General features: G+C 35.5%; 63 protein-coding genes and 2 tRNA genes (2 of these 65 running past the window's edge). 16 read left to right on the forward strand and 49 right to left on the reverse strand.

The window, feature by feature from the left end:
- From ehbF to MSWAN_RS10850, 11 genes are all read right to left on the reverse strand, one after another.
- A protein-coding gene (ehbF, locus tag MSWAN_RS10805; protein WP_013826688.1) for an energy conserving hydrogenase EhbF crosses the window boundary here: on the reverse strand, positions 1–1,122 show its 5' portion. It extends 372 nt beyond the left edge of the window; the window shows 1,122 of its 1,494 coding nt (coding positions 1–1,122); it begins with the start codon at positions 1,120–1,122; the stop codon falls past the left edge of the window.
- A complete protein-coding gene (locus MSWAN_RS13160; protein ID WP_265101171.1) occupies positions 1,119–1,250 on the reverse strand; it encodes a hypothetical protein in 132 nt (43 codons plus the stop codon). Before MSWAN_RS13160 ends, ehbF begins: the two co-directional genes overlap by 4 nt.
- 1 nt (position 1,251) lies before the next feature.
- Entirely contained in the window at positions 1,252–1,617 is a 366-nt protein-coding gene (locus MSWAN_RS10810; protein WP_013826689.1) for a cation:proton antiporter subunit C, read from the reverse strand.
- Positions 1,618–1,881, reverse strand: coding sequence for a DUF4040 domain-containing protein (locus MSWAN_RS10815; protein ID WP_013826690.1), 264 nt, complete (start codon positions 1,879–1,881; stop codon positions 1,618–1,620). It lies immediately after the preceding gene.
- A complete protein-coding gene (locus MSWAN_RS10820; RefSeq protein WP_013826691.1) occupies positions 1,878–2,150 on the reverse strand; it encodes a monovalent cation/H(+) antiporter subunit G in 273 nt (90 codons plus the stop codon). The genes MSWAN_RS10815 and MSWAN_RS10820 overlap by 4 nt, the downstream gene beginning before the upstream one ends.
- Position 2,151: 1 nt before the next feature.
- Positions 2,152–2,412 carry a monovalent cation/H+ antiporter complex subunit F gene (locus MSWAN_RS10825; RefSeq protein WP_013826692.1) on the reverse strand — a complete coding sequence of 87 codons (261 nt, stop codon included), beginning with the start codon at positions 2,410–2,412 and terminating at the stop codon, positions 2,152–2,154.
- Positions 2,409–2,720, reverse strand: coding sequence for a monovalent cation/H+ antiporter subunit E (locus MSWAN_RS10830; RefSeq protein ID WP_013826693.1), 312 nt, complete (start codon positions 2,718–2,720; stop codon positions 2,409–2,411). Before MSWAN_RS10830 ends, MSWAN_RS10825 begins: the two co-directional genes overlap by 4 nt.
- Before the next feature lie 446 nt (positions 2,721–3,166).
- Positions 3,167–4,180 (reverse strand): hypothetical protein, encoded by a 1,014-nt coding sequence (locus MSWAN_RS10835; protein WP_394295803.1) that lies wholly within the window; start codon positions 4,178–4,180, stop codon positions 3,167–3,169.
- Positions 4,181–4,231: 51 nt separating this feature from the next.
- On the reverse strand, positions 4,232–5,005 hold the full coding sequence (locus tag MSWAN_RS10840) for a hypothetical protein (RefSeq protein ID WP_013826695.1): 774 nt from the start codon (positions 5,003–5,005) through the stop codon (positions 4,232–4,234).
- 347 nt (positions 5,006–5,352) lie between these two features.
- Positions 5,353–6,045, reverse strand: coding sequence for a metal-dependent hydrolase (locus MSWAN_RS10845; RefSeq protein WP_013826696.1), 693 nt, complete (start codon positions 6,043–6,045; stop codon positions 5,353–5,355).
- Between the two features lie 203 nt (positions 6,046–6,248).
- Entirely contained in the window at positions 6,249–6,989 is a 741-nt protein-coding gene (locus MSWAN_RS10850) for a succinylglutamate desuccinylase/aspartoacylase family protein (RefSeq protein ID WP_013826697.1), read from the reverse strand.
- 167 nt (positions 6,990–7,156) lie between these two features.
- Between MSWAN_RS10850 and MSWAN_RS10855 the strand changes: the two genes are divergently transcribed.
- Both MSWAN_RS10855 and MSWAN_RS10860 read left to right on the forward strand, forming a co-directional pair.
- Positions 7,157–8,338, forward strand: a complete 1,182-nt coding sequence (locus MSWAN_RS10855) for an argininosuccinate synthase (RefSeq protein ID WP_013826698.1) — start codon at positions 7,157–7,159, stop codon at positions 8,336–8,338.
- A gap of 318 nt (positions 8,339–8,656) precedes the next feature.
- Complete coding sequence (locus MSWAN_RS10860; protein WP_048188111.1) at positions 8,657–8,920, forward strand: pro-sigmaK processing inhibitor BofA family protein; 264 nt, start codon at positions 8,657–8,659, stop codon at positions 8,918–8,920.
- Positions 8,921–8,999: 79 nt separating this feature from the next.
- On the opposite strand, the gene MSWAN_RS10865 is transcribed toward MSWAN_RS10860, so the two are convergent.
- Positions 9,000–10,517 (reverse strand): bifunctional ADP-dependent NAD(P)H-hydrate dehydratase/NAD(P)H-hydrate epimerase, encoded by a 1,518-nt coding sequence (locus tag MSWAN_RS10865; RefSeq protein ID WP_013826700.1) that lies wholly within the window; start codon positions 10,515–10,517, stop codon positions 9,000–9,002.
- 220 nt (positions 10,518–10,737) lie between these two features.
- Here MSWAN_RS10865 and MSWAN_RS10870 point away from each other — a divergent pair, with 220 nt between their 5' ends.
- Entirely contained in the window at positions 10,738–12,672 is a 1,935-nt protein-coding gene (locus tag MSWAN_RS10870) for a 3H domain-containing protein (RefSeq protein WP_144011585.1), read from the forward strand.
- Between the two features lie 222 nt (positions 12,673–12,894).
- On the opposite strand, the gene fhcD is transcribed toward MSWAN_RS10870, so the two are convergent.
- The 6 genes from fhcD to MSWAN_RS10900 form a co-directional block, all read right to left on the reverse strand.
- On the reverse strand, positions 12,895–13,791 hold the full coding sequence (gene fhcD, locus MSWAN_RS10875; RefSeq protein WP_013826702.1) for a formylmethanofuran--tetrahydromethanopterin N-formyltransferase: 897 nt from the start codon (positions 13,789–13,791) through the stop codon (positions 12,895–12,897).
- Positions 13,792–14,097: 306 nt separating this feature from the next.
- Positions 14,098–15,117: a UPF0104 family protein gene (locus MSWAN_RS10880; protein WP_013826703.1), complete on the reverse strand. Its 1,020-nt coding sequence runs from the start codon at positions 15,115–15,117 to the stop codon at positions 14,098–14,100.
- 263 nt (positions 15,118–15,380) lie between these two features.
- Positions 15,381–15,863 carry a metallophosphoesterase gene (locus MSWAN_RS10885; RefSeq protein ID WP_013826704.1) on the reverse strand — a complete coding sequence of 161 codons (483 nt, stop codon included), beginning with the start codon at positions 15,861–15,863 and terminating at the stop codon, positions 15,381–15,383.
- Between the two features lie 348 nt (positions 15,864–16,211).
- Positions 16,212–16,697, reverse strand: a complete 486-nt coding sequence (locus tag MSWAN_RS10890; protein WP_013826705.1) for a DUF308 domain-containing protein — start codon at positions 16,695–16,697, stop codon at positions 16,212–16,214.
- A 302-nt stretch (positions 16,698–16,999) separates the two neighbouring features.
- Positions 17,000–17,836, reverse strand: a complete 837-nt coding sequence (locus tag MSWAN_RS10895; protein WP_013826706.1) for a YbjQ family protein — start codon at positions 17,834–17,836, stop codon at positions 17,000–17,002.
- An 80-nt stretch (positions 17,837–17,916) separates the two neighbouring features.
- Positions 17,917–18,243, reverse strand: coding sequence for a heavy metal-binding domain-containing protein (locus MSWAN_RS10900; RefSeq protein ID WP_013826707.1), 327 nt, complete (start codon positions 18,241–18,243; stop codon positions 17,917–17,919).
- Between the two features lie 491 nt (positions 18,244–18,734).
- Here MSWAN_RS10900 and MSWAN_RS10905 point away from each other — a divergent pair, with 491 nt between their 5' ends.
- From MSWAN_RS10905 to MSWAN_RS10920, 4 genes are all read left to right on the forward strand, one after another.
- Complete coding sequence (locus MSWAN_RS10905) at positions 18,735–18,974, forward strand: TRAM domain-containing protein (RefSeq protein WP_013826708.1); 240 nt, start codon at positions 18,735–18,737, stop codon at positions 18,972–18,974.
- 513 nt (positions 18,975–19,487) lie between these two features.
- Complete coding sequence (locus tag MSWAN_RS10910; protein ID WP_013826709.1) at positions 19,488–20,276, forward strand: slipin family protein; 789 nt, start codon at positions 19,488–19,490, stop codon at positions 20,274–20,276.
- A gap of 180 nt (positions 20,277–20,456) precedes the next feature.
- Entirely contained in the window at positions 20,457–21,890 is a 1,434-nt protein-coding gene (locus tag MSWAN_RS10915) for a TrkH family potassium uptake protein (RefSeq protein WP_013826710.1), read from the forward strand.
- 95 nt (positions 21,891–21,985) lie between these two features.
- The gene (locus tag MSWAN_RS10920; RefSeq protein WP_013826711.1) at positions 21,986–22,636 is read left to right on the forward strand and encodes a potassium channel family protein; all 651 of its coding nucleotides are present in this window, start codon (positions 21,986–21,988) and stop codon (positions 22,634–22,636) included.
- Between the two features lie 287 nt (positions 22,637–22,923).
- Here MSWAN_RS10920 and MSWAN_RS10925 read toward each other — a convergent pair whose 3' ends face one another.
- The 4 genes from MSWAN_RS10925 to MSWAN_RS10940 form a co-directional block, all read right to left on the reverse strand.
- Positions 22,924–23,541: an MBL fold metallo-hydrolase gene (locus MSWAN_RS10925; protein ID WP_013826712.1), complete on the reverse strand. Its 618-nt coding sequence runs from the start codon at positions 23,539–23,541 to the stop codon at positions 22,924–22,926.
- A 328-nt stretch (positions 23,542–23,869) separates the two neighbouring features.
- Positions 23,870–24,013 (reverse strand) — tRNA-Trp (locus MSWAN_RS10930).
- A gap of 44 nt (positions 24,014–24,057) precedes the next feature.
- Positions 24,058–24,129: transfer RNA gene (locus MSWAN_RS10935), tRNA-Cys, on the reverse strand.
- 98 nt (positions 24,130–24,227) lie between these two features.
- The gene (locus MSWAN_RS10940; protein ID WP_013826713.1) at positions 24,228–24,608 is read right to left on the reverse strand and encodes a DUF3221 domain-containing protein; all 381 of its coding nucleotides are present in this window, start codon (positions 24,606–24,608) and stop codon (positions 24,228–24,230) included.
- A gap of 294 nt (positions 24,609–24,902) precedes the next feature.
- Between MSWAN_RS10940 and MSWAN_RS10945 the strand changes: the two genes are divergently transcribed.
- On the forward strand, positions 24,903–25,154 hold the full coding sequence (locus tag MSWAN_RS10945) for a hypothetical protein (RefSeq protein ID WP_013826714.1): 252 nt from the start codon (positions 24,903–24,905) through the stop codon (positions 25,152–25,154).
- A 105-nt stretch (positions 25,155–25,259) separates the two neighbouring features.
- Here the strand turns inward: MSWAN_RS10945 and MSWAN_RS10950 are convergent, their stop codons facing one another.
- The 11 genes from MSWAN_RS10950 to MSWAN_RS11000 form a co-directional block, all read right to left on the reverse strand.
- On the reverse strand, positions 25,260–26,072 hold the full coding sequence (locus tag MSWAN_RS10950) for a pyrroline-5-carboxylate reductase dimerization domain-containing protein (RefSeq protein WP_013826715.1): 813 nt from the start codon (positions 26,070–26,072) through the stop codon (positions 25,260–25,262).
- A gap of 46 nt (positions 26,073–26,118) precedes the next feature.
- The gene (locus tag MSWAN_RS10955) at positions 26,119–26,940 is read right to left on the reverse strand and encodes a class I SAM-dependent methyltransferase (RefSeq protein WP_013826716.1); all 822 of its coding nucleotides are present in this window, start codon (positions 26,938–26,940) and stop codon (positions 26,119–26,121) included.
- Positions 26,888–27,514 carry a transglutaminase-like domain-containing protein gene (locus tag MSWAN_RS10960; RefSeq protein ID WP_013826717.1) on the reverse strand — a complete coding sequence of 209 codons (627 nt, stop codon included), beginning with the start codon at positions 27,512–27,514 and terminating at the stop codon, positions 26,888–26,890. Before MSWAN_RS10960 ends, MSWAN_RS10955 begins: the two co-directional genes overlap by 53 nt.
- 124 nt (positions 27,515–27,638) lie before the next feature.
- Positions 27,639–28,127: a hypothetical protein gene (locus MSWAN_RS10965; RefSeq protein WP_013826718.1), complete on the reverse strand. Its 489-nt coding sequence runs from the start codon at positions 28,125–28,127 to the stop codon at positions 27,639–27,641.
- A gap of 80 nt (positions 28,128–28,207) precedes the next feature.
- On the reverse strand, positions 28,208–28,885 hold the full coding sequence (locus MSWAN_RS10970; protein ID WP_227716961.1) for a dihydrofolate reductase family protein: 678 nt from the start codon (positions 28,883–28,885) through the stop codon (positions 28,208–28,210).
- A gap of 268 nt (positions 28,886–29,153) precedes the next feature.
- Positions 29,154–29,576 (reverse strand): DUF3788 family protein, encoded by a 423-nt coding sequence (locus MSWAN_RS10975; protein ID WP_013826720.1) that lies wholly within the window; start codon positions 29,574–29,576, stop codon positions 29,154–29,156.
- An 85-nt stretch (positions 29,577–29,661) separates the two neighbouring features.
- Entirely contained in the window at positions 29,662–30,495 is an 834-nt protein-coding gene (locus MSWAN_RS10980) for an isocitrate lyase/PEP mutase family protein (protein WP_013826721.1), read from the reverse strand.
- A 29-nt stretch (positions 30,496–30,524) separates the two neighbouring features.
- Positions 30,525–31,277, reverse strand: coding sequence for a class I SAM-dependent methyltransferase (locus MSWAN_RS10985; protein ID WP_013826722.1), 753 nt, complete (start codon positions 31,275–31,277; stop codon positions 30,525–30,527).
- 107 nt (positions 31,278–31,384) lie between these two features.
- The gene (locus MSWAN_RS10990) at positions 31,385–31,687 is read right to left on the reverse strand and encodes a DUF6506 family protein (RefSeq protein ID WP_013826723.1); all 303 of its coding nucleotides are present in this window, start codon (positions 31,685–31,687) and stop codon (positions 31,385–31,387) included.
- Between the two features lie 377 nt (positions 31,688–32,064).
- Positions 32,065–32,853 (reverse strand): alpha/beta fold hydrolase, encoded by a 789-nt coding sequence (locus MSWAN_RS10995; RefSeq protein ID WP_013826724.1) that lies wholly within the window; start codon positions 32,851–32,853, stop codon positions 32,065–32,067.
- Between the two features lie 196 nt (positions 32,854–33,049).
- On the reverse strand, positions 33,050–33,616 hold the full coding sequence (locus MSWAN_RS11000) for a flavodoxin family protein (RefSeq protein WP_013826725.1): 567 nt from the start codon (positions 33,614–33,616) through the stop codon (positions 33,050–33,052).
- 453 nt (positions 33,617–34,069) lie between these two features.
- On the opposite strand from MSWAN_RS11000, the gene MSWAN_RS11005 reads away from it, so the two are divergent.
- Entirely contained in the window at positions 34,070–34,978 is a 909-nt protein-coding gene (locus tag MSWAN_RS11005; protein ID WP_013826726.1) for a Ppx/GppA phosphatase family protein, read from the forward strand.
- Positions 34,971–37,103 carry a polyphosphate kinase 1 gene (gene ppk1 / locus MSWAN_RS11010; protein WP_013826727.1) on the forward strand — a complete coding sequence of 711 codons (2,133 nt, stop codon included), beginning with the start codon at positions 34,971–34,973 and terminating at the stop codon, positions 37,101–37,103. Before MSWAN_RS11005 ends, ppk1 begins: the two co-directional genes overlap by 8 nt.
- Positions 37,104–37,156: 53 nt before the next feature.
- On the opposite strand, the gene MSWAN_RS11015 is transcribed toward ppk1, so the two are convergent.
- The 6 genes from MSWAN_RS11015 to MSWAN_RS11040 form a co-directional block, all read right to left on the reverse strand.
- The gene (locus MSWAN_RS11015) at positions 37,157–37,621 is read right to left on the reverse strand and encodes a flavodoxin family protein (RefSeq protein ID WP_013826728.1); all 465 of its coding nucleotides are present in this window, start codon (positions 37,619–37,621) and stop codon (positions 37,157–37,159) included.
- Positions 37,622–37,685: 64 nt separating this feature from the next.
- The gene (locus tag MSWAN_RS12370) at positions 37,686–38,870 is read right to left on the reverse strand and encodes a hypothetical protein (RefSeq protein ID WP_013826729.1); all 1,185 of its coding nucleotides are present in this window, start codon (positions 38,868–38,870) and stop codon (positions 37,686–37,688) included.
- Positions 38,871–38,916: 46 nt separating this feature from the next.
- Positions 38,917–39,468 carry a hypothetical protein gene (locus tag MSWAN_RS11025; protein ID WP_013826730.1) on the reverse strand — a complete coding sequence of 184 codons (552 nt, stop codon included), beginning with the start codon at positions 39,466–39,468 and terminating at the stop codon, positions 38,917–38,919.
- A 121-nt stretch (positions 39,469–39,589) separates the two neighbouring features.
- Entirely contained in the window at positions 39,590–40,144 is a 555-nt protein-coding gene (locus tag MSWAN_RS11030) for a hypothetical protein (RefSeq protein ID WP_013826731.1), read from the reverse strand.
- A 36-nt stretch (positions 40,145–40,180) separates the two neighbouring features.
- Positions 40,181–40,927: a hypothetical protein gene (locus MSWAN_RS11035; RefSeq protein WP_013826732.1), complete on the reverse strand. Its 747-nt coding sequence runs from the start codon at positions 40,925–40,927 to the stop codon at positions 40,181–40,183.
- Positions 40,928–40,952: 25 nt separating this feature from the next.
- Positions 40,953–43,046, reverse strand: coding sequence for an AAA family ATPase (locus tag MSWAN_RS11040; protein ID WP_013826733.1), 2,094 nt, complete (start codon positions 43,044–43,046; stop codon positions 40,953–40,955).
- Positions 43,047–43,395: 349 nt separating this feature from the next.
- Between MSWAN_RS11040 and MSWAN_RS11045 the strand changes: the two genes are divergently transcribed.
- On the forward strand, positions 43,396–43,746 hold the full coding sequence (locus MSWAN_RS11045; RefSeq protein WP_013826734.1) for a Rieske (2Fe-2S) protein: 351 nt from the start codon (positions 43,396–43,398) through the stop codon (positions 43,744–43,746).
- A gap of 190 nt (positions 43,747–43,936) precedes the next feature.
- Positions 43,937–44,155 (forward strand): hypothetical protein, encoded by a 219-nt coding sequence (locus MSWAN_RS11050; RefSeq protein WP_013826735.1) that lies wholly within the window; start codon positions 43,937–43,939, stop codon positions 44,153–44,155.
- Positions 44,156–44,362: 207 nt separating this feature from the next.
- Here the strand turns inward: MSWAN_RS11050 and MSWAN_RS11055 are convergent, their stop codons facing one another.
- The 7 genes from MSWAN_RS11055 to MSWAN_RS11085 all read right to left on the reverse strand — a co-directional run bounded on the left by MSWAN_RS11055 (position 44,363) and on the right by MSWAN_RS11085 (position 49,570).
- A complete protein-coding gene (locus MSWAN_RS11055) occupies positions 44,363–45,022 on the reverse strand; it encodes an ABC transporter ATP-binding protein (RefSeq protein WP_013826736.1) in 660 nt (219 codons plus the stop codon).
- Positions 45,015–46,064 (reverse strand): ABC transporter permease, encoded by a 1,050-nt coding sequence (locus MSWAN_RS11060; protein ID WP_013826737.1) that lies wholly within the window; start codon positions 46,062–46,064, stop codon positions 45,015–45,017. Before MSWAN_RS11060 ends, MSWAN_RS11055 begins: the two co-directional genes overlap by 8 nt.
- Positions 46,065–46,610: 546 nt before the next feature.
- Positions 46,611–46,904 (reverse strand): ArsR/SmtB family transcription factor, encoded by a 294-nt coding sequence (locus MSWAN_RS11065; protein WP_048188480.1) that lies wholly within the window; start codon positions 46,902–46,904, stop codon positions 46,611–46,613.
- A 27-nt stretch (positions 46,905–46,931) separates the two neighbouring features.
- A complete protein-coding gene (locus MSWAN_RS11070) occupies positions 46,932–47,534 on the reverse strand; it encodes an HAAS signaling domain-containing protein (protein ID WP_013826739.1) in 603 nt (200 codons plus the stop codon).
- Positions 47,527–47,871, reverse strand: coding sequence for a PadR family transcriptional regulator (locus MSWAN_RS11075; protein ID WP_013826740.1), 345 nt, complete (start codon positions 47,869–47,871; stop codon positions 47,527–47,529). The genes MSWAN_RS11070 and MSWAN_RS11075 overlap by 8 nt, the downstream gene beginning before the upstream one ends.
- Positions 47,872–48,091: 220 nt before the next feature.
- Positions 48,092–48,709: a GNAT family N-acetyltransferase gene (locus tag MSWAN_RS11080; RefSeq protein WP_013826741.1), complete on the reverse strand. Its 618-nt coding sequence runs from the start codon at positions 48,707–48,709 to the stop codon at positions 48,092–48,094.
- 249 nt (positions 48,710–48,958) lie between these two features.
- Positions 48,959–49,570 (reverse strand): GNAT family N-acetyltransferase, encoded by a 612-nt coding sequence (locus tag MSWAN_RS11085; RefSeq protein ID WP_013826742.1) that lies wholly within the window; start codon positions 49,568–49,570, stop codon positions 48,959–48,961.
- Positions 49,571–49,724: 154 nt separating this feature from the next.
- Here MSWAN_RS11085 and MSWAN_RS11090 point away from each other — a divergent pair, with 154 nt between their 5' ends.
- Entirely contained in the window at positions 49,725–51,515 is a 1,791-nt protein-coding gene (locus MSWAN_RS11090) for a DNA-directed DNA polymerase (RefSeq protein ID WP_013826743.1), read from the forward strand.
- A gap of 162 nt (positions 51,516–51,677) precedes the next feature.
- On the opposite strand, the gene MSWAN_RS11095 is transcribed toward MSWAN_RS11090, so the two are convergent.
- The gene (locus MSWAN_RS11095) at positions 51,678–52,439 is read right to left on the reverse strand and encodes a DUF4013 domain-containing protein (RefSeq protein ID WP_227716962.1); all 762 of its coding nucleotides are present in this window, start codon (positions 52,437–52,439) and stop codon (positions 51,678–51,680) included.
- Positions 52,440–52,677: 238 nt separating this feature from the next.
- Positions 52,678–53,190 carry a nitroreductase family protein gene (locus MSWAN_RS11100; protein WP_013826745.1) on the reverse strand — a complete coding sequence of 171 codons (513 nt, stop codon included), beginning with the start codon at positions 53,188–53,190 and terminating at the stop codon, positions 52,678–52,680.
- Between the two features lie 347 nt (positions 53,191–53,537).
- Between MSWAN_RS11100 and MSWAN_RS11105 the strand changes: the two genes are divergently transcribed.
- Both MSWAN_RS11105 and MSWAN_RS11110 read left to right on the forward strand, forming a co-directional pair.
- On the forward strand, positions 53,538–54,215 hold the full coding sequence (locus tag MSWAN_RS11105) for a class I SAM-dependent methyltransferase (RefSeq protein ID WP_013826746.1): 678 nt from the start codon (positions 53,538–53,540) through the stop codon (positions 54,213–54,215).
- Positions 54,216–54,305: 90 nt separating this feature from the next.
- On the forward strand, positions 54,306–55,013 hold the full coding sequence (locus tag MSWAN_RS11110; protein WP_013826748.1) for a 4Fe-4S double cluster binding domain-containing protein: 708 nt from the start codon (positions 54,306–54,308) through the stop codon (positions 55,011–55,013).
- A 119-nt stretch (positions 55,014–55,132) separates the two neighbouring features.
- Here the strand turns inward: MSWAN_RS11110 and larB are convergent, their stop codons facing one another.
- Positions 55,133–55,888 (reverse strand): nickel pincer cofactor biosynthesis protein LarB, encoded by a 756-nt coding sequence (larB, locus tag MSWAN_RS11115; RefSeq protein WP_013826749.1) that lies wholly within the window; start codon positions 55,886–55,888, stop codon positions 55,133–55,135.
- A gap of 398 nt (positions 55,889–56,286) precedes the next feature.
- Between larB and hypF the strand changes: the two genes are divergently transcribed.
- Positions 56,287–57,671, forward strand: partial view of a carbamoyltransferase HypF gene (gene hypF / locus MSWAN_RS11120; RefSeq protein WP_048188114.1) — the 5' portion only. It continues 925 nt past the right edge of the window; the window shows 1,385 of its 2,310 coding nt (coding positions 1–1,385); it begins with the start codon at positions 56,287–56,289; its stop codon lies off the right edge, out of view.

A 57,671-nucleotide genomic window follows, 5' to 3' on the forward strand; every position in this document is an offset into this window, starting at 1 on the left:
AAGTTTGCGAATGTCGCTCTGCCTGGTTTTGTAAAGGATGGTTCCAAATCCTATGAAAAGGAATGCTGTGATAACAACTTCATTCACGGCCTGGAAGAGTCCCGCTGTAATTCCTGCGGCTGTTCCAAGGCCCAAACCTATTCCTATGTATCCAAGCTCGCCCACTGCAAGGTATCCGATGATCCTCTTGAAATCTGTCTGTGTCAATGCCATTGTAATTCCCAGAACCATTGCAAGCAGTGATATACCTATTATAAAGACCTTTGTAAAGGGTAGGTACCCAAATATCCTGATTATTATGACACCCAGTGCAACGAACATGAACACTGAGAATGCCTGAAGCATTGCAGCACCGTTTGGCAGTGCTTTGCTGTAAACAGCTGATTTTATCGAATGGAACGGTGGAAGTCCTGCACCATAAAGCCATCCGAAGACTATAAGTGCACACGCCATGAGAAGAACAGGACTCTGTGGGTTGACAATTCCTGTTTTTATGGCGTAAACTATGTCAGTTATGTTAACGTTACCTGTAACCCCAAGTAAGAGAGCTATTCCAACTAGCAGGAGTGGTGAAGCTATACCTCCCAGTATCATGTACTTGAGGGCTGTTTCGTAGTTGCCCTTGACCCTTGAAACCAACACTATACCAACTTGAGTGAGTGCAGCTATCTCAAAGAAGACGTAAAGGTTGAATATGTCGTCTGTAAGTATTAAAGCCGTTATTGAAGCTGCCAGCATGAATAATAGATATGCATAAACTCCTGAAGGCCTTTTAACCTCGTAGAGGGATGTGAATATTGCAAATAATGCAACTATTCCCATTATGAACACCATGAGTTTCTGTGCACTTCCGAATACGTAGGTTATAGCTGGGTGGAAAAGGTTCAGGGCTGATCCGGTTATGAATGCAGGCAAACCCGCAGCTATGGTATTGTTTTGTGCAAGTGGAGCATATCCTCCGAAGTATTGAATACCGTAACCCGTTACAATGGGGATTACTGGTAATGCTAGTGCTACAACTATTGCAATTACCTTTACAGTGCGGTCCCTTTCATGAAGCAGGTTCAAAAAGAGTGCACATGTGATTGGAATTATGACCATTAATGGAATAAGAAGGTTCATAAAATCCCCCCTTTGAAGATTTTGGGGATGATCACATCCATAATTAAATTCAAATCATTTAAACATTGCATGATCTGTGTTTGCGTGATGTTTCCTGTGTTAACTGAAGACATTTCATTACTCTCCATCTCAATTATCTCCAAGAAGTTTTGAAGCGCTGATTGATCCGTGTCTTTTGTAAAGCACTATTATGATACCGAGCATTACAGCCATTGTACTTGCACCTATAACGATACTGGTAAGCACAAGGGCGAAAGGTAAAGGATAAGATGCATTTTGGGCGAAGTAGTTTACCGACATGCCTGGAAGGAATATGTAAACAATTCCACCGACTTTGTAACCCATTGCAATTAAGAAAAGGTTGGCACCATCACCTATGAATGCGAGCCCTATGACCTTTTTTATGAGATTGTCAAGGAATACAGCTCCAAATATGCCTATAATTATCAAAGCACTTGCTGTTAAAAGTGATGCGACTTGTGTGTCCATGATCATTTATTTCCCTCCTGACTCCCCAGATTCTTTTGATTCCACAACTCTGCGCGTTTTTTTAACAGCGAGGGCAATAAAAACAGGCACTATGGCCGAACCCACAATTGCCTGGGTAAGGGCGACATCAGGAGCCATTAGATACTGATAAAGGAATGCAAGAGAAGCTCCGGGAATCCCTGTCAGTATGGCTGCCTTCAACAGGTCTTTCTGCATCAAGGCTATGATTGCTCCACCAATTGTTGTTATCATGAGTATGTATTCTATCATTTTTCTTCCTCTCCATAGTAGTGGCCGTTGGCTATTGCATGCGATGCGAAAGGTGCAAGGATGAAATAGGCTACAGCAAGCAGAGGCTCGTTGAGCACCAGTAATGCAATGATACATGCCACATCAGCTATCCCCAGAATGTGTATTCTGGCGTATAACACGTTAGGTATGTCATCCTTGAATCTTATGATTCCATAAGCGGTAAGCAGTATGAATGCTGCTGCTATAAGGAGTAAAATTGATTTTATTATGATCAATATGTCTTCCATCTCAGTCTCCCCTCAACACTTTTGCAAATGCTATGGTTCCAACTGGGCCTAAAAAAACCAGTGCAGTGGCAATATCCCTGCAAAACTGCAGTCCATAGATATTGTTTACCAGGATTAAGAGGGTTGCTACAGATATGCTAAGACCCCCTACTCCCACAAGACCCATTGCTATGGTTTTTCTGGTTGTGATTCTTATGGTTGCAACTGCAAAAATTGCAAGAGCCGCCATTAAAATGTATTCCGATAACAGTAAAATATTCATTCTAACATCCCTTTTATATATGGTTCAAACGGAATTATGGCCTCTTTCTCACGTGGCGTTATAATTGCCACTTTTAATATCTTGTTTTCAGAGTCTAAGTCAACTGAAAGCGTTCCAGGAGTTAACGTGATACTGTTTGCAAGTATAACCTGGGAAATAGGGCGCTCAAGTTCTGTATCGATCTCTATTACAACAGGGTCTATTTTCCCATCTACGACTCTGAAAGCTACATCGAAAGAAGATTTCAGGATCTCAATGACGAGTACGACAAAATAAACGATTCCATAGAATATCCGGACTATAAACATGATAAACTAACTCCCTTATCTGTGATCCTAATAATGAATAATTAACATGATTATTTATGATAATATAAATCTTTCTATTATATAATTTTGTGCTGATTAAACCTAGCAAAATTCCCCAAAATCCACCCATATAAATAATATAAAGTGGATTAAAAGGTCATAACAGAGAGAAAAAATCACAACGGAATAATGGACTTACAATTAATTACAAAACAATAACAGACATCAAAAAAATAACAGCACAAATACCGATAAAAAAAAACCTACCTTAAAAACCTACCTTATCTTCCTACCATTATCGTCATTGTATTGTTTGATAGGATAGGTTAGATTTACCACTCTACAAAAAAATCAATTTAAACTATGAATTATTCTTTGCTTATTCTATTTCGTAATCAGCACCGAATCTGAATTGGTAATAAATTGGATATTAAAGTTATTTAAGTTTAAATATACGAATAAAAATTCCACGTCATGAACATGCAGCCAGCTTTACCATTAAAATCTTTGAAAAGACTCTCAACGGTAGTTTTATCACTTCCAAATGGTTTTGTGATGTAAATCGTTTTATTACCATGCTGCTGCACATCCGTAACATTGTAACTTGTCATGTTAACAGGCTCAGATTGATTTATAACGGTAAGCTGATGGTAAGCTGTGTTGGTGCCTCCCAACTCAATTGCAACCCATGTAAGAAGGATAATACCAACAATAACAGCGGGTTTTATTAAATTCTTTAAATAAAATGGATTTTTTGCAAAGTAAACGCATAGTAAGATTCCTATTCCGATTAATAATGGTTGTGAAAACATACCCCCATCTATCATCCCTATGATAGCTACAGTGATTGCAAATGATGTAATAAGCTTGTAGGTATCTTTCATGCCTTTCATAGCAAGTAAACCTGCAATGTATACTAATGGTAACGCTATCACTATAATGAAAGCAAAGGGTGAAGTATACTGAATAAGAGATATTCCTGTATTAATGTTGTGTGGAGCTATTTTACCGAATAAACTTACCATATAACCTATCACAGACTTGAAAACATGGCTATGCATTATACTTGTAGTGCTTGGTCTAGGATTCATTGAAATAAATATTGTAAATATAGAAACTCCAAATTTAAGTCGTATCCATACTTCAGTAAGTAAACCAACCACACATGTAGAAAATATAGTTAGTATAGAAATTAACAAATATCTCTTACCATCAGCCCATTTTTCAGAGAAAAACCTACAGTTTAACCATTCATTTGAAGTGGAAAAAGAGCTCAAAAGAAGAAGACTTCCCATCATAACCAACAGTATCACTGCTTTACCCTCAGAAGAACCTTCAAGCACGGGCCAAAGAACTGTTGTCACTGCTTTACTCATAAAATTAGTTTTAAGGAGCACACCTCCCAAAAGTATTAGTAAAATCCCTGCTAAACGCAGACGATTAATGCGCAAATTTATCACCCTATTAAAATACATTTTAAAACTACTTCCATTCCATTTGTAACTTGTCGTTTAGTAAGTATTTGAGTTGTTTAAGTAGAGTCCTGTGTAATATCGGTTGGTGCTTGTGTTGACTTGCACATAATTCTGATTTAATAAGCCGTGGTTATAATCATATTGCAATTCTGAAGCATGCCATAACTCATAATTTCTGTATGGATCGTTTAAGTAGGGCGAGAACATTCCCAAAAATGTGTATAAATAAGCTGGAATTATTCCGTATGTTTTTGTTAATATTTGGAAATAAACAGGAAATCCTTCTCCAGGGGTTATTATAGGATTTCCTTCCCTTACGGTCCCTTTAAAAACCATTGGAATTGGACCCTGTTGACCATGTTCTTGAGCGAGTGTATTGACATGATTCATCATCTCATCATAAGTATCGTAGACAGTTCCATCGGACATATATTTATATCTACCATCTGGAACACCGAATAAGGCCAATTTAAGTGAATCTAAAAAGTTAACCTGACCCAAATTTATTGAACCTGCACCCTGGGTGTCAATGAAGGCCACTTCTATTATATACACATCCCCTTCTTGATAACTACGATAATTGGAGCCCCCATACATTTGCAATACCAGTGCAGTTTTAGATCCTTTATCCTCTGCCTGTTGAGCAAGGAGTTGAGAATGAAGATGACCTGGATACATATCCGGGTTTGCCAGTTTAACAAATGCAAGTCTTCCTAAAGGTTCTATAGGGCCACTAGAAACTGTGACATAGGAATAGCCAACGAACAAAGCTAAAATAGCAAGTGCAATCAATAACCATCTTCTTCTCATAATCTTTCCACTATCCTTCAACTTCTAATTCATTCAACTTCTAATCAAACTACTGTTTCTTATTCTGTTAAATGCTTTTAACGATGCTTTTATAGATTTATCTTTAAAATATCCATATTTATTAACGTATTTTTTAAAAATAATCTCATATAATTTCTTAGGTCTAGTTTTGTGAATTATATCTAAGTATTTATTCTCGAGTTATACCTCATTTAACCCATTTGAATAAAAAAGAGGATAGTCAGTTAAACTATATAAACTTACTTAAACTTACTTACATTTTTATCAAGTAAAAATGAAAATGGATTAAAGCAAAAATTAGAGGTTATACTTTAATATAAACAATGTTAAAGAAAAAACGACCCAATCCCTACTTTATAAACAAAAACCGCCACCAACATCGAAACAACCCACATCCCGAACAAAAACATACCCCAACTTTTCCTGTACTTCTTTGAGGAGAATGGGTTTAAAAGTTCCACGCCGCTTGGAGTGAAAATATCCAACATTATATGACTTAAACAACCTAAAAATAATGCTCCAACAACATAATAAGGATTTAAAACCAGTGAAGGAGTTAAAATTATTCCCACAATAACGAGGGAAGTGTATAAAGGCACTAGTTTTTTGTTTAAAATGATAAACCCCAAAATAAGGGATATTACTATTAAAGAAATCTTTAAACCAATTTTAAAATCTTGAAGAATGATATGGGATCCGAGTACGAAGATCGAAAGAAAACATGTTATAATAGTTATTCCCATAAATGAGTGCATAAATCCCCTATGTTTGGATATATAAAATATCAATGCCAATGCAACTAATATTATGCCTATTAAAAAGGGTAATTTCAATATATAAAGTGTTAATGTTATTACAAGTCCAATTAATACCATTATGGTCAGATTTTTCCTGTTCACGTCATGGTCCATGTCTATAATAGAGGCACCTAAAACTGCAAGGGAAAGGTAGAAAACATCTGGAAAAAATGGAAACGCCATTATCATTGAAAATAAAACGTGTTTTTTGTAAGAAGGCATTTTATCATGTTCACTTTGTATTATAAAATAAAAAAGAGTTTCTATTTAGAGTTATCCCATGATCTACTTAGTACTTTTGATCTATTCCTAAAAATAATAAGAGGATTATATTAAATTGTAATATATTAAATTGTTAAAATTATTAGCAATATATTTTGAATCTACTCTCTTGGGTAATATATTGAATTTACTCACTTTTGAATTTACTCACTTGAGATAATATCAAAGTACCTGAGATACGACAGCATCTGAAGATATGACTTTTCAGGACTTCCCTTCTTCACTTCACAGTTTTCAGAAACCACTTCACATGTTACAGAAGGTATGCCCTGCATGTTGCATTCATCTTCAAGTGCGCCGCTGTAAAGAGTCGCCGCATGGTCGAAACTGAGTAACTTGGATGACATAGCATCAGTTATGTATTTAGCTATCGTTAAACTTTCAGAACACGGCTCTTTGGAACAGAAAACACTTTCAACGCCAGGGTTGCTCCTTGGTTTGGTTGCATGAAAATCTGCCACAGAATCTACTTTAAAGGTTTTGGTGGCTTTCAGTATATTATTTGAAATTGAACCTCCCTTTGAAGCTGTTCTGTTCATATCAATACCTTTAAATTTCCTGGAATTTTTCATTGTGGCATGGGGCACTGCAAATGGAATTATATAAACCGTTCCATTCACATGCAGGTCCCCGATCTCATCTACAAGCCTCAAGGCTGCTATCTGGGGAGGAAATTCATTGCCATGAATCCCGGCTGTTAACATGACTTTAGGTGATTCACTTATTCCATCACTTATTTTAAGTACAGGCGTTCCATATTTTGCTGCACGGATCAATCTAGATGATACAGGACCTTCATGGATGTGATCCATGATCGTTTCATTCTCATCTATACGACCCCCAGATTCATGGGACAGTAACATTATTTTGCCTTTAAAAGCCATGAAATTCACCAAGTTTAAATTAGAAAATATATCAAATAAAATATATCATTGAATTGGTATCATTGAACTACGATATCATCAAGTTGTAGTTCAGGTTACATACTCAACAATAATTGTTATATATTTTTTTGAATGACTCATTATAAATAAATCAAGGTGATTAAAAAATGGAAAAAGTTGTTCTTGCATTCAGTGGTGGATTGGACACATCTGTATGCGCAAAGTTACTCCAAGAAAAATATGGAATGGAAGTTATTACCGCCTGCGTTGATGTAGGGCAGCCGGAAGATGAAATAAAAAGGCCAGAAGAGGTTGCAAACAATATCGGTGTTTCAAAACATTACACTATAGACGCCAAAGATGAGTTTGCACGTGATGTCATATTCAAAGCAGTGAAAGCAAATGCAATGTATGAGGGCTATCCCCTAAGCACTGCTCTTGCAAGACCACTCATAGCCCAAAAAATCGTGGAAATTGCAAAAAAAGAGGGTGCAGCAGCAATTGCCCATGGATGTACAGGTAAAGGAAACGATCAGTTCAGATTCGAATCAACCATAAGATCAGAATCATCATGCGATGTAATAGCCCCAGTAAGGGATTTAAACCTCACAAGGACTGAGGAGATGGAATATGCAAAGTCCAACAACATACCACTTCAGTCCGACAAGCTTTACAGTATCGACGAGAACGTTTGGGGCAGATCAATAGAGGGGGACATTCTCGAAGATCCTATGGTGGAAATACCAGAAGAAGCCTTCAATTGGACACGTTCAAGTGACGATGCACCCGATGAAGCCCAGGTAGTTGAGATGGAATTTGAAAACGGTGTTCCCGTGGCCCTTGACGGCAAGAAAATGAAACCTCTTGAGATCATCAAGGAATGCAATCGAATAGCAGGCATGCATGGTATTGGAAGGGTTGACATGCTTGAGGACAGAATAATTGGTCTTAAATCCAGGGAAAACTACGAAACCCCAGGGGCAGTTTTCATTATAACAGCCCACAAAGCTCTTGAGCAGATGACACTAACAAGGGAAGAACTTAAATTTGCTGAAATAGTTTCACAAACCTATTCAGAACTTGTTTACGAGGGATTATGGCATGAACCCCTACGAGAAGACCTTGACCAGCTTGTAGATAACATGCAAAAACGTGTGACAGGCGTTGTCAGGGTGAGGCTTCACAAGGGTGGAATGAGAATTTTAGGACGTAAATCTCCTTACAGTCTCTACAGCCAGGAAGCTGTGTCTTTTGAGGACAAAGAACTTGACCAGCGTGAAATGACTGGTATGGTTAAAAACTACGGCCTGCAGGCAGCATGCTTCCAGAAAATGCGTAAAAACGACTGAATAAACCGCTGAAATTCTATAAACTAAATGAAATGGGAAACAGGGATTATTTTGTGATTGTACCAAATAAAAACAATCCTTAAAAAATCCTTAATTTCATTTTTTTTATTAAAACAAAGCAATGATTTGAATTATTTTTTTGAAAATTATTTTTTTGGAATTATCTTTTAAAAGTAGTGCCCGGTTTTTTCCTTCTGAATTTTTTTAATTTTTTTAAAGTTAGAATTCATCCAAATTATTATTATCAGCCACAAATGTAGCAATTATGAGTGCATCGACAAGTAAACTTATCAATGAATACACGCATCAATGATCATCATGGTCGTAGAAAGTATTTTAGTTGGAATTTTCCTTGTAATACTATTAATAGTAGGCTTAATAATTCTTTTCAAGGCAGCAGGTATAATCATAAAGATTTTACTGCACATGGCCCTGGGCTTTGTACTGCTTTTCATAGTGGATCTAATTCCTATCATCAACGTTCCAATCAACATTATCACAGTTCTGGTTGCAGGGTTTGGAGGGGTTTTTGGAGTGGTGCTGCTGATTATTCTGAGTGTTTTAGGAATTTCATGGTTATGAGGGTTTAGTTTATAAAAAACTATTTAATTAACCCCTAAAAAAATAATTAATTCAAAAAAAATTTGTTAAATCGTTCCTACTATTTTATCCCAATAAAAACTCTGGGAATATATCTTAAAATGTCGCTAGCCAGAAAATTGTATCCATATTCGGAAGATGCAAGATCTCCAGCCACTCCATTTATATAAGCCCCTAAATAAGCTGCTTCAAATGCATCGTGGCTTTGAGCAATCAAACCTCCAACAAGACCTGCCAGAACATCCCCAGTTCCACCAACAGTCATTCCAGGATTTCCTGTTGCATTAAGCCTTACGTACTTACCGTTTGAAACCACATCTACAGCACCTTTAAGTAAAACAACACAATCAGAGTTTTTGGAAGCTTCTAAAACTGTTTCAACTTTATCCTCAAAGTTTTGGGGAACTGGCAAATCAAAAACTGCTTTGAACTCTGCAGTGTGAGGTGTTAAAACTACTTCTCTTTCTGCTTTTTTGTTCAATTTTTTAATTATATTCAGATCAAGGAGTTTCAAAGCATCAGCATCGATGACCAATGGTTTCTCAATCTTATGGACGATTTCATTCAATGCAAGGGCTGTTTCATCTTCTCTGCCAATTCCACATCCAACAACAAGAGAATCAGCGCCTTTTGAAAGTTCTATTATTTCATCAACATTTCCAGGATTTATAAAGCTGCCTGAAATATCATCTCTAAGAGTTTTTACGATTAAATCAGGAGAATAAGATCGTATTGGGGATGCAACACATGCGGGACATGCTACAACCGATATATCAACCCCTGATCGTAGGGATGACATTGCTGCAAGGGCAGGTGCTCCTGAATAATCCATGCTCCCACCTAAAATAAGTACACTGCCGTTTTGACCTTTATGCGACGATGAATCCCTATTTTTAAGTCTTAAAAGGTCTCCAGGGCCTGTGAATATCTCAGCTTCCCTTGGTATTCCTATGTCACAAACCTGTACCTTTCCAACATGCTCAATTCTGGCATTTTTAAGTCCTGTTTTTGCCCTGTGGAAGGTTACGGTGCTGTCTGCAATTACCGTTTTATCAGGAACTTCGCCTGTAAGGGGGTCAAGACCACTTGGAACATCAACAGCCATTTTAAGGCATTTTAATCCGTTTATAATGTCAATTGCACTTGATACAGGTTCTCTGAGATTTCCTTTTATTCCAGTTCCAAGTATTGCATCTAAAACAACCCCTGCATCAATGTCTTCCCCTAATTTTTTGAGTTTAGATGAATCTTCGACTACATGTATTTTAAGAGGATTTAGATTCTTATCTATCTTCTGGAGAACCTCCCAGTTTGCCCGGGCTTCATCTGATTTTATCCTTGAGGGGTGGCTCAACAAGAAAACTTCAACTTCAAAACCTCTGTTTAGAAGGTACCGTACTGCTACGAAACCATCACCGCCGTTTCCACCTGTGCCTGCAAATATTGCCACTTTGCACGGTTTTACTAGCTCAGATATCTTATCAGCTAGGCATCTGCCAGCATTTTCCATTAAGGATGATCTTGGAATCCCCAGAGCCGCCACATTGGCATCTACAACCATCATGTCCTTTGGAGTCATGGTATCACTACTTATAAATTATAAAACAAATTATATTTAATAATAACTTTTAAGACGAGCTTAGATTTAATGTATGCTTAAAAATTTGAAAATTTACCAATGATATCTGTGAAAAAACATTGAAAATTGTAGGTTCCATCCAAATTTTACACACAAAACAAAGAAAAAATTGTATTTCATTTTACATCATGTATCGTATCGATTGAAAAATGGTGATCTTGTGCGTCCACCATACTTACCAATATTACCCGAAGAAATTCCAGGGACATCCTATTCACTGGCGTTGTATGCTTTAGTAGGTGTGATCCTATTGATAGCCTACGGCATTATCGGATCCATTTATGTAATGGGTTTAGATCCGATCAACGCCCTTTATTTCACTGTACAGACCATAGCAACCGTGGGTTTTGGTGATATCAGACCTGTAACTCCTATCCAAAAGATTTTTACCGTGACTCTAGTTCTGGGAGGAGTAGGATTACTTGCATACGCATTTACATTAACAATAACGGTGGTTACAATGGCAGTTGAAGAAATCACATCTGGCGCTAGACAAAGGCGGCTGATAGCCGCTACAAAAGACCATTTCGTCCTCTGCGGCTATGGGAGAGTTGGTGGTGCCGTGCATAAAGAGCTTAAAAAAAGGGATAGGAATGTAATAATAATTGAAAGGGATAAAGACATAGTTGAAAAGGAGCTTTGGGAAGATCCTGATGTTCTGGCCATTCCGGGAGATGCCACGGATGAAACTGTGATGATAGATGCAGGTATAAAAAAAGCCCGTGGAGTTATAATAACAACAGGAGACGATGTTGACAACCTTTTCATAACATTAACAGCGAGAGAGCTTCATCCTGAGATATGGATAGTCACAAGGGCCAGTAAAAAGGAGAATATCCGTAGATTATACCGTTCAGGTGCCGATAAGGTCATATCCCCCGAGGCAAGTGGAGCTGAGGATATTTATTTTGCTGCAATGGAACCCACCATAATGAAGATCACCGAGATACACGGTGTTGCAGAGATAAAGAGGGAAGCTGAGATCATCCTGAAACATGGCTGCACCCTGGAAAACATAGAGTACCACCTACCGGAATTCAAGGAACCTCTTGCAAGAAAGATTGGAGTGTCCAAAATAAACCAGCTGAACAGATTTTTAAGCAGTTTAGAACGTGATATAAACCGAAAAAAATCTTTAGAAAAAATATACGAATCTGTAAGTGGAATTCACTCCCATTGGATCTCAGGACCTACAAAAGAAAGTTTGGATAAAGTTGCTGAGGAACTTAAAAAAGAAGGGTTTTTACTTGGCATCAACCTTAACGAAGAAGAGATAAAAGATGCCGTGAAAAAGCATGGTAAACTCGTTGAGGTGGTCTTAAAACCTGAGATGAAGATCACAGAAATCCACGATGTTACAGACATACGGGAAGAAGCTGAAATCATCCTGAAACACGGCTGCACCCTGGAAAACATAGAATATTATCTACCGGGGTTCCACGAACCATTGAAAAGGAAGGTAGGTCTTTCAAAAGCAGATGATATGGACAGGTTTTTGAAACATCTGAATGAGGACTCTGCAAGAATGGACGCTCTTGAAAGACTTTACACGATTTCAGGAGGAGGAATTCACTCGCACAAGATTTCCGGGCCAGACACCAAAAGCCTCGATAAAGTCGAATCTGAATTAACTAAAAAAGGATTTCTTTTAGGTTTGAACCTCTCGCACGATGAGATACTGGAGAAAATTCGGGAATATGGAAGGGTCAGTGAAATGCTCATGAAGCATGAGGTTGGCATTACCGATGACAAGCGTGTGATAGTAGAATTAGGCGGTCGAGTACTGGATTCAAAACATTATCTTCCGGGTGTAAGGCAGGTTGTAACCAGAAAACTCTATTTAAAAAATGAGGAAGACCTTAGAAGGTGCGAAGAGGAGTACAACAAACCCGATGCAAGAAGGTCTTTAACAGCCCTTTATGAAATATCCCGGCATATACATTCCCATACAATTTCAGCTCCAGATGTTAAGACCATTAAAAAGATAGAAAAAGCGCTTGATAAACAGGGCATACTTCTAGGTGTTGATCTACCTGAAGAGGAGATATGGAAAATTGTTGAAAGTGCGAATTCCAAGGAATTCTGTGTGAAATAATCCACAAATCTCCACAAATCTCCATAATAATACAGTAAAACTAAAGCACCTTTGATTATTTTATTAATTAATCAATTTTAATTATTAGTTTATTGATTATTTTTTTAAAATCTCTTTTAAAACCAGTTTTAGGGAGTATAAATTTATTTTTTTAATGTGATTCATTGAATTTAAAATAAAAAAATATTAAAAAATAGAAAAGTAGGTGTTAAAATTTAATACTTAGAAAAGCTCCTGAAGCTTTATCTGGTATTTTCCAAGGTTTCCACCGAAGTTACCGGCGCTTATCTGTTTAACACCGTTCACTTTAACTGCTGCTTCTATACCTGCTTTCATAGCTGCTTTGACTGCTGCTTCATCAACACCGTCAATAACTATCTCATAAACTCCGTCGACATCTTCAGGGATTTGACATCCTTCAACTTCGCCTTTGAGTGTAACGCACATCTTTTCGTTGGTGGAAGCGTTGAGGAATTTACTGTATTTGTTGGAACCCACTTTGGAACCTGAAGCAACAATTCCACCAGGGAATGGAGTTATAGCACCAGGCACTGCTTTAATAGCATCTACCGCAGCATCTGCAGCTAGAAGTCCTGCAGGCTGGTTTTCAGCAAGTATGAACAGGTTTCCTCCTGCAACTCCAGCTTTTATTCCAAGTTCTGATTCGACTAAGAAGTCTCCAGACATGAGTGGAATTGAGTGGATCTTCCTTCCATCGATGTCTAATACTTTTTCGTATCCGTCACCGTAGAATTTTAGTTTGTGACCTGTTTTGAATTTTTCATCTGCATCTTCCATTGCATCGAACACTGCTGTTGTTGCTGCTGTGAGTATGCACATTCCAATACGTTCTAATAGCTCATGATCAAGTTTCTTTTTGCTCATGTTGCAGATCATGATTATGTAACCCGGCCTTCCATCAGGGGTCTCTTGTGGAGGAACGTAGCAGTCTATTCCAGCCTCTGCCGGACAACCAATGACCGATGTTCCGTAACCTGTAGCTTCGGTAGCTGCTACCTTAGCCAATTTTTTAGTTGCTGCAGTTACCAGTATTCGGGATACCTGTATACCGAATGCTTCTGCAAAGTTATCTTCTATTTCCACTCCGTTTATTTCCATGATTATCACCGTCTTGATCGTAGTTTAAGAGGAGTTATAAATTTTTCCATTTAAATTTTAGATGATTGGACAAAATATACCAGTTCAATTCAAAAAAAATAGGTGTTTAAACCTTTTTTTTGTATCTAGGATACTCTACCATTGTAAAAGTACTTTTTTAACAAATTTTTAATTCAATCCCAAAAAAATTTTAAAACCAGATGAGATAGAACTAAAGAAATAAAAAAATAACTTATGAATATATAAAGATTAAATGTTAAAACTAGGATTTTTAATCCATTTACTAAAGATTTATCATCCCTAAAATTATTTAAGCTCATCTGAAAACTTTTCCATGACTCCTGTTCCAAAGTAAGGTAATACTGCCATTCCCAGGAATGACGTCATCCAGAAAGATATCAATCTTTCAACGAGGGTTGCAGCAGCGCTTATTGATGGTGGAACGCCCGCTATGGAGTACATTAAAATCATTATACCGTCAACCGCACCCAAACCACCAGGAAGTAGTGGGATCATTCCAATAAGGGTTGCAATTACAAATACAGCTGCTATTACTCCCAGCGAAACATGAGCTCCAAAGGCCGCAAACACCACGTAAACCCTTACTATTTCAAATACCCAAATCACGAAGGACAGTGGAAGGCCGTACATTAAAACGTTCCTGTCTTTTATCATAATCCTTATGCTGTCCTGGAATCCTCGCATTGCATCCAATGCCTTTTTCTCAATTCGGGGGTGTTCTTTTCTGGAAAATCTCTTTACCACCCTCACAATCCAGAGGGTTATCCTTTTTCCAGCCTCTTCATTCAAACACATATATAGTATTATGAAAAAAGCGATTAGAAGAATAATAAGAGATAGTATAAGAGCTAAAACTATCCATTCGGCCAATTTAAGATATAAAACAGAATAAATTATTGCAACTATGGCTAAAATCACGAACGGGAACGTGTCAAGACCTCTGTCAGCTATCACAGTCGCGAAAGCATTTTCCATTGGTGAGTTGGAGTACTTACCAAGTATGTATGCCCTTACAGGTTCTCCTCCACCCCTGCCACTAGGTGTGATGTTGTTTATGGCGAGTCCCACCAGTAACATTGGTAGTACATGCCGTTTTTTAGCAAATATCCCCAGGGAACTGATGGTTATGGACCATCTCTCCGTCCAAAGACCGTATTCTGCAAGTTGTATAACCACTGCAAGTGCAATGTACCATGGGTTTGCAAGGACAATTGCACTTTCGATTTGGCCAGGGCCTATAAACAGGACCATTACTGCAAGTATTCCAATTCCAACCAGGAACAGTAAAAGAGTTTTATGTTTCATGTACATCCTTCAATTTTTAATAAAAATGTTAAATATACTAATAAATTAAATTTTAGCACCAATTAGGTTTCAGGATTAAGTTTTAAGATTCAGTAAAAATTTTAGTAGTTAGAATATTTTTTTCTAAATCTTTTTATAATTTATTTCATTTAATCTGTATTTAATTCTTTAAGTTCTTAGAGAATTAATATTCTTAAGTTTATAAAGTTTTTTAATTTCTTAAAGGTTAATTTTTTGGTTAATTATTTTTAAATGTTTATAATTCAGAGGTACACCACTTCATAACTCAAGTGAACAGGATCCAATAAAACCACTGTTTCATTGCCTGAAAGATAACCACATGCCTCACCCGGGTTTATAATCATGGTTTTCCCATTTATTATCTCTAACTTGTGGGTATGTCCCCTTATAACAACGTCATATTTTCCGCTTCGAGCCAGGGCATCAACAAGAGCTTCATTTGTACCATGTATAACTGCAATACTTTTATGATTAACTGAAATCTCCTTAAAATCTTCAAGATGGCATATGTCCCTGTAAGCTTTTTTAAGGCCATCTCTCTCACCATCATTGTTTCCAAAGATAGCAACGAGTTTGGAGTTGAGTTTCTGAAATTCTCCAGCCGTAAATGGAGCTATTAAATCTCCAGCATGTATTACAAGCTCAACTTCTTCTTTATTGAATAGTTGAACTGCCTTTCGAATTGAATTCAAATTATCATGGGTATCTGCCATTATACCTATCATAATACGACATCTCTATTTTTAATGTTAATAATTCTTTTGATCCAATTTACTGGACATTTTAACGGATTTTTAATACGATTAATTTAACTTTTTTTAATTTGAATTTAACCAATTTACAAATAAAAAAAAGAGAGTAAACCTAATTATTTTAAATTCAGTAATCTAAACTTCCAATTTTTTTTATCAAACGAAGCTGTTTAATGAAGCTGTTTAATAATTCAAAATCTGTAAAAAATAATTAACCCAATGAAATTTATTCCAACAATATTTTTTTTCATTGAATTTTTAATTCCTTTAATCCATTAAAAAATTATGGGCTTGTTAATTCCCTTAATTCACATGAATAACTTAATCTTCCCCAAGGAAACTAAATATACCTGTTATAACTAACCAGATACCTATCAATATTCCCAGATACACCGGGCTGAATGCGTAGGTTCCAAGTATTATGTAAATGATACCAAGGATTATTCCTAAAACTCCTCCCCATACTCTATGTTTCTGTTCCATTCCACCAAGCAGTGAGATTATACCTGCTACGATCATCAGGATACCTGCAAGGTAAAGTACGAGTCCGGATATAAAGCTGATTAAGGCAGGATTGAAGATTAATCCGAATGCAAATATCAGTGCTATAAGTCCAAGTATTACGTACAATATTCCAACGGTTTTACTGGATTCCATCTCCATTATACCTGCAAGCAGGAACCAAATTGCTAGTATAAGTACTGCAAATCCTGCAAGGACGCTGACTGCGATTACACCTGCAAGTGGGAATGCAATGATTATGAGACCTAATATAATAGCTAAAAGACCTGTAACCACATTTTTCATGCACGATCCCTCCAATATTTTTTCCAAAATTCCTAACGTATCTTATTTCAAAGTTTTTAACAAGCCCATTAACACCAATTATTAAATATTATTGGTAAAATATCCATATTAATTTTACTATAATTTTTTTCGAGATTTTGAGGTGAAACTCATTATCTAAAAAAGTGAAATGGTGGAGTTACTAACAGGAAGTGTAGAAAAGAAAAATATAGAACATAAAAAATAGTAGAAATATGAGAAAGTAAAAGTAGAAAAAAGTAGTAGAAATAGGAGTATGCTCAGTAAAACAGTTCCAAATCCTTTTATTCATATCGCACAGCGTTACCCATTACATTAACCATTATGGTGCTTCCTTTGAGTCCTCCAATATCACCGTAATCAATATGGACTTCCATAATGGCATTGGCACCAAGGGATTTTGCCTCTTCATCCATTACTTTCAAAGCCATTTTAATTGCCTTTTGAAGTTCCTTCCCATAATCCAAATTTTTTCCATTCAAAAGGCTTTTACCATTTTCTCCATTTCCAGCCATCAGTGCCTGACCGTTCACAATTCCTAAATATTCAGCAATTTTCTTTCCTGGAATATTAGGGGTGTTCAAAATCATTGTACTCCACATTTCAGGACTTATTGATTCATCAAAGTCTTTTAATTGTGTTGTTTCATCCACAACTTGTTTTCTTCCCAGTTTGTTAACCACTTTGGCCATTAAATTACCCGCATATCCCAGTAAATAGGTTAAGGTTCCTAAAAATACCACAAATAAAAGATAATTCACCAGTATTGGGAATGCCGCCTGGAATGCCAGTGCTAAACCTCCGAGTGTAAATAAGTTGAGGGTTATTGGATTTTCAGGTAGCACCCATCCCCATAGATTTATGCTGATAAAAAGTACAATTGCACTTATAGCTCCAGTTGACTTACCATAAGTTCCCTTTGCCATGTATGTTTCTGCAAATCCTGCTATTAATGGAGATACAATGTATGCAATGTTAAATCCAAAAATTTCTAGATGACCATACACACAGATGACAGCAGACATTAATCCAACAACTGTACCTGTAACCACTGAAACTATGGCCCAGCGCTTTTTAACAATGCTTCTGGTTATTGAGGATAAAGACAAGTTCTTCTGCATGGTTTTGACTCTTAAATGGCTTTGACATTTTATTAATCTTTAATTTAATTTAGAAAATATTTGGTAATCATCATAATTGTTTATTCCTCATATTTCACAGCAGTACCCGTCACTGTTACCATTATGGTGTTTCCCATGGTTCCACCAAGGTTGTGGTACTTAATTCGAACTCCTATAACTGCATTAGCCCCTCTTGAATCTGCTTTTTCATTCATACTGCCCAAAGCTAGATCTCGGGCTTTTTTAATTTCAAGTTCATAGGTGGAAGTTCTACCCCCAACAACATCCCTGACACCTGAAAATAGGTCTTTATAAACATTTGCCCCTAAAAGTGATTCTCCTGTCACTAATCCAAAATATTGAACGATTTTTTTACCTTCTATGTTTGGTGTGGTTAATACCAACATTTCAAACTTCCCCCATTATTAACTCAAATACTTTATTTTCATTATTTTGTTTCTTATTATCTTGTTTTTATTAACTTATTCCTATTTTGTTTACTACTGTTATGTCCTTACAATTTTATATATAATAACTTAAAAGATAATTTTGGATTGTGGAGTATAATAATAGATTAATAGGTACAGATGAGGAAATGGAAGTTTATAAAGAAATTTGGACACTATAAAAATTGGATAGATCCAACCTTTCAGAAGATGCCATTAAAAGGTTTTTTTTGGAGTAAATTTTTGAAAAAATCAATATTATGGCTACATATAATGATCTAAATACTTAATGAGATATCTAATAGAAATAAGATGTTAGTAGCCACATTTCATTTAAAATTCGATTTTAACAGGTTTTTTATTTTAAGAATTTTCTTCGATAATGCAAACCTTTATATAGTCTCGAAACAAATGGTAGGTAAGGCCATTCGGCTGAATAAGGAAGTGATGAATTGTTTGGAAATAATTACGACAGAGATAATAGCTACGGCAATAAAGGAAATTCTGCTCCTATTAATGTAGGAGAGGAACACGAAGTAAAAATTGAAGATGTTGGAAGAGATGGAGACGGAATTGCTCGAATCGAAGGTTTTGTTATATTTGTAACAGGAGCTAAAGTAGGCGACGAAGTTAAAATCAAAATTAACTCTACAAGAAGAAACTTTGCCTTTGCAGAAATTGTAGAAGATTAAATTGAATTTGAATTGCGAAATTTTATTCCTGAAAATTAAATTTTATAATTTAAACTTTTCATGAATATTATTTATTTTATTTTAACATTATTTGACCAGATTAATATTACCATATTAATACTATTTTATTAGATATTACTTTTATTTTAGATATTTTGACTCATTTTATCCAATATAGTTAGATATTGACTTATTTTACTTAAAGATCATCAAAAATCAAACTTTATCACTATTAGTATTTTATTTATTTAGATTCTTGGGATTTAACCTAATTTACAGTACATTCTAGTAAAAATTAGGTACAACGTTTATTAATGCTTAGATCTGTTTAAATATTTTTAAAATTATTTATTTTATAATTTTGTCCCTATTTTCATCTTTTTTATTTTAAAAACTCTCCATTTAATAGTAAGGTTAATAAAACGTTCGTACATATAATAACCTAAAAAAGTTAAATATTAACCAATAATTAAATTATTAACCAATAAAACATGAAGGGATGGAGGTTTGAAAATGGATTTAGTAACTCTTTTTATTGTAGGTATTGTGATTTTGATTATTTTAGGACTTTCAATTCGTATAGTAAACCAGTACGAAAGAGGGGTTGTCTTCCGCCTGGGAAAAGTTATTGGGCTTAAAGAACCTGGTCTCAGACTTATTATCCCACTCGTGGACAGAATGGTGAAGGTTTCCCTGAGAATCGTTACCATGCCAATCCCGGCCCAGAGGATCATAACCAAAGATAACGTTTCTGTAGATATTGCTGCAGTGGCCTACTTCAAGGTTGTTGACGCTATGAACTCGGTTATAGTGATTGAAAACTACAACAGAGCCGTCAACCAAATAGCTCAAACCACGGTAAGGAGTGTTATAGGACAGTTTTCCCTTGATGAGGTTTTATCAGACACACCAAAGATAAACGAAAAGATCAAAGAGATCATAGACTCCCACAGCGAACCATGGGGTATAAAAGTCACCGCTGTTGAGATAAAAGACATAAAACTGCCTGAGACAATGAAAAGGGCAATAGCAAAACAGGCTGAAGCTGAAAGGGAGAAAAGAGCCAAGATTATCACATCAGAGGGTGAATTCCAATCTGCTGCTAAACTCGGAGACGCCGCAGATATCATATCCCAGCATCCTGTTGCACTTCAGCTGCGTAATCTGCAAGTTTTAAGTGAAATAGCCGTTGAAAAGAATTCCACAATAGTGTTCCCTGCTCAACTTATGACTACAATCAACGAGATCAAAGACTTTATGGCCGAAGAAAGTTTGGATAGAGAAGAGAAAAGAAAAAGATAAAAAAGAGCGATAGATAAAGCTTAAAATCTTTTATATTACTCTTTTAATCTCTTTAAGTTTTAGTTCCAAATAGTGTTAAGAACTTATCTGATTAAGAGCTAATTTGCACATGTCTATTAAGGAGAATCTGTATAAGATTAACTTTATATTTTATGCAATTGATTACAGTAGTACGATACAATGATAGGCTATTTAAGAAAGAAGGATTTCTTTTTAATATTTAAGAATCTGGGAACAGTAATGGAAGGTATAGGTGCCATTGTGCTTATACCTCTGATCGTGTCTCTGATCTACAATGAACACACTTATTTAAGTTTCCTTTTGCCTTCTTTATTTTCGCTGATTATTGGATACACCTTCAAAAAAATTTTTCCAGGTACGGGTAATTTAAGGCTAAAACACGGTATGATAATAGCAGCCTTAGCCTGGCTGTGGGCAGCATTTATTGGAAGTCTTTGCCTCATATATTCGACAGATATGAGTTTTCTGCATGCATACTTCGAGAGCATGTCTGCATGGACAGGAAGCGGGTTCACAATGTACACAAACGTTGAAATACTTCCAAAATCCATACTATTTTTAAGAAGCCTCGAACAATGGGTTGGAGGCCTGGGAGTTGTAATTTTAGTTATAGGCATACTTATAAGACCTGGAACGGCAGCTGCAAGATTATACAAAGCCGAAGCACGTGAAGAAAAGATAAAACCCAGCATAGTAAACACGGTAAAAACAATATGGTGGATATATCTTTTCTACACCGTACTGGGAATAGTTTTATATGTGGCTGCAGGTATGTCCATTTTCGACGCCATAAACAACTGCTTCACCAACCTTTCAACTGGTGGTATGTCAATTAAGAATGGCAACATTGGAGCTTACAACAGCAACATCATAACCATGATAACAATTGTACTGATGACCATAGGAGGTACAAGCTTCCTTGTGCACTACAAAGCAATTAAAGGTCGGGCAATTGATGTATTTAAGGATATACAATTTCAGGCAATGATCGTGTTAGTTTCAATTTTTTCAATACTTCTTTTTGTAAATGCACATTTCACATCTCTTAACTCTGTTTTTTATGTTGTATCCGCTATGAGCTGTACCGGTTCAAACACTTTATCTGTTAGTGCAATGGCAGCATGGGGAGACTATGCAAAGGTTGTACTTACCATCTGTATGGTGATTGGTATGGCAGCAGGTTCCACATCAGGTGCTGTAAAACTTATAAGGATTGTAACCCTCTTTAAAGGCATTTACTGGGAAATTGTGAAGATCGTATCCCCTGAAGGCTCTGTTATACCAAGAAAAATAGCTGGAAAATCTGTTACAGATGCAGAGATAAAAGAGGCAGGAACCTATACCTTTTTATACTTGCTGTTTATATTCATTACGTGGCTCGTTTTCATGCAGTATGGATACGGTGGTATCGACTCCTTCTTCGAGATCGCATCTGCACAGGGAAACGTAGGATTATCTGTAGGAATTACAGGTCCCACAATGCCCTCAATCCCAGAGATATTTCTCATATTTGGCATGTGGATTGGAAGAATCGAAATCATTCCCGCACTGGTTCTGTTTAAGGTTGGAATAGATCTATTCAAAAGATTTTAATAGTTCAAAAACAAGGCAATAAAAGATTGTAAAGTTACCATTTTTCTTTTAAACTAAATAATTAATTTAACTAAAAATGCAAAAAGGTGAATATTATGTATGTAGTTATCATGGGCGGCGGAAGGGTAGGACTGCGTCTTGCTTCCTCATTAGTTACAGCAGGAACCGATGTCACTCTCATTGAAAATGATGCAAGTTTATGTGGTAATGCGGCTGCTGAACTTGATGCACTCGTTATCTGTGGAAACGGAACCGATGTAAAAACTCTTGAAGAGGCCAATATAAGCGATGCAGATGTTTTCGTAGCAGCCACAGGAAATGATGAAGTTAATCTACTCTCATGTATCCTTGTCAAGGATTACAATATCAAAAAAGTTATCGCAAGGGTCAGCAACCCGGACCATGAAGAAGCATTCAAAAAAGTGGGTATAGACGATGTTATAAGCCCAGAACTTACAGCTGCAAGTTACCTTGAGAAGCTCATAACCAGACCAAAGATAGCAGATCTTGTAGTTATCGGAAAGGGAAATGCAGAGATACTGGACATAAGAGTTACGAATGATAAAGCTGTTAACAAGAAAGTAGGTGAGTTAAGCCCAACAGATAATTATATAATAGCTGCAATATACAAAAACGGGGAAATAAACATTCCAAAAGAGGATATGGTACTGACGCTCGGTGACAGAATATTTGTTCTCGTGAAAAACCCTGCAGTAAAAGCAACTACTAAATTATTCACCAAATAAGCTTGCTACTAAACCAGAATGTTAATAAAAAAGTTTTAATTTAAAAGTTTTATTGGTAAAAGTTTTATTGGTTGTTCTATTTTTTAATAACCTAAATTTAATAACCTAACGGTTTATAACTTTTCCCTAATTAACCCATACCTAATCAATTTTTGAAGATCTAACTTTTTTTAACTTAAACCATAGAACAATTTTAACGGACCAGTTTTATAAGCCCAATAACCAACGGATCCTATTCAGGTTTAACTATCCAATTTTTTTATCTCTCTTATCAATTAAAAAAAAGTTTAAAATCCTCTTGAAGATTCATATGCCATTTTCACGTGAATGGATCCGTTATTGGCAGCGGACCCGTGTCCTGGGAGAAGGTGCTCAACATCAAGTTTGCTGAGTCTGGTAAGGGACTCCCTCATGTCTTTCATGTTACCACCAATATCTGTACGGCCAAAACCACCATTTGCAAAGACCGTATCTCCAGATATGAGGTTTTCACCGTCGTACAGACATATTCCACCGGCTGTGTGGCCCGGAGTGTGTAAAACTTCAAAATCATGGATCTTATCACCTTCTTCCAGTTTCAGGTCGACTCTCATTCCGTCGATTGATTTTCCAAACATAGTGGCAACGGTTGCATCCATATCGCCCTTTTCAAGAATCAATGCATCTTTCCGGTGCATTGCAACTTTCAGATCCAGGTACCTGTTTCCTCCGATGTGATCGTAGTGGTTGTGGGTGTTCACGATCATGGAAAGGTCATCAGGATTTAAACCAGCTTTTTTAATGGAATCCTGGATGTACTGAATGTTATCTCCCGTTCCAGTGTCAACTATGATATCCTCAAAGACGTAGACATTGGAATCTAAGCCTCTTCCTTCTACCATGATGATTTCATTGATTTTTTCCAATTTTAATTCCCCATTCTGTAAAGATTCTTTATATTAAATTGAACTCTGTATCTTAAAGATTTTTAAATTAATTTTTTTATAGATTTAAATTGCTTTAATCATTGAGGGCCAAGGAATTGATTTAATTGGAACTAAAAAAAAGATTTTTTAGTTAAGATCGTTTCATAGAAGATCCTCACGTTAAGATCCTTTTAATATCATTTAATCAAAAGTCTAAATACTGTTTTTAAGATCAACTACTTTAACCTTCTTTAAATAAATTCCAAATTGTGAGTAAATCTTAAAATCCATATAAAATCGTAAAATAAGAACAAGTGGTAAGAATGAGTGGGGTCACAGGGATTTGAACCCTGATCCTAGGATTTCTCTTGTCTCAGTACTCCAATTGGTCATCATACTTTTCCCTCAGAGTGCGCACTTTCTTCAAAGACAACTGGAGTCCCAGATGATAGCCAGATTACACTATGACCCCATCCTACAAATGCACCACATGATTGTGGTTTTAAATTATTTTAAAGCCAAGGGAGAGATTTGAACTCCCGTGTAATGGATCTGCAGTCCATCGCTTCGCCTCTAAGCTACCTTGGCTTAGTTATAAGGTTACGTCTTGTTCATATTTAAACCTTACGGAGGGATTTATGTAATTTATGTGGAATTTAAGAATTTTTATGCATTTATTATGCAAATTAGCTTACAATTGTTATTTCACTTGCAGTGGCCTCTGGAGGGTACGATGACATTACGGGTCCCATAAAATGGATTTCAACAGTTTCTCCAGATTTAATGTTGTCATATGATGAAGAAATCTGTTTATTTCCATCTTGTTTAAATATCTGGGTTTCATTGGTTATTTTAACAGAGACATTTAGATTCTGGTTGCCTTTCGTCACAACCCCTTGGACAAGTATGGAGTTAGGTGAATCCAACGTTGGTTGGGGGCTGCTCTCATAAATACCAATAATTTGACCCTTCATATCCACAGGAGTACCACTTGTTGCACATAAAACACCAAATACAACCCCTAAAAACATGAAAAATAGTATTGCAACTAGTGTGATGACCTTCATTCTTTTTCCTTCCCTGATGTTTGATAAGTTTTTTCCCTGATGTCTGTAAGTTATTCAATTTTCAAAGTTGAAATTATGTTAAACATTAAATCCATGTCGTTACTTTCAATTTGTAATCTGCAATCTTATATTTTATAAATTATTCTATAAATCATTTATGAAACCGACTTGCTCATTACGATTTATCCTATATTAGTATTTAAGGATCAAGGTACGAATCAAAGACTTGTCCCTATAAAAAATTATATGTACATTCAGGCACATATTAATATAAAAATAAGGGAGGTTAATATCATGGTCTGGGATCCTGTAACCTTGCTGAACCTTATATTCTGCATAATAATAGTAATTCTTGGATATTGGGCTTATAGGAAAAAAGAAAATGTTATTGCCATCTACATCGCCATAGCTTTCGGTCTTTTCGGTATTTCACACCTTGCAATACTTTTAGGTTCTCCAAGTTCTGCTGTTTCACTTCTTGTAATAAGGACGCTCGGATACTTAGTTGTCATATTTGCATTGTATAAAGCAGCTTTCGGCCGTTAATAATACAAGTGGGTTATATTAAATGTTAACCCATTAAATTTAGCTTTGCTTTTATATTAAGTCCTTTAATTCTATTTATTTAGCCCAACGTTGTTAAATTAATGATTAAGATTTAGAATTCTTTTTTAAGACTTCATGTTTACCTATGGTGGTTTTGAAGAGCTCATCAAAAACTGGAGGTAGATCTCTTTTTAAAACCTTTAACCCTTCCTCTGTAATACCTCCAGGGGTAGCAACCCGTGATATAATATCTTCAACCCCCATATTTTCTTCATATAAAAGTTTTGAAGTTCCATAAAAGGTTTTTATAACCATTTCTTCCGTTTCCTGCATTGAAAAACCACTGATTCTTGATCCTGCCTCCGCAAACTTCATGAGAATCAACGCCAGAAATGCGGGAGAACAGCTTGTGAGATTTGTTGCTGCCTCCAGATCTTCTTCATTAATGACCTTAACATCTCCAATGGCCCCGAAGATCTTATCAACAAATTCGACGTCTTTAGGATTAACATCAGGGCTGTGACAGACCAGTGAAACTCCTTCACCCACTTTTGACGTTATTGTGGGAATAACTTTGCTTGTTTTTCCTGAAAAAACCGTTGCAACATCCTCAAAGGATAAACCTGCTGATATGTAGATAATGTGAACGTCTTTCATGAAAAAGTTATTTATTTCTCTGATTAGTCCTTTTAAATCACCCGTGTCTACAAAAATAAAGATTTTTGGGCATTTTTGAGCCAAATCTATGTTTTTATGAGCTATTTCAACTTCAGGATATTTCTTCTTTAAATTTTCCAATTTAGACTCTGTCCTCGTTGCTATGATAACTTCTTCCGGATGGAGAACCTTGGAAGATAAAATTCCATTTATTATCATGCTTCCCATGCTGCCGTATCCTATAAAACCAATTTTTTCCAATTAAATCCCCCAATATCATTAGCACATTCAATGTGGTTTCAATATCTTACTTCATGCCGTAACCCTTGAAGAAGTTATAAAAGAAAGTTCCACCGGGCTCTGCAGTTTTATAAAGATCATCTATTCCCTTATTCCATGTTTCAATATCGATCATACATTTTTCAAGTGCCTGATCCTTCACACCTTCCACCATTGCAATGATGGTCTTTTTTATAAATCCTTCAACGAGTTTTGGTCTACTTGAGTCAACATAAACAATTTTAGGAGAAATTTCAACATTTTTAAATCCAGAATTATTTAAAAGAGGATATAGCTCCCTTCCAATCATTGGATTCCCTTTTAAATCTTTTTGACTTTTTACAAGACAATCCCATACCTTCACAGATTCTTCAGTTTCAGGATGGAAATAACATGACCCATGATCACCCTCGATCACAGTTATTGACCCTCCTTTTTTTAAAACCCTTTTCAAATTTTGAAGAGCATATTCAGGGTTTGGAATGTGCTCGAGAACAAAACAAACGAAGATGTGGTCAAAACTGTTGTCTTGAAATGGGAGTTTCATAATGTCTGCCTGCTGAAAATTCACGTTGGCAATACCTTCAGAGTTTATAAGTAACTCTGCCTGGTTCAAAGATTCCCTGGATATGTCTACTGAGGTTATTTCAGCTTCAGGACTGTTTTTAGCCAGTGCAACTGTTTGAGCTCCCACACCACATCCTGCTTCTAGAACTTTGCTTCCAAAAGGGTAAGCTGTATCTGAGTGCAGTATTCCTGTCAGAGTATCAGCTTGATCAGCGAGTCTGATGGCTTCTTTATTTGAATAACCGTGTACATATTTTATAGTAAACCCCCCAAACCATTTCATCTACAATTATTTCCATAATTTCATCAACAGTTTTAACACTTTTAAATGATTCTGTAACTATTTCAAGTGGTTCGCTGTATATTCCAGGATAATCCTTTTCTTCAAGATCTGAAACTGGAAATGCGAGTTTTTCTGTATCCAATGAAAACTGAGCATCCACATCTTCCCTGTTGCCCCGGGCATCCAATCTGTGCCATCCTCCATCAATAAATACGGCATTCAAACCATGTAAAATGTAACCATCTTCATGAGTAAGTTTTTGATAACAGAACCCCGTGGGTATTTCAAGAAAACGCAGCATGGCTGCCAAAAGGTTGGATTTAGCAAAACATAACCCCTGACCCTCTTTCAAGACTTCTGATGCCTTGAAAGTAACAATTTGCCCGCCAATATCAAGTGAGTGAGGTATTTCATCCCTGACAAATTCATAGACATTTTTAACCATTTCATTCTGGTTTTGAGAGTTTAGGGATAATTCCAGTGCCTTTTTCTGTATATCTGGATCGTGGTAATCTATGATCTGCGAACGTTCAAGGTATTCCATGATATCATCTTCAATCTGTACCAGCTGCACTTTAAAAACCTCCAAAAAAAATGTTAATTATACATCTGCAAGGGCATTATAATTAAATCTTAATAAAAATTAGATAAAAATCTCAAAAAGTTCCTTATTCCAATTGTTTTTGGATATTATTTAATCAAACTATCATTTTTTCAACCAGTTCCATCACTTTATCAGGTTTTCTGGTTGAAAAGATGAACTCTCTGAAATTCTTATTTTTAAGTAAAATCGTAAGCTGAGGTGTTTGTGGAACTGTGTAAGCGAGCCGCCTTTCCCCTTTAGATTTCTCAAAACGTATACCCCAACCACCATAGGTCCACAAAGGAACTTCTTCCCGGTAACATTTTTCAATGTTTTCCCATGAAACACTGTAACTTAAAACCCCAAATCGCACTGATAGAAACTCAGGGGTTAATTTAAGAGTCATAAAACTGAAATTAATGGTAAAAAGCAAGAATAAAAAGAATATCAACCCCAATAGCCATGTTGGGGCTTTATTATCACCTAAAGGCCCTATGAATATTTGGTAAACAGTTAAACCCAGGAAAAGTACGGTGAAAATTGTAAAAATTATTGTCGACCATTTTGAGAACAATTTTTCTTCATAAAGGGAGTTAAGGTCCATTTTTACAGTTCACCAATATTATACTATTTCAGGTCTTAACACATGATTTAATTACACACCTATTTAAAGACCTGCACGATCTATTTAAAGACCCGGTACTGCAGCCAGACAAAATTGGTCTTCAGATTTTCAACATGGACTAGCACGAGTTGAACCTTGCTTCCTCCAGAGGGGTTTAGTTCTGATGCAGGAAAGATAGAACTTGAAGATTTACCCCCAACAAGTTCTGGATGGATCAGTACATTAACCTCATCCACAAGTCCTTCTCGGAAAATTACACCGTTTAATACACCCCCACTGTCAACTCTCAAGGATTTAACTCCAAATTGGACGTTTAATTCATTTAAAGCAGCCCCCAGATCAACTTCCTGGTATCCTATCACCATGTGCTTTACGTACCTTTCTTCCAGAAAGTTCAGGTATTCTTGAGGTGTGGATCTGGAGCATAAAACCAGAATATCCCTGAAATAAGGCATCGCACGCACTTCATCCCAAACACGAATCTGTCCCCTACTATCTGGAACTACAAGAAGAGGTCTTTCATCTTCTGGATCGATCTGGGGCTTTTTACCCTCTCCTCGAACTTCTCCAGGTTTAGCATTTAACTCTGCCAGTACAGTGTTACTCCCCATTAAAACTGCATCTAAATCCCATTTGGAAGCTATTTCGTTATACAACTCTTTATCCACATCCAACCCAATTGTGCGTCCATCTAAACTGACTGCATCGTATACAATAACCCTCGGTATCATATCCATATCCCCCTTTTGAAATGCAAAAATACATTCCTTTAATAAAATTTAGGATGAATTAGTTATTGTTTTTTTTGCAGGAAATTATATTTCAAAAAAGTATAAAGAAGAAATATATCCTAATTAATGAAGGAGCCCAATATAAAGAAGATTATCCAATTTGTTGACTAATCAAGTCAGTTTTTACTAAATTTACTGATTAACCACGTCAGTTTTACCAAATTTATTGATTAATCAGGCTAATTTTACCAAATTTGTTGATTGATGGTGTTATTTATTTTTTAATTGGAGACCTAACTGAAATCAGATTTTTAATGTCTGTTAAATCCGTATCTGGCGTCACTTCCAAGTAAAGCCATTTACCTTCACGGATGGGATTTGTCTCTTCGATGATTTTCTCAGTACCTGATGCAAGATCCAGTTTCAAAGCCTTTTCAACCTCTTTACCGTTGAGAATTATTTGAACCATAAATTCGTTATCTCCGGGATACATTGAAATCAACACGCGGCTGGATTTGCGATATCTAAGTGCCCAGCCAAAGTTTTTTCCATAAAACTTGAATTCACCCGTAATTTTGTAGTTATCTTCAATAAAACCTATCAACTTATCCCAGAGTGGTTTGACCGAGGACAATGCTTCGAAAATCTCCTTTTTCGAGGGTTCATGCATTTTATCTGTAAATATTCCTTTGCTCATGTATTCACCTGAAGTTAGTTTTATAGATCTTGGATGGATATTAATATAATTAATAGGTTGAAGGATTAATATGAATTTCAAGGTATTATTTTTTCAATAATTGGTTTAAATCTTCAACAGAGTATAAAAAGCCCTTTTCATCAATTCCAGTAAGATCATCATCTTTAAGATGGTTCAGTGCATTTTTAATCGCTGAAAGACTGGAATATATTAACAGGTTTGGCAAACTGACCCGTTCAACTCCTAATTTCTTCAAATCAGCTAGAGAAAAGTTTTTTATGTTGTACGGCATTCCTGCAGCCACACTCAAATGTCCTTTAACCTCTTTTTTGAGGGTTTTAACCTCTTCGAGTGTTTCAACGTAAGTTACAAAGGTTAAATCTGCACCTGCATCCAAGTACTGGTTAGCACGTTCCACTGCAAGGTTTAAGGCATCTTCCCTGTTGTTCATTGATTTCAAAGCATCTGTACGGCCGTTAATGATAAAATCCGGGTTTTCAGATTCTGCAGCTTCCTTTGCTGCATGTATCTTTTCTACCATGCTTTCTGAGGGGATGATTCCTACTCCTTTTCTTCCGAGAATCTGGTCTTCCAGGTTCAACCCTGCAACACCCGTATTCATGAACTGGTGAACTGTTTCTTTCACCACCTTTGCATCCCCATATCCATCTTCAGCATCGGCCATAACTGGGACATCAACGGCTTCCACAATTTTACGGGTTATTTCCATGTTTTCATTCTTTGAGATATCAATTTCCTTTGAGCATGCTGCTGCAATTGAAAAGCTGTAACCCGAACACTGCACAGCTTTGAAACCTGCATTCTCGATCATTCGAGCACTTATTGGATCGTAGGCATCTGGCATGACGAATGTTTCGCCGGATTTGATTAGTTTTTTCAGTTTTTTACTTTTATTCATAAAAACACTTTATCCCTAATTAAAACAGATTATAACTCTGCTATAACCAACATTTCATAGTCTTCAGTGGTTAAACTATCATCTCTACTGAAATTCCCAAGTTTACAACCAAATATATCAATCTTACTGAAATTAAGAGTTTTAAGCAACCATGAGATCTCAGAAGGTACATAATAACGTTCGTTGCATTCTAAAACCTTTAAATTTCCATTATCATCCCCAATCTCAAGGTTGGATTTATTTCGGAAGTTCATAAGATCAAAAGAGTTATCAACACTACCCTCCACCATATTGGATTCTATAAAATCTTTCACAGAATGATATAATGGATAAAACGCATTTAAAGTTGTAAATATAAATTTTCCATTATTCTTTAATGACTTAGCTGCGTTTTTCAGAATTTCAAAGTTCATCTCGTCGGTTTCCATTAATGGAAATGCTCCTTCACATATCATGATGGCCAGGTCAAACTCATGTTCAAAGGGCAGGTTTCTGGCATCTGCAAGCTGGAAATCAACATTTAAACCAGCATTTTCGGCTTTTTCCCTGGCTTTTTTGATCATGGATTCTGAAAGGTCAATTCCTACGACATTGTAGCCACGCTTTGTAAGTTCTAGGGCGTGTCTACCAGTTCCACAGCCAATGTCAAGTATTCTTAAGTTTTTGTTGTAGTCAATTTCAGATTCAATGAAATCAACTTCCCCAATGGTTCCCTGGGTGAATATTTCATTTTCATAGGCATCAGCATGATTTAAAAATAGTTCTTCGTACCATTGTTTCATATATTAACCCCCCAATATCAGGTGTAGTGATCTTTCATTCTTTATCTTAATATTCTAGCTGGATTAAATTTAAAACACCGTGAATCCACTTTAACTGCATTTAATAGTTAAAAAAGTTCATCACCACTTTGATGGTCGAATGCAGGATGTAGATCGAAACGTACAGCCCCCACCAGTGCTTTCCCCTTCACAGCCTTGGCAATTCTGGCTGTTCCTTCATTTCCAAACCCGGCACATAGTTCAATGGTTGTAACCCCTTCTGCTACCAGTTTTAGGGCAACTTCTTCTGCTTCTTCGTAGTTTTTCACTCCAACCACCGAAAGTTCAACAACTGGCGAATCAATTACTGCGTTGTGTTTGTTAAAATCGTTTTCCGGTGCAACAAATATGAATGCGGCTTTAGTTGACATGATATTTTATTTAATCAACACTGGCTAAATAAGGTTATCATAATGTTATTCATGATCAGGTATCACTTACGATGGTTTAAGCTCATGTTTTATTTCGATTGCAATAAGGATGTAAAATGTTTAGTTTATGCAAATTGTTTAGTTTGGAATTTTCCAGCTTATATCATCTTTAAAAGCCGTGGGGCAGTATGTGTCCTTCAACCCATTTTAAATAGTTTTCAGTGTCGGTTTTGTGTTACCTATCTGATAGTGATTCTAAGTGTTTAGCCACAGATAGGAGAAAATAAGTCATTTGATAGTTATAATTCTGTGAATATAATTATCTAAAAAATTTCTATTTTCTTAAAATTTTATTAAAAAAGAATCTTGATTGAGGGTTATTTTAACAGGAAAACTTCCTCTGGCAGAGCTCCGTTGGTTATCCATCTTCTTAAAACCTTGTTGAAAAGATTTGGATATTCTAAATTCCACATATGTCCCACTTTGGGGGCAGTTATTCCCTTTGCGTTTGGTAAAACTTTAATCAGATCTTCGGCTGATTCTTTTATGACTTTGTACTCCTTCTCACCGGCCATCACCAGTACAGGAACATCTGCATTTTCCAGCCCGGAGGGCATCTGGAAGAGCATGTTTTCGTGCAGTATCCTGTCCAGAGAGTCTGGTTTGATTAGGCGTGTGGATTCTTTGAACTCTTTGAAGTAACTCTTGGATATGTTGTAGGTTCTCATGTTGGCCTTTATAAAAAAATCAGTATCTTTCACAGGCACATAAGCCTTGAAAGCATAGTCCAGAAGTTTCAGCATTGTTTCAGTATGCGGGATGCTTTGGACAAGGGTTCCGCTAATTAACACGTGATCCACCACTTCAGGAGCTGTGCTGAGAATTTCCAGAATTAACTGCCCGCCCAGTGATATTCCCACAAGATGAGCCCGCCCTCCGTGAGCACGGGTTCTTATAATATCAACCACCATCTCAGCAGCACTTTTCATGGTGAACGGCTTCACATCCACACTTTTTCCGTGTTCAGGAAGGTCCAAGATCAGTAAATGGTAGTCTTTAAAGGCTTCAAGCTGTTCCGTCCACATCCAGCCAGATATTCCACCACCATGGAGGAATATTATGGTTTCACTGTTTTCCTGGCCCCTTTCTTCAACGTACAAATTCATGATTATGCTTGTTTTTAATTAAATTTAAGTTTAGTTTCAATATTCTTGGATTTTTTTTAGCCCAGTTTTTAGGACGTACTTATCAAAGTTATTGAACATTCCCTTTAATCGTTTCAGTGCACAAATAAATGATTTAATAAATAAAATGAAAAAATAAAAGAGTTTTTTTTATGTGATTGCTACAATTTCATTTTTTTCAACTTAATTTTTTAATTAACGTAGCTACATTAAACCCAAACTTCCTTATAGCCTTCATTCCCTCCTTATCATCCTGCACTTCTCCTGGTGCCCATCCAAAAACCATATTCCAACTATTTGAACCTGGAACAATCATATCATTAATGAAAAAGAACATTAACATTTCTTGTATAGTAGATGTGTGACCGCCTCTACGTGCAACAGCTATGGGGCCGCCAATTTTCCCTGATAAAAAATTATCATTAGATCCTGAGACCATTCCTATTCTCTGCAATGCGGACATCATATCTCCACGTGCTGTTCCAAAATAAACCGGAGTTCCAACAATAAAGCCTTCAGATTCTCTAATTTTATTTATAATATCATTTAATCCGTCATTAATGCTGCATTCATTCAATTCATCACATTTTTTACAAGCAACACATGATTTGAATTCTTTACCTGCAAATGATATTATTTCAGTTTCTAAACCTTCATCCGTTATTACATCAGCACATTCCTCTAAAACTTGATATGTATTACCATTCGGACGTGGACTGGCACATAATAAAAGAACTTTTTTCATATAACTTCACCTCTTAACTTATTAATGTTCCCTTTATCTTTATGTGGGCTTGAATTAATTGCTATTACTCTCATTCTTCTCTGACGAGCAACTGCACAATTCAACTCTTGTAACACAGGCCATGAGGTTCAGCAGAGTTTTAAAAACTGCAGAATGGATCAAAACCATTGAATAACCCATATATAGATATATACTGTATTTTCAGGTTATGTATTAAAAAAATAAATATTTTCTTAGGAATGAGTTGCACCTATGATAAGGCAAATAATAATGATTATGTATTTAATATAAAATAGTGAGCACATAAAATATAGTCCCAGTTAACAATTCAGAGATGGTTTTGGAAACATTTAATTTGAAATAAAGTTTGGAGGATCATTTCAAGCCCCATTAATTTATTCATAATGAATTATTTTAAGAAAAAGTAGATCAGTCTTAATGAGGTTATATCTGATGTTGTACGGAGTCGTAGATATTGGTTCAAACACAGTTAAATTGAATGTTTATCGTTATGAAAACAGTGACATAAACGTTATGTTTTCAAAAAAAGAGAATTTGGGTTTAGTCTTTTATATAAAGAAAGGAAAATTAGCTAATGAGGGTATTGAAAAGTTGGTTTCTGTTCTTAAAGAAATAAAAAACGATTTGGACTATCTCAAAATAAAAAATTACAGATTCTTTTCTACTGCTTCATTGAGAAATATTGAAAACCGTGCTGATGTTATTCAGATTATTGAAGATAAAGTCCATATTGAAATTGATATGTTATCCGGTAAGGAAGAGGGAACATTAAGCTTTTGTGGATCTATTTCTACTATTAAAAAGGATAACGGGGTTTTAATTGATGTAGGTGGGGGCAGTACTGAAATCGTGCTTTTTAGCAATAGAAAAATAAAGGAAAAGTATAGTATTCCCATTGGTTCTTTAAAAATTTATAACAATTATGTTTCTGAGCTGATACCCACCGAAGAAGAGAGTAATCTGATTAAAGAAAAAATACACTCTAAATTAGATAAAATTGGTTTTAATGAAGAAAAAATTCGTTTCATGTGTGGTGTGGGTGGAAATATTCGTACCATTGAAAAAATGCTAATGGATTTACATTTACATGATAATAAAGATGATTTAATAGATGTTAAGTTATTAAAACAGCTTAAAGAAGAGTTGAACCATAACAACAAGGATACCTATAACAAAATATTACATGTTAAACCATCTAGAATCCATACTCTAGTTCCCTCTTTGATAATAGTTGAATCAATTGCTTCTTATTTTGAATGTGAAGAACTACAAATCAGTGAATTTAGTGTTAGAGAAGGCTATTTATTTAAAAAAATGTTAAATAGGTGCCAAAATGTCTGAAAAGGACTATAGTTACACCCAAAACCGTGAGTTATCCTGGTTAAGATTTAATGATCGTGTTTTAGAAGAAGCAGAGGATGCTTCTGTTCCTTTATTAGAACGTTTGAAATACGTATCAATTTTTACAAGCAATTTAGACGAATTTTATATGGTTAGATGTGGAAGTCTATACGATCTATCCCTCATTAATGAGGATTATGTTGATAATAAAACTGGTTTAAGTGCACAAGATCAGCTGGATGCTATTTATGATAGGTCCAAATTCTTATATAAACGTAGAGATGAGGTATTTAAATCTGTCAATTCTCTCCTAAAAGAGCAGGGCATTTATGATTTGGATTTTGGGGATTTGACTAAAAGTGAAACTAAATTTATTAATAAATATTTCTTCAATTATATTTTTCCAGTTTTATCTCCCCAAATCATCGATGTTCAACATCCTTTTCCTCATCTATTAAACAAATCCTTAAATGTTATATGTATAGTGAAAAATAAAGAGGGCAAAAACTTATATGGACTTATTCCTATCCCCTCATCTTTACCTAAGCTTGTTTATTCTCCCAACGAGGGAATGCGTTTTATTTTGATAGAAAAAATAATATATGAATATGCTAATGAAATCTTTTCAAATTATAAAATAGAATTTAAAACCATTGTTTCTGTGACTAGAAATGCAGATATTGCTTTATCTAATTCCCAAATTGATGAAGATGAAGATTACAGGGGGTACATGAAAAAAATTTTAAAGAAAAGAACTCGTTTAGCACCAATAAGATTAGAATTCTACAAATATTCTGACTCAAAATTAACAAAATTTTTATCTAATCAGTTAAATATTGAAAAAAATCAAGTACAAATCTCCAATACTCCTTTAGATATGATTTATGTACTTGAATTATGTGATCATATTAAAGATGTAAATCAATTGATCTTCCATAAATTATCCTTTAATCCCTATTATCCCAAAATACCAAAAACCGTTAAAGAAGGAAAGCTTATTTCTCAGTTAAAAAAGAGAGATATTTTACTTTTTTATCCATATGAATCTATGGAACCATTTTTAAGTCTATTGAAAGAAGCAGCTAATGATGAAAACGTAATATCCATCCAAATTACAATTTACAGGCTAGCCAGGTCTTCATCAGTGATAAAATATTTATTAGAAGCATGTGAAAATGGAAAAGATGTAACTGCTTTAATTGAACTTAGAGCTAGATTTGATGAAGAAAGGAATATTCATTATGCGGGTTTATTAGAAGAAGCTGGTTGTAGGGTTTTGTACGGTTTTGAAGAGTACAAAGTGCATTCAAAAATTTGTTTAATCACGCGAAAAGAGAGGAATAAAATTCAATATATTACCCAACTAGGAACTGGTAATTACAATGAAAAAACCTGTAAACTATACACTGATCTAAGTTTTATTACCGCAAATCAGGCAATTGGCGAAGATGCAATGTTATTTTTCAAAAACATGGCAATTTCCAATTTAAACGGTGAGTATAACAAGTTGTTCGTTGCGCCTTTTAGATTAAAACCTAAATTAATCGAAAAAATTAATATGGAAATAGAGAATGCCCGGAATAATCGTCCAGCTAATATTATCATGAAAATGAATTCTTTAACAGATAGGGAATTGATCGACATGTTAAGTAACGCTTCTAATGCCGGTGTGAAAATTAGATTAATAGTTAGGGGTATTTGTTGTTTGGTTCCGGGATTACCGGGTAAAACTGAAAATATAGAGGTCATTAGTATTGTAGGTAGGTTCTTAGAACACGCCAGGATTTATTGTTTTGGTACTGGAAAAGACGTTTCAATATATTTATCGAGTGGCGATCTAATGACGAGAAATACTGAAAAACGAGTTGAAATTACTTTTCCTATTGAAAATTCAATTTTAAAGAAAAAAATTATCCATATATTGGATATTATGCTTAATGACAATGTTAAAGCTAGAAAAATTAATGATAAAGGAGAATATGAAAGGGTTATTAGAAGTGTTGATTTAATTGATTCTCAATATTATTTTATGCAGGAGGATCTCTCACAAATTGAAGAAGAACCAATTGTAAAAGAATCATTTTTCTCTAAACTAAAAAATTTATTTAAAATGATTGGGAAATAGTTTGATTGAGAATAATAACTTTCCACTCATAACTAAACTTTATTGGCCGTAAATCAGAATATCACACTGAATTTACGAATCAAATCCCCTATCTTCTTATCCCTACTTTTATTCCAGACCACGACCTCTGTTCCAATAATGCTTCCCCCTTTGGATTGACAGATGTCTTTAATCTTGTCTATAGCTTTATTTCCACCTGTCCAGTTAAATGGCAATCCCTTGGTTACAAAAGCTGCAATTTTTTTATTTTGAAGTGAGGGAATCTGCTCTAGATAAGCCTTCATGGCAGGTGCCAGGGAAAATGCATGCACAGGAGATCCAAATATCAATGCATCATATTTTTCCACATCAGGTAGAGTTTCAAATTTAATATCCTTTGAACCCGGGTGCACTTCACCTTCAGGGACAATTCTTTCTATTTCAACTTCTTTTCCCTCTTCCTGGAACTTTTCTTGAAGCTTCTGGGCTACAGAATACGTATGTTCAGTCTGAGAATATACTACAATTCCTATTTTCATGATAATATATTATGAAGTTTTTAATTAAAATCTATTTACTAATAAAAATGACTTTTGTACTTCATTAAGTTTGATAATTTGGATTATACAATTTAGCAGGCACTGTAAAATATTCCGGATTTCCATGTCCTAACTCCCTCTCTAGGATATCATCAGTGAAAATATCTGGAAAATTAGCAATTAAAAAATATTTTAAGATCCCGCTTCGGTCAGTTGATAATCTTTCACGACTCACATCCCAACAAATGTTGATATAAACACCATTAAGGTATTTTTCTCCCCATCCTTTAGATTTTTGTAATAAATTATCTAATTCCCCTATTGTTTTTATATTAACCTTTTTTAACATTTGAATTTCTTTATAAACCATACCTGCAAGCCCAACTTTAATTCCTAAAGATTCAATGAAATTTGTCCAGTAATCAACAGTTATTGAAGCTTCGAGATAAAAAACCAGGGAATCTATATTTATTTCGGTTTCTGATCCATTAAAATCCATTTTCTGTTTGTATTCTTTTGATTCAGCTTCACCTTCATAAACAATAACTTTAAGAGGTTCTATTATCATTTCATCTTCTTTGGCACTATTTTTAATTTTAGGAGGAGGAATATTAAAGGCAGATTCAAAAATTTCGGGAAATTCATCTTTGAGAGATTTTAGAACTTCATGAGCAATTTGACGGATAGTTGTCAATTCAGCACCCATTATATATCCTTCTCCTGCATTATTAGCATACATCCATCCTATGGACTCATTTCTAGTTAAATTAACATATTCTTCATTTAATTCTGAATCAACATGCGCTCCTCCATCTTTATTGGAGACTGTTAGAATCAAATTCTTGCGAGTGAAAGGATTTTTATTTGAATCTTCAAGAACAATTAATTCATTCCACCATTTACTAAAAGTGATTTTGCCATTCAAATATCTACTCGAATCTTCATCCAATGGGGCAAAAAATTCGTCTCCCTTTGGTCTTTTCATAATTTTAATAAGACCCATATAAGGAAATGGATTTCGTGAATCATAATCCAATGAAGTATCATAAAATAATATGTCTTTTTTCCCCAACTGAGTTAATAAGGAATGTGAGCGTGCATCATGAAGCAAAACACGAATTCTAAGGGCAATGTTTTTTGCTTCGATCTTAAATCCTTCATCAAATAATTGACATGAATTTAATAATAATTGAATTTGATCCTTAAGTTGAGACTTTAAATCCTCTTCACTTTGCTTAACTTTTGCCATTTCAAATCCTCTTCAGAGAGCTAAAAAATATTTAAATTAAAAATTATTATTTGTTTCCATGCTTTATGAAATATTCTTCTTCTGCAACCTCTATATTTCTTTTAACAATTTTTTCAACTCTTTTTTTTACTTTACTGAATGTATTCCAAGTTATTTTTCTGAAACTGCATCTTACACAACTCCAACTGTACCAGTAAAATTTATCTGACTGTTCCAGTTCTGTTTTACATATAGGGCATCTTGGAGTGTTTTCAATGTAAATAGATGGTTTTTTATCTGGAAAAGGTCCGGGATTAGGTGTTCGAGCCTTCCAAATCACACCATCATATTCCCACTCTCCAACATTGATCCAACCGAAGGTAGGCACAATCCCATAAGGCGAATGATAAAATGACATTTTTCTACGAATGGATATAGTAATAATCCAAAGCAAAAGCAAAATAGCTAAAAAAATCCAAATTTCTTTTGGAATATTATAAATTACTGCAATCCAATCTTTGTTTGTAAAAATAGCGTAGATATAAGGTAAAATTAAAGTTAATAAAGCAGCGCCAACCGGAGAACGATAACTTTCAGTTAAAAATTTTTTAATTGTCATGATTCATTCTTTTGTGTTGATTAATAATAAATAATCGCCCTTAATTAATAGATCATGCTATTTAAAAGCCCAAATACCTAGAATAAAGCAATAGAAATAAATTTTTTAATTGATTAAACCTTTATTTAATCATCACCGGACCGTTTTGTGAATAATTATTTGATTTTTGTTTTAATTTATGGTACTTTTGAACATCTTGAATCCAAACATCAATTTGTGATTTAATTGGATTTTTAAATAACTCTTCAGGATTACTTGAATCAATATTAGTAACTTTCCATTCATGTATCTCTGGATCAAACATGCCCTCAGCAATTAATTTTTTCTCTTTTAAGATTAATAGAGGTAATCCAAGTTGATACGCCATTGCTCCCTCAATTTGTGTCCAAACAGTAGCAAAATATTGATCTTCAAATTTTTCTTGCTCATCACTTCCTTCCCTATAAATTCCTTCTTTTGAATGAAAACGTTCCATAGCTAATATTATAGCCCCATTAACTTCTTGCATCTTTTCTTGGATAGGGATCAATGGACTTTTATTTGAATAAAAAGTAGTACCTAATGTTTCTGCAATAATATTTTTATTATCAAGATATTTGACAAGATTATCCACATAATTTTGTTGCATATTGTTATGAGGCTTGCCTACACTCAAGAATGTAGATATTTTTTCCATAAAAATCTCTCCTAACAAAATTTTCTGTTATAATAATTAAAAAATAGTCTTAATAACTTTATTAACGCCATTGATTAATTCTTCAACTTCATCATGAGTTGGATCTCTCTCTTTTTTATGAGAACAATAGTTTCGAATATCCCCTAATCTTTGAATCTGGCGCCAATTTGGTAAATCTAATATTTCATTATCTTTAAGCGCTTGATTATAATTATCAATAGTTGGGTTTTTCTTTTTGAGTTTTACTCCATGATTATTACATACTTCTGCTAAATGACTTTCAAGAACAACTCCGGCTACTGCACCCGCTGCCCTTAAATGTTTTGCTTTCAACAAAGATTCTGCTGCATCTATTTCATTATCAAACAAATCTGCCCTTAAAACACCTTTAACATCTGAAAGAAGAGAATCAATTCGAGTATTAGCAGAAGTTAATATTGAAAGTTGTTGCAAAAATTTGCGTACGATAATGCCTTCATGATCAAAAGCATCCCACGACGAATTTTTTCTGCCCTGAGTAACCCTTAAACCCAATAAATAATCACTAATACCATAAGTTGTAATGTTAATTTCTTTGCGTTTCTCTATTTGGTATAGTTCCTCAAATTCCTTAATACGATCCGGCAGTAATTGCCTTACTAAATTTAGAGACTTTGTATACCATTGCTGGTATCGCGTTGGAGATCGTTTAAGAGTACTTTCTTCACTGCATTCTAATAAAGAACTGCCTTCTTTAACTAAATCATTTAATTCCTTTTTAATTGAGTCTTTAGAATTTTTCATAAATTTAACTCCAAGATACCCTATATTAACCAAATATATTCTCAAAAATAACTTCAAATTCTGTTTTACCAACATCCTCATCAATTATTGGACAAACTTCAAGAATTTTTTCTTTATCTTGAAGTAATTCACAGGCTTTTAAAGCTTTTGAAGGTTTATCTCTACCTCCAGTACCTTCAGGATAATAAGATTCCACTGCTCCCTTAAATAAAACGTAAATATTTTGTTCTCTTAATCTGTCCAACAGTTCATCTTTAACAGGAACTTCATATCTGTTATTTTGTAAAATATTTTTGCGCTTATTCTCTGATTCTTTTGAAAATAATAAATCTATCTCATATTGTTCATCTGCTGTTAAAAATGCCCCTTTTTTGGATAATACTTTTAACCGTTCATATTTTTCGAGCCAAGAATAACTTCTAACCAAATCCCGTACTTGATCACTTGAAACAGAACCATCTACTCCTTCATCATCCGCTATTCTGTCTAATTCCTCAATCAATTTATTATGTATAACCTCAATGGATTCTTCAACTTTAAGTTTATTAAAATCTTTAATAAGTATATCTAAGTCTAAAATAACGTGAACTTCGATACCAAAAGCTTCAAAAAATTCTTTATAACGATTTACATTACCTTTACCTTGAATTCTTATTATTGGAATATTCTTTAAATCAAAATCCCATTCTTCATTTAATATTTTTGAAATATGTTTAAAGAAAATTAAATCCGAATCACCCTCAACTAATACTAATTTATCAGAGAAAAATGCCGCATTATTGTTCTCAAAACAAATTAATCTAAACAACTCCTTTTTTTCCATGTCATTAAGAAGATTTATGGATTTTACATGGGCATATGGTGCAGGTTCTTCTACCACTTTTTTCATTTTAACAAACGTACCAATATATTCTGAAGAAAAAAATAAAGGAGAATGTGTTGTTACTATTACTTGGTGATTCTCAGCTATTCCACAAAGTGCCTCAAATAATATTTTTTGAGCCGCAGGATGAAGATATAGTTCAGGCTCTTCAAAAAGGAATAAATATGGAAATATACTGCCATGACCCTCTTCACTAACCTTTTTATTGCGATTTACCTGAACAAAAGTTCTCAACAAAGCAAAAGTTACAGCTCGTTTCAGACCATCTCCTTTATAATCAACTCGGCTTTTAACACCATCATCAATTAAAATTTCTGCTCCAGAAAATATCTTTTTAAGTTCAGGAGGAGGTATTACTAGTTCTAATTTCACTTTTGGGAAGTTTTCTTGGATATATGACTGAAATATATCCTCAATATATTTTACTTCCTTTATCCTATCGTCTTTAATACCTTCTTCTGTTTCAACTCTGTTAAGAAAACCTCTAAATTTATCAAAAGAGTCCAAAATATCTTCAAACGCTTCTGTATCTTCAATTAACCCCAATAAAACCCCCATTAATTTACCAAATGTAGCCGACTCTTTCGTTTTCACATCATCATTAATGTCTTTAACTGCAGGAATAAGGATAGATTCAGGTAATAAAAGTTTAATACTATTAGGTATTCCTGTAGGTAGAGGAACTTCCGTTTCTTCTAATTTTTCGGGAGAAAATGTATCAATTATCTGTTCAACTGCTTCTTTAGCTTTAACTTGAGAAGTTATCCCAACAAAATCTTCTTCATATTCTGGTAAATAGAGTTTCATGGTTTCTTCAATCTTTTTCCCAGTTTTACCTCTTAATATAGCTTTAATTTTGTCATCATGAAACCTATCATCAATAGGAATTAATTTTTTGACTAATAATTTATTAGATAAATCAGTTTCATATTTTCTTATTAATTTTAACTTATTATCAATCAACATTTTTTTTATTCTATCCCTATGGCTTTCATCAATTCTTTCCAAATCTTTATCATCAATCTCTGAAATTTCTACTTCAATTCTTATAGACTTTGAATGATCATAAAAATCGTTTTTAGATATTTTTGAACCCGAAATAAACAAACTCAATGCTAAAAGAGTTGAAGACTTACCACAATTATTTTCTCCAACAATACAAACAAAAGAAGAAAGCGGTATTTCAATATCTTTAAGACTTCTATAATTTTGAATTTTAGCTGAACTTAAGAACAAATAAATCCCCTTCACTTAATATAAATTTAAACAAAATAAATATGATCATATTTAATGAAATTAGAATATCATCCTAAGCGGAAGAATTTATGATTGAAGGAATGATAAACATCAAAGCAGACAATACATCTTCATATTCCATCCTCAAATCAAACCATTGGACCTCTTTTTTACAGTAAACAACAAAATCATATTTGGTTGTAGAAAAATCTCAAGTTCTATCCATATCCCGAATGAATCTTTAAAATCCAATTTTTCGCCCTATTTATTAACATCACAAAATTCATTACTCATACTGCATTATATAATAATAGAGGAATAACGAACAAAATTGATAAAGAGTGATAACATGAGTTTTGTAGAAATTGCCACAACAGATGAATTAAGGGATGGTAATATGAAAATGACGAGTGTTTCCGGGAGTGAAATCCTTTTAGCAAAAGTAGGAGATAACTATTACAGTGCAGATAATCGCTGTCCACATATGGGAGGTAATCTATCAACTGGTAAACTTGAAGGAACAGTTTTGACCTGCCCTAAACATCACAGTCAATTTGATCTTACCGACGGCCATGTAATCCGCTGGACAGACTGGTCTGGACTTAAATTATCCATAGGTAAACTATTAAAATCACCCCGACCTCTTAAGACTTATGAAGTTAAGATAGATGACGATAAAATTCTTGTTGACGTGAAATAGTTATAAACCAGGTTTTTTAACTTGAAAACTTTTTATGTATTTTCTCATAATACCCTTTTTTGTGGAAAATCAACTTTGAACATATATTAAGTAGTTATAGAAATGATCTGCAACTTATTAATAAAATACGAAGATAAGAGTTAATTAAATATAGTATTAGGCATATATAAACAGGTACAGAGGTGTTAGCATGAACAAAACAGTAATAATATTAGCGTTACTGCTGGTTTTGGGAACTGTCTTTATAGCTGGTTGTACTACCACAACCCAAAATAACACAAGTGGAATGGGACAGAATAAAAGTCCAACTACCGCAGGGTATAGTATAGGACAAATAGTTAACATTGAATCTGGAAATAGTGAAATTGTAAGTATCGCATCTGAAACAGTTCAAATGGAGGATCCATAGAAAGAATCCAGAGATCTAGAAATTAGCGAGATCTAGAAATTAGCATAATTCTAGATAACCTCCAAATTTCTTTCTTTTTAATTTAAACTAGTTCATAAATTCTAAAAATGTATGTAGACCATTACAGATAATGTAATGGTCTTTTTTACAATATTCAAAGTTTAATCAACAGAAATTCTAAAACCCTATTATCTGTTTTTTTGCCTCTCAATTTTTGATAATGTTACCATCCCTCATTTCAATGATTTCATCTGCAAATTCAGCTGATTCCTTGTTGTGGGTTACAACAACAATGGTAACACCATCCTTCCGGTTCAGATCCTGGAGTATCTGCATTATTGCATTTGCATTTTTGGTGTCCAGTTCTCCGGTGGGTTCATCTGCAAAAACTATTGAAGGATTGTTTATAAGGGCTCTGGCTATCACAACACGCTGTTGTTCACCACCTGAAAGCTGTCCTGGACGTTTATCGTACTTACCTTCCAAACCCATTTTATCCATTAATTTTTTTGCATTCTCTGAATCTTCATTTATCATTGGCAGCATAACGTTCTCAAGGGCTGTAAGCTGTGCCATGAGGTTGAACCTCTGAAATACAAATCCTATCTCATTTCTTCGAAGATGTGCCTGTTCTTTTGAGGATAATCTACTTGTATCTTTTCCTTTTATCCTGAAAGTGCCCTCTGTAGGCATGTCCAATATTCCAGCAACATGTAGGAAGGTTGATTTCCCAGATCCAGACGGACCCATCACCGCCGTGAAAGAACCTTGTTTTAAAGTCAGATCCAAACCTGCAAGGGCATTTACTTCCTCATCTCCTATTTTATAGGTCTTCCAAACATCGTTGAATTCTATTAAACTACTCATCTCTCAAAGCCTCCACAACGTTCAATTTTGAAGCATGTCTTGCAGGGTAAACTCCTGCTAATATGCTTAAAAGTGTTGATCCAATAATTACACTTGCAATAAGCCATAACGGCATCATTTGAGATATATAATCCATGAAATCAAGAGCGTTGGCAGCTGCAACTATACCAATTATACCAATGATAACCCCTATTATCGCACCGAAAAATCCTAAAATACCTGCTTCAAAGAGTGTGCTTCCCATTATTTCGCCATTGGTAAATCCAATAGCTTTTAATACACCTAACTCTTTTGTTCTTTCCATGACACTTATAAGCATCGTGTTTATAACACTTATTATTCCCACAAGAAGTCCAACACTTGCAATCAAGCTTGCAAAGAGCATTGATTTATCAACCATGTCCTGAACTTCAGAAACCTTTTCAGATTTAGTTTGGGATGAAATTCCAGTTATACTATTTTGAACTTCTTCACTCACTGTTTTTGGGTCTCCGTTTGTTTTAGCAGTAATTACACTTACCTTGTTGTCTGCCATATGTTTTGCAACGGCCTGATCTATGTAGATATTCTCACCATTTTCTTTGGCTATTCCAGTTACTGTCATCTCCTGATCTTTGACCTTAACCTTACTTCCAGCAGTGTAGCCCAATGTATCAGCAAGCCCACTATCAACAACAACTCCGGAAGTACCATTTTTTAGCTTAAGCTGTTTCCATTGGTTTGTTCCCTCAATAGTCACATCACTGCCATTTATAGTTTCCTGGAACACCGTGAATTCAGTTATATTGTAAAGTTTGGGATAACTTTCCACCTTTGAAGCTGTTTGATTGTCCATCAAGGATAATCCGCTACTGGATGCAGGGGATATGGTAACATCATACATCAACGAGCTTGTTTCGTCTTTCATAACAGAAGTGGCACCTGCAGTTATTCCAACAAGTACAACAATAGTTGCCACACCAATGATTATTCCAAGCATAGTAAGGGCACTCCTAAGCTTTCTCCTGCGAATGTTGTTAAATGCAAGTTTATAAAGATTCATTTTAACACCTCAATCCGTTTTCTACTCAAGTTTCATGTTCATAACGCAACACGTATTAACTAACAGATTTAAACCGACAATTCACGTTTTTAAATAAGTTTGAATACAATTTATGTTTAAAATTGTATTTGACCACGCATTGCTTACATATTTACTTATTAAAACACTTAAAAATAGTTTTTCCAAGATTTACCCAAGATTAAACCTTTTTTCCCACTAAATTCCCCAAAAATTAAGTATTTTTTTCCGCTATTTTTCAACTAAATTCCCCATAAATTCCATACAATTTACACCCAAATCCAAAAAAAATCAGTGATGAAAATGAGAGTAATAGAATTGAAAATGTGGTTAAAAAATTTAAAAAAGAAGCATTTTTGATTATTTAAAAGAATAGAAGAAATTAAAATTCAACTGATTTCATGAAAAAATGGTTATTCATATAGTTAATGTGGTTGAAATGAGTCTATCAAATCTTAAAAAAATAGGATTAAAAAAATAGGAAGTAACTAATCTACTTTGAGAACAATGAAATTAGTTATACCCTGATTATTTGTTATTATAATTATCTCCCAATTCCTCCCAAACCGTCAGGAAAGTATCGTAATTTTCTTCCATTGTATCTGAAAGGAAATATAACGCACCATACTTTTTGCCGGTGGAGGTAACTATGTTATTTTCTTCTAAAACATCAATATGATGTTTTACAGTTTTATAATTAAGAGACAATCTTTCAGCAAGTTGATTAGCGTTATATGGCCTGTTATTTAGTTCATCCACTATCCTAGCACGGTTTGTTCCGCCTTTAGTTCCAGCTAGGATTCCCCAAAGAAATTTTTTCATTGAAGGCATTTTATTAGATCCCGATATTTATTCCGGACGTATTCTCCGTCCTTTTATAATCCTTAAATTTAATTTTAAATATTTAATTCCTAGTGTGTAGAACCATTTAGCCATATATACCATGATTACCACCCAAATTGTGCCCAGGACTGTTAAACCGATACCTCCCAGTATCGTTATTAAAGTGCCCAAAATTCCTCCACTTACAGGTAAATGGATAGCATGTGGAAAAATCAGATTTATCAAAGGCGAAAATATTCCTAAAATCCCTGTAAAAATCACACCTAACCCTGCAACAAATAAAACCATTATAATCGCTGCGATTCCTAAAGCGGGTACTGCTACGAATATCATGTTAAAAAGTCCTAATCCTGCCGTCGCCAACATTGCTTCAATTACATTACTTGCTGACTGTTCATTTTCAGCTTTATTAATCATATATTCTACATTAATCTGTTTTGCAACTGTTTTTGGATCCCCTAATGCTCTTGAAAGCTCTTCTTCTGTCCTACCATTTTCTAAGCCAATTCTGAAGTGTTCTTTATAATCTGAAAGTATATCTTCTCTATCATCTTTTGGCATGTCTTTTAGCAGTTTAGTAAGTTTTTCAAGATATTCCTCTTTATTCATCCTTAAATTCCTCCAAAGCATCAGCAGTTTTAGGATACAGTAACTTATTGACACCTACAGAAAAATTATTCCATTCTGCAACTAGTTTTTCTTTTTTTTGTTTTCCTAAGTCCGTAATTCTGTAATACTTTCTTGAAGGACCCTCTTGGGACTCTTTCAGGTACGAAGTCACCAATCCATCCTTTTTAAGCCGTTTTAGGAGAGGATAAATAGTGCCTTCAGAAATTGAAATGTTCTTTGAGATTTCATAGACCATTTCATAACCGTAACAGTCTTTTTTGTCAAGTGTCGCCAGAACACAAAGTTCCAGCACTCCCTTCTTAAATTGAGCGTTCATAATATCACTGTATCTTTACAAGGTACTGTATATTGCAAGGTACTATTTATAATTTTGTGATTATAATTTTTGTAGAGCAGGGATGATCACTTTCTTTGAAATCACCCTAAAATCAGTGAATCCAATCAGATTTTTCTAAAATATTTCCTTAAACCAACATTATTTTTTAAAATATTTCCTTAAGTCGACATTATTCTTAAAATGATTAAAACTTAAATGATTAAAGCAAATACTCCATACCCCATGTTCCATCCCTTCCCTCGTCCAAACCAAACCATTTAAATCTCTTCTCACCGTAAACTTTGAAACCATGTTTCTCATACCATTGCCGGGCCTTCATGTTGTAAAAAAGCACATCCAACAGCATTCTTTTGCAGTTTTTATCCCTGGCAATTTTAAATGATTCTTTCAAAAGAAAGGTTCCAGTTCCACTACCCCTTATATCGGGATCAACGGCTATGTTGCCTACATAAAAATCATCCCCATCGATCTTGGAGGCTGAAATCCTGTCGAATATTGGTTTGACAAGGATCATCTTCAAAAAATCAAGAATCCCCATTGTATCTGCGTAAACCTTGGCTTCATCCAGAAATTTTATCTCATCTCCCCTGAAGGCCGTTAAAATTCCCATAACCCTACCTGAATCATCTTCAGCCACGTAGATATGTTCGCGGCCATAGCAGTTTTGTCCGGCTTTAATGATTTTTTGAAGTTTTAGCAGAGCTTTATCCCTGTTTTTATCGAAGAATATCCGGAATAGATCAACATCTGTTTCATATATAAACTCTGAAACCAGTTGAATATCGTGAACGTTTGTATCAAGCTTTTTAAGTTCCATTATTTCACATCAAAAAATTGTTTAAAGTATCGGAATTGTTTAGGTATCTAATTTATTTAATTAAAATAAGTTAAGCTGTTAATCTTATTTTTAAGCACTAATATTTATTTTTTATTTCAATTTAAATATAAGCATTGCTAACCCGATTCAATTTATAATAAGAAAATAAAATAATTCGTACCTTAGGGATTTACAGCATCTATCTCATCCTTAAGGCCAAATAGGTAGTATACCTTCAAGCTTATTGATTTATAGTACGTATTCCATTCCAAAGGTTCCCTCATTTATTCCGAATTTTTTAGCGCTTTTTTGGCCGCATATCCGGAACCCATGCTGTTCGTACCAGGAAATAACCTGTTTGTTGCTAAAAAGGACATCCAAGAATATTCTGTCACATCCCATCTTCCTTGCATCTTCTTTTGCTTTCTGGATGAGCTTACTTCCTATTCCGTCACCGCGAAGATCTGGATCAACGGCTATATTTCCTATGTAATAATCCTTATTTTGTATATCTGCAAATGCAATCATCCTATCAATTACAGGTTTAACTATGATTAGCTTCAAGAAATCAAAGAAATTCACTGCACGGAAATATGACTTCACTTCCTCATTACGTTTTACATCTTTTCCTTGGAAGGCTGTAAGAATTCCCAGTACTTCCTGATTACCATTGGATGCAATTTTAATGTGTTCATGTCCGTAGGGATTTTTACCAGTTTCTACAATACTTTGAAGTTTTTCAATAGCTTTTTCCTTATCTCTATCCAGAACCGCTAAAAATAGGTCTTCATCTGTTTCATAAATTAATTCTGAGACTTTTTTAGTGTCATGATTGTTTATATTCAGTTTTTGAATCTTCATCCATTACACTGTCCTCTCCATTAATTCATTATACAATATTTCATTTAGAAGAATTAATTGTTTTGTACCTCAAAACCTTCAGTAATTATTACATTTATAAGTTTCGATCATTCAAAGCAAATTATATACTCCACAGGCATATAAATAGAAGATTATGGAAACCAAAAGATTCGTGCTTCTGGACATAGATTACATCACAGAAGGCGATAAAGCCGTTGTAAGATTATTCGGGAAAATTAAAGGTGATGAAGAGGGTAAATCAATAATAGTCCTTGATAAAAACTTCAAACCGTACATATACGTCGTTCCCAGGGATATAGAAACCTGCGCAGATGATGTAAGTGAGCTTGAAGTGGAATCAGTTGAGTGGGTTCGTAAAAATGACAACGGTCAGGATAAAGACTTTCTGAAGGTTATATTAAACCATCCACAGGATGTACCAAAATTAAGGGACATTATAAGGGATTTAGAATCTGTAGAGGACATCCGGGAACATGACATACCATTTTACCGCCGTTACCTTGTAGATAAGGGAATATTTCCCATGTCCGAGGTTGAAGTGGATGGTAAGTGCCTGACTGGAAATGATGTCAAATTTTCCTGCGAGGAGGATGTTTGCATCTTCCAGATGGAGGGTGAACCACGTCCCCTTGAATCAGAGTTTCCTGAGCTCAAGATCCTGAGCTTTGATATTGAGGTGCGAAACCCCAAGGGCATGCCCCAGGCAGAGGTTGATGAGATCATCATGATAAGTCTTTCAAGTAACCAGGGTCTTGAGAAGGTGATTTCAACCGCAAAATCATCCCTTGATTTTGTTGAAACAGTGAAAACTGAGGCAAGGATGCTTGAAAGATTTGTGGAAATTGTGAAGTCAGAAAATCCCGACCTTCTGATTGGATACAACTCTGACAACTTTGACATGCCCTACATAAGGGACAGGGCTGCCAAGCTCGGTGTGAAGCTGAAGCTGGGCACAGACGGTTCCCAGCTCAAATTTATGAGGCGGGGTTTTGCAAATGCCGGCCTGGTGAAAGGCAGGATACACGTGGATCTCTACCTTTTAATGCGCCGTTACCTTACCCTTGACCGTTACACCCTGGAAAGGGTTTACAGGGAGCTTTTTGGCGAGGAGAAAAGGGATATTCCAGGTGATGAGATCTTCGAGTACTGGGATGACGGTGGGAAAAAGCTGGAAATGCTCTTCAATTATTCACTGGACGATGCTGTGGCAGTTACAAAGATTGGGGAGAAGATGTTGCCCTTGAGTCTTGAACTTACAAGGATAGTGGGCCAGCCATTTTTTGATATTGCCAGAATGACCACGGGACAGATGGTTGAATGGTACCTGATCCGAAAGGCCTATGAGTACGGAGATATGGTTCCAAACAAACCTTCATCATCACAGTACTCACAAAGAAGGCATAAAAAGAGGATAGCCGGGGGTTACGTAAAGGACCCTGTTAAGGGACTGCACGAGAACATAGTTTCCTTCGATTTCAGGAGCCTGTACCCGAGTATAATCATATCAAAAAATGTTTCTCCAGACACATTTGTGGAGGAGTGCGATGAAGATACTTGCCATATAGCTCCAGAGGTGGGTCACAAGTTCCTTAAAGAGCCTGTGGGTTTTGTACCCTCAATAATTGGGAACATACTCAAGGAACGTGTCAGGATTAAAACCCAGATGAAAGCATCTGAAAATCCCCGGGAAAAGCAGATCTTGGACGTGCAGCAGCAGGCCCTTAAAAGACTTGCAAACTCCATGTACGGTGTTTACGGTTATTCAAGATTTAGATGGTACAGAATAGAATGTGCAGATGCCGTAACGGCCTGGGGAAGGGATTTCATCAAGAAAACCATGAAAAAAGCCGAGGATTATGGTTTTAAAGCAATTTATGCCGATACTGATGGTTTTTATGCTACCTACATTGAAGATGACGATTAAATTCAATCAATAAAAATCAGAGCATTCCATACTTTCAAAGTAAATTTAAAATGAGTTAAAGCCTTGCAATACATATTTTGCAATACATATTGATGGAGATCAATCTTGAATCTCAATCTTGAATCAATTAAACTCACAATATTTTTTTTATAACGTTCATGCTCATTCATAGGGTACATCAATCAAGCCCAATAAACGGGTGGTGAATATCATAAGGAATGGTGCCACCAAAACCGTTCCAATGAGTTGTCCCACAGTGGAGCCCAAATAGGGTATTCCCTGGAGTGCATTGAAGATAAGCTGTTTAACTATGTAAAACACTATACCCGTAATGATAGTAACCAGGAGCATGTTTTTCAGGCCTACCTTTCTTATCTTTTCAAAGACCTGGGGCATGTTAAATCCCCAACGGATGCTTCCATCATGATGAGCCATAGTTAAAATCGCCCCCTGCATCATGATATTAAAACAGATGAAAAAGATCACCAACCCTATGATCAGTGCATATTCCATGAACAGGCCTAAATCAAGGTTGGTAAAGGTTGCAAATTCAAAAATTCCGACGATCAGCAGTATCAACGGTAAAATAAAATAAACTATGAGAATCAGACTCTCCTTTATTCCATGGACAAAGAGATTTAAGGGATGGTGAAAACCAGGTGGACTGGTTGATCCTTCAACTGTTTCCTCCACTATACGAAACCCGTACCCTATTTCAATAAAGGACAATACTGTAATAACTCCCACTATTGAGGCAATTATCAAAACATCAGATATGCTGCCAATTGTATAAACTGAGTTTAAATCAGTAACATGGTCAGTTAAAACCAGTATTAATCCCAGTATCAAAAAGTTACGCCAGTCTGAAACTGCATATACCATCGCATCCTTTAAAATAGTTTTTAATTTTCTATTGGCAACCACAAATATTCCCATCCTATAAAGTACCCTGACACTATAGTAACTGCAATTAAGGATCTAAGATTTTAAGAAGCATTTCAAATTTTCTTCTGAAACTTTACCCTGAATTCATTATCAAGTTCTTGGGCAATTACAATCATCTATGGCCTGGTTTTCTTCGTTTTAACTGTTAAAAACACCAGAATATGATGATTACTAATTTTATTGTTAGTTCATTACCTAAAAAAATAGGTATAATTAATTAGTTATATCGTTCATAGCAAACGATCTGACCGGTAGTTTTTCTTGGTCTTGGATCCGGGCTTTCGTCTGGATATCCAAGTGTGAACATTGCCACAACTCTTATACCAGTTGGTATTCCCAATGTTTCCTTCACTGCTTCTTCACTGAATGCTCCCAACCAGCAGGTTCCAAGTCCTTCCTCCACAGCTTCGAGGACCATGAATGAAACTGCAATTGACAGATCTACTGTGTAAGCAGGCTGTCCACACGGCATTACAGATGCGGATTCTGTTGAGCATGCCACAATTATCACGGGTGCTTCCTGGATAAATTGCTGACCGTTGGCTGCAGCTACAAGGTTTTTTCTCGTGTTTTCATCCCTCACCACCAGGAACTTCCATTCCTGACGATTTGCAGCTGAAGGTGCCAGTCTTGCTGCTTCTAATATTTTATCAAGCTTCTCTTCCTCTACTTCCACATCTTTGTATCTTCTTATGCTTCTTCTATCCTTTATCGCTTCAAAAACATCCATAGAAAAACATCTCCCCCATTTTTCATCCAGATAAATCTCAAACCCCACTTAAATTTGATTAACCATAGAAAGTTTAGGTTTGAGTATGCTTCAGCTCCTTTCTATAAATATTTGAAATAGATGTTTATTTTTATCTAATTTAACATCAATAAATTTTACTTAAATGAAAATCTAAAAAAAGAGAACTTCATTGAGGATATATTTTCTAAATTTTAGTTGATTTTCTAAATTGTTGAATAATCTATTCTAAATTTTTATCTACTTAGTAAATTTTACATAAATTGAAAATTATATGGTGAACATAAAATTATCAAAGATAATAGGATTCCATTAAAAGGAGGAAAAAAATGTCACACAGCATAATAAAGGAAAGATTCAATGAATGCGCCGAAGAATACGATAAACAGCGCAGAGCCCTTATTCCTCATCTTGATGAATTTTACGCTACAGTGGCTGATCTGGCCCGAAGTGAGGTTCCAGGGCCGAAAATACTGGATCTTGGAGCAGGTACAGGGTTGCTCACAAAACAACTCTTTAAAAGATACAGACGGGCCGAATTAACCCTCATAGACCTTTCTGAAAATATGTTGAACATGGCAAAGCAGAGGTTTGAAGGTTTCCCCAACTTCAACTACATAAATGGGAACTACCTTGAACATGATTTTGATAATTCATTTGACATCGTGACATCCTCACTTTCAATCCACCACCTTGAAAACCGCGATAAAAAGGTTCTCTACGGTAAGATATATGATATCCTGAACGATGGCGGAATATTCATCAACGCGGACCAGGTTCACGCCCCAAATCCGCAAAATGAAAAGGAATACCAGAGAAAATGGTGGGAGTACATAGAGGAGGGTCCACTTACTGAAGCTGAGAAAAAAGCTGTTTTGAAAAGGATGGAACTTGACAAACCCGCAACCCTCGAAAAAAACCTGAAATGGCTTGAAAACATCGGGTTTAGGGATGTGGATGTTTACTACAAGTACTATAATTTCTGTATAATGTACGGTAAAAAATGATAACCAAAATGAAAAGTCAAACTGTAAATGAAGTTATAATATCAACTGAAAGACAAAAAAATGGGGTAAAAATAAGGGCAGGAGTTTCAAATGTTGTTTAACGAACGTTTAGATGAATTTGCAAGGGAACTGGGTGCAGATTTTGTTGGTGTGGCTGACCTTTCCAGTGCACATGAGGCCATTGAAGAGCAGGGTGGGGAGAGAATTGCTGCTTATCCCCGGGCAATTTCCATTGGAATCGTACTTCTGGACACCATTATCGATGAGCTTCCCCACAGGTGCGAACGCTGTGTAGCTGTCAGCTACCAGCATGCCTACGATGTCACGAACCTAAGGCTTGACCTTATAACCTCACGTTTGAGCAATTCAATCCAGAAAGATGGTTACAAAGCCCTTCCAATACCTGCATCAGAACGTTGCGATGATGAACGCATATGTGCAGTTTTTTCAAACAAAATGGCGGCTCATTTAGCTGGTTTGGGTTGGATAGGTAAAAGCTGCCTTTTAATCACACCTGAGGCTGGTCCAAGGGTCCGATGGGCAACTGTGCTGACAGATGCGCCTTTAAGTGTTACAGGAGAACCTATGGAAGAACGCTGCGGTAAATGCACTGATTGCATGGACATCTGCCCGGTATCTGCATTTACAGGGAGAAATTTCAGGGAAGATGAGCCAAGGGAGGCTCGTTACAATGCCAGAAAGTGTGAGGAATACTTTGAAGATATGAGAAAGACTGGAAGTACAGCAGTCTGCGGCCTCTGTGTTTACGTCTGTCCACATGGGCAAAAACAGAAATGATTTTTTAATAATTAACTAAAACAATGGATAAATAAAATTAAGAATTGATAAATCAGAATTAAAAGATTTTTAGGAAAAATTAAATTAAAATTTTTAAGAAAAATAAAGTTTTAACAATATTAATGTATGGATCTAAGGATGGTAACAGCGAAAACAGCAGCTCCAAATCCATTATCTATGTTCACAACTGCAATTCCCGGGGCGCATGATTGAAGCATTGCATAAAGTGCCGTAAATCCTCCTTCTCCAACTCCGTATCCAACGGATGTTGGCACGCCAACAACTGGAATATCCACAAGACCTGCTACAACAGATGGTAATGCTCCTTCCATCCCTGCAACCACTATAATTACCTTAACGTCTTCCTCGATCATTTTCCTGACGTGAGAAAATAGCCTGTGGATTCCTGCAACTCCCACGTCGTACGCCCTTACCACTTCACATCCTGCTTCCTCTGCAACTACTCTGGCCTCTTCTGCAACTGGAATATCTGAGGTACCTGCTGTTATTATGCCAATTTTACCTATTTTCTCGATTTCATGGTCCCTGATCACTAAGATGTTGGCTCTTTTATTGTACTCCAGTTTAAAACCTTTATCAGTTAACACCGTTAGATCATCTTTTATGGCATCGTATCTCTCATTTTGAAGTCGGGTTACAATTACGCGCCCCTCACTTGCCAGGATTATTTTTACGATCTCCTCGTCATCCTTACCCTCCGCAAAAATTGTTTCTGGAACGCCTGTTCTAACATCACGGCCTGTGTCTAACTTTGCAAAATCCTCTAACTCCAGGATCTGCGAGGTTTTAAGCATTTTTTCAGCTTCTTCTGCCGAAATTTCCCCGTTTATAAGTTTTTGAAGTATTTCCCTCATGGTATCACTAATCTTATCTATCCCAATATATAAAGTTGAAATGTTAAAAACAATTCTATAGGATCTAGATACTTAAATAAATTTTATTTATTAAAATAAGTTCATAGATTCAATATCAGAATCTGATTTTTAAGGGGACATAGATTTTAAAAAGAGGAGAACCTTTTTAAAGCGGATAAAACCTACAGAATCACTTTAATATATTACATGAATAAAATATATGGAATCCTTAAAATTGGAATTAACACATGAGATGATTAAGTCAAACAGATCCGAATTAATCACATGCAAAATAGTGAGATGCATATCTACAGGAATATCATTGGAATAATTGAAAGATCATTGGAATATGTAACCAGATCAGTATAAAACTTACAATCAAAACTTGGGGTATGAAGTTGGAAAAAGCCAGAATCTTAGTACAGGGAATAGTGCAGGGAGTTGGATTCAGACCCACTGTATACAGAATAGCAAAGAGCATGAATCTCACAGGATACGTGCGCAATCTTGGAAATATCGTTGAAATCCTGCTTGAAGGAGAAAAAGATGAAATAGAAGATTTTGCAAAAAATTTGAAGCTGAAAAAACCCCCAATATCCAAGATAAACTCCCTAAAAATAGAATGGCTCGAATCCGATGTTTCAGGGGAATTTAACGACTTTGAGATACTGAAAAGCTCTGAAAACTTCTCAGGATCATCCGTAATACCCCCGGACCTTGCAACATGCGACCAGTGCCTTGAAGAGGTTTTAAACAACAAAGACCGCAGGTACAGGTATCCCTTCACAGCCTGCACAGACTGCGGCCCACGATTCACAGTTATAAAATCCATTCCCTACGACAGGGAACGGACATCCATGGACGAATTTCCATTATGCAGCGACTGCACGGAAGAGTACCAGAACCCAGAAGACCGCAGGTACCATGCTGAAGCCACATGCTGTCCAGAATGTGGGCCAGAAGTCTTCTTGTACAAAGAAAACCGTATAAATGTGGAAAATCCAATAAAAGAAGCAGTTAAACTGATAGATGATGGGAATATACTGGCAATAAAGGGTATTGGGGGCACACACCTGGTTGTAAAGACAACTGAAGAGGGGCCTGTGGACGAACTTCGAAAGAGACTTGGAAGGTTTAACCAGGCATTTGCCTGCATGTCACCTGACATTGAAACAATTAAAACCTTTGCAGAGGTTGCAGATTTTGAGGAAAAAACCTTGCTTTCAAGAAGAAGGCCCATAGTTGTTTTAAACAAAAACCAGGATTATTACTTGGCGCCGTCTGTTTCACCAATGCTCCACAACTTAGGTGTGATGCTTCCATATTCTGCACTCCACCACCTTTTATTCCAATACACCCACGAACCTGCATTCATCATGACATCGGCAAACATGCCAGGAGAGCCAATGCTCATAGGAAACAGTGATATAGTTGAGAAACTGGACGGTGTTGCAGATTACTTCCTCCTCCACGACAGACAGATCATTAACCGATGCGACGACTCTGTTGTAAGGTTCAGAGGAGGTGAAATGGCATTTATAAGGCGTTCAAGAGGTTATGTTCCTGAACCCTACAATTTTTCAGGGATCAACAATAAATTGAACGTACTTGCACTGGGACCTGAAATCGACGTCACCTTCTCACTTTTAAAGGAGGGAAACTGCTATGTATCCCAGCACATCGGGAACACAACCAAGTATGAAACCTTCAAGTACCTTCAAAATGCCATAGAACACATGATAAACATAACAAAAACAGATTCTGTGGATGTTGTGGCCTGTGA

The organism is Methanobacterium paludis, from assembly GCF_000214725.1.
Taxonomy (GTDB): Archaea; Methanobacteriota; Methanobacteria; order Methanobacteriales; family Methanobacteriaceae; genus Methanobacterium_C; species Methanobacterium_C paludis.

Excerpts from the sequence above, each read along its gene's own strand:
- MSWAN_RS10820 (WP_013826691.1), bottom strand. The coding sequence starts at position 2,150 with ATGGAAGACATATTGATCATAATAAAATCAATTTTACTCCTTATAGCA.
- MSWAN_RS10825 (WP_013826692.1), bottom strand. The coding sequence starts at position 2,412 with ATGAATATTTTACTGTTATCGGAATACATTTTAATGGCGGCTCTTGCA.
- MSWAN_RS10890 (WP_013826705.1), bottom strand. The coding sequence starts at position 16,697 with ATGAAAAATGTGGTTACAGGTCTTTTAGCTATTATATTAGGTCTCATA.
- MSWAN_RS10985 (WP_013826722.1), bottom strand. The coding sequence starts at position 31,277 with ATGAAACAATGGTACGAAGAACTATTTTTAAATCATGCTGATGCCTAT.
- MSWAN_RS10945 (WP_013826714.1), top strand. The coding sequence starts at position 24,903 with ATGGTCTGGGATCCTGTAACCTTGCTGAACCTTATATTCTGCATAATA.
- MSWAN_RS10940 (WP_013826713.1), bottom strand. The coding sequence starts at position 24,608 with ATGAAGGTCATCACACTAGTTGCAATACTATTTTTCATGTTTTTAGGG.
- MSWAN_RS10915 (WP_013826710.1), top strand. The coding sequence starts at position 20,457 with ATGATAGGCTATTTAAGAAAGAAGGATTTCTTTTTAATATTTAAGAAT.
- MSWAN_RS10965 (WP_013826718.1), bottom strand. The coding sequence starts at position 28,127 with ATGGACCTTAACTCCCTTTATGAAGAAAAATTGTTCTCAAAATGGTCG.
- MSWAN_RS10955 (WP_013826716.1), bottom strand. The coding sequence starts at position 26,940 with ATGAAATGGTTTGGGGGGTTTACTATAAAATATGTACACGGTTATTCA.
- MSWAN_RS11050 (WP_013826735.1), top strand. The coding sequence starts at position 43,937 with ATGAACAAAACAGTAATAATATTAGCGTTACTGCTGGTTTTGGGAACT.
- MSWAN_RS11085 (WP_013826742.1), bottom strand. The coding sequence starts at position 49,570 with ATGAAGATTCAAAAACTGAATATAAACAATCATGACACTAAAAAAGTC.
- MSWAN_RS11065 (WP_048188480.1), bottom strand. The coding sequence starts at position 46,904 with ATGAAAAAATTTCTTTGGGGAATCCTAGCTGGAACTAAAGGCGGAACA.
- MSWAN_RS10995 (WP_013826724.1), bottom strand. The coding sequence starts at position 32,853 with ATGAATTTGTACGTTGAAGAAAGGGGCCAGGAAAACAGTGAAACCATA.
- MSWAN_RS10990 (WP_013826723.1), bottom strand. The coding sequence starts at position 31,687 with ATGTCAACTAAAGCCGCATTCATATTTGTTGCACCGGAAAACGATTTT.
- MSWAN_RS11110 (WP_013826748.1), top strand. The coding sequence starts at position 54,306 with ATGTTGTTTAACGAACGTTTAGATGAATTTGCAAGGGAACTGGGTGCA.
- MSWAN_RS10900 (WP_013826707.1), bottom strand. The coding sequence starts at position 18,243 with ATGTTGGTATTAACCACACCAAACATAGAAGGTAAAAAAATCGTTCAA.
- MSWAN_RS10885 (WP_013826704.1), bottom strand. The coding sequence starts at position 15,863 with ATGATAGGTATAATGGCAGATACCCATGATAATTTGAATTCAATTCGA.
- fhcD (WP_013826702.1), bottom strand. The coding sequence starts at position 13,791 with ATGGAAATAAACGGAGTGGAAATAGAAGATAACTTTGCAGAAGCATTC.
- MSWAN_RS11015 (WP_013826728.1), bottom strand. The coding sequence starts at position 37,621 with ATGAAAATAGGAATTGTAGTATATTCTCAGACTGAACATACGTATTCT.
- MSWAN_RS11075 (WP_013826740.1), bottom strand. The coding sequence starts at position 47,871 with ATGAACGCTCAATTTAAGAAGGGAGTGCTGGAACTTTGTGTTCTGGCG.
- MSWAN_RS11090 (WP_013826743.1), top strand. The coding sequence starts at position 49,725 with ATGGAAACCAAAAGATTCGTGCTTCTGGACATAGATTACATCACAGAA.
- MSWAN_RS10865 (WP_013826700.1), bottom strand. The coding sequence starts at position 10,517 with ATGACTCCAAAGGACATGATGGTTGTAGATGCCAATGTGGCGGCTCTG.
- ppk1 (WP_013826727.1), top strand. The coding sequence starts at position 34,971 with ATGTCTGAAAAGGACTATAGTTACACCCAAAACCGTGAGTTATCCTGG.
- MSWAN_RS13160 (WP_265101171.1), bottom strand. The coding sequence starts at position 1,250 with ATGGAGAGTAATGAAATGTCTTCAGTTAACACAGGAAACATCACGCAA.
- MSWAN_RS10980 (WP_013826721.1), bottom strand. The coding sequence starts at position 30,495 with ATGAATAAAAGTAAAAAACTGAAAAAACTAATCAAATCCGGCGAAACA.
- MSWAN_RS11005 (WP_013826726.1), top strand. The coding sequence starts at position 34,070 with ATGTTGTACGGAGTCGTAGATATTGGTTCAAACACAGTTAAATTGAAT.
- MSWAN_RS11055 (WP_013826736.1), bottom strand. The coding sequence starts at position 45,022 with ATGAGTAGTTTAATAGAATTCAACGATGTTTGGAAGACCTATAAAATA.
- MSWAN_RS10880 (WP_013826703.1), bottom strand. The coding sequence starts at position 15,117 with ATGAAACATAAAACTCTTTTACTGTTCCTGGTTGGAATTGGAATACTT.
- MSWAN_RS11080 (WP_013826741.1), bottom strand. The coding sequence starts at position 48,709 with ATGGAACTTAAAAAGCTTGATACAAACGTTCACGATATTCAACTGGTT.
- MSWAN_RS10855 (WP_013826698.1), top strand. The coding sequence starts at position 7,157 with ATGGAAAAAGTTGTTCTTGCATTCAGTGGTGGATTGGACACATCTGTA.
- MSWAN_RS10895 (WP_013826706.1), bottom strand. The coding sequence starts at position 17,836 with ATGCAGAAGAACTTGTCTTTATCCTCAATAACCAGAAGCATTGTTAAA.
- MSWAN_RS11035 (WP_013826732.1), bottom strand. The coding sequence starts at position 40,927 with ATGAAAAATTCTAAAGACTCAATTAAAAAGGAATTAAATGATTTAGTT.
- larB (WP_013826749.1), bottom strand. The coding sequence starts at position 55,888 with ATGAGGGAAATACTTCAAAAACTTATAAACGGGGAAATTTCGGCAGAA.
- MSWAN_RS11030 (WP_013826731.1), bottom strand. The coding sequence starts at position 40,144 with ATGGAAAAAATATCTACATTCTTGAGTGTAGGCAAGCCTCATAACAAT.
- MSWAN_RS12370 (WP_013826729.1), bottom strand. The coding sequence starts at position 38,870 with ATGGCAAAAGTTAAGCAAAGTGAAGAGGATTTAAAGTCTCAACTTAAG.
- MSWAN_RS10850 (WP_013826697.1), bottom strand. The coding sequence starts at position 6,989 with ATGGCTTTTAAAGGCAAAATAATGTTACTGTCCCATGAATCTGGGGGT.
- MSWAN_RS11070 (WP_013826739.1), bottom strand. The coding sequence starts at position 47,534 with ATGAATAAAGAGGAATATCTTGAAAAACTTACTAAACTGCTAAAAGAC.
- MSWAN_RS11045 (WP_013826734.1), top strand. The coding sequence starts at position 43,396 with ATGAGTTTTGTAGAAATTGCCACAACAGATGAATTAAGGGATGGTAAT.
- MSWAN_RS11100 (WP_013826745.1), bottom strand. The coding sequence starts at position 53,190 with ATGGATGTTTTTGAAGCGATAAAGGATAGAAGAAGCATAAGAAGATAC.
- MSWAN_RS10815 (WP_013826690.1), bottom strand. The coding sequence starts at position 1,881 with ATGATAGAATACATACTCATGATAACAACAATTGGTGGAGCAATCATA.
- MSWAN_RS10830 (WP_013826693.1), bottom strand. The coding sequence starts at position 2,720 with ATGTTTATAGTCCGGATATTCTATGGAATCGTTTATTTTGTCGTACTC.
- MSWAN_RS10810 (WP_013826689.1), bottom strand. The coding sequence starts at position 1,617 with ATGATCATGGACACACAAGTCGCATCACTTTTAACAGCAAGTGCTTTG.
- MSWAN_RS10920 (WP_013826711.1), top strand. The coding sequence starts at position 21,986 with ATGTATGTAGTTATCATGGGCGGCGGAAGGGTAGGACTGCGTCTTGCT.
- MSWAN_RS11000 (WP_013826725.1), bottom strand. The coding sequence starts at position 33,616 with ATGAAAAAAGTTCTTTTATTATGTGCCAGTCCACGTCCGAATGGTAAT.
- MSWAN_RS10910 (WP_013826709.1), top strand. The coding sequence starts at position 19,488 with ATGGATTTAGTAACTCTTTTTATTGTAGGTATTGTGATTTTGATTATT.
- MSWAN_RS10975 (WP_013826720.1), bottom strand. The coding sequence starts at position 29,576 with ATGAGCAAAGGAATATTTACAGATAAAATGCATGAACCCTCGAAAAAG.
- MSWAN_RS10970 (WP_227716961.1), bottom strand. The coding sequence starts at position 28,885 with ATGGATATGATACCGAGGGTTATTGTATACGATGCAGTCAGTTTAGAT.
- MSWAN_RS10860 (WP_048188111.1), top strand. The coding sequence starts at position 8,657 with ATGGTCGTAGAAAGTATTTTAGTTGGAATTTTCCTTGTAATACTATTA.
- MSWAN_RS10845 (WP_013826696.1), bottom strand. The coding sequence starts at position 6,045 with ATGCCTTCTTACAAAAAACACGTTTTATTTTCAATGATAATGGCGTTT.
- MSWAN_RS11025 (WP_013826730.1), bottom strand. The coding sequence starts at position 39,468 with ATGACAATTAAAAAATTTTTAACTGAAAGTTATCGTTCTCCGGTTGGC.
- MSWAN_RS10840 (WP_013826695.1), bottom strand. The coding sequence starts at position 5,005 with ATGAGAAGAAGATGGTTATTGATTGCACTTGCTATTTTAGCTTTGTTC.
- MSWAN_RS11105 (WP_013826746.1), top strand. The coding sequence starts at position 53,538 with ATGTCACACAGCATAATAAAGGAAAGATTCAATGAATGCGCCGAAGAA.
- MSWAN_RS11060 (WP_013826737.1), bottom strand. The coding sequence starts at position 46,064 with ATGAATCTTTATAAACTTGCATTTAACAACATTCGCAGGAGAAAGCTT.